This window comes from Cupriavidus sp. Met-2, from assembly GCF_049843575.1.
GTDB lineage: Bacteria > Pseudomonadota > Gammaproteobacteria > Burkholderiales > Burkholderiaceae > Cupriavidus > Cupriavidus metallidurans.
Genome location: NZ_JBBHZL010000004.1, coordinates 285,871 through 343,364 on the forward strand (window position 1 = coordinate 285,871; position 57,494 = coordinate 343,364).

At 61.9% G+C, this 57,494-nt stretch carries 55 protein-coding genes and 1 tRNA gene (2 of these 56 only partly in view); 41 read left to right on the top strand and 15 right to left on the bottom strand.

What is annotated here, in order from left to right; translation table 11 throughout:
* The 8 genes in view from WD006_RS11835 to WD006_RS11870 are tightly spaced (at most 44 nt apart) and all read left to right on the top strand, a layout consistent with a single transcriptional unit that may run on beyond the window.
* Positions 1–137, top strand: partial view of a hypothetical protein gene (locus WD006_RS11835; protein ID WP_029307300.1) — the 3' portion only. It extends 253 nt beyond the left edge of the window; only the last 137 of its 390 coding nucleotides appear in the window; its start codon lies beyond the left edge, outside the window; it ends in the stop codon at positions 135–137.
* Positions 134–994: a PilW family protein gene (locus WD006_RS11840; protein WP_029307299.1), complete on the top strand. Its 861-nt coding sequence runs from the start codon at positions 134–136 to the stop codon at positions 992–994. Before WD006_RS11835 ends, WD006_RS11840 begins: the two co-directional genes overlap by 4 nt.
* Entirely contained in the window at positions 988–1,548 is a 561-nt protein-coding gene (locus WD006_RS11845) for a pilus assembly protein (RefSeq protein WP_029307298.1), read from the top strand. Before WD006_RS11840 ends, WD006_RS11845 begins: the two co-directional genes overlap by 7 nt.
* Positions 1,548–3,362 (top strand): pilus assembly protein PilY, encoded by a 1,815-nt coding sequence (locus tag WD006_RS11850; protein ID WP_375198939.1) that lies wholly within the window; start codon positions 1,548–1,550, stop codon positions 3,360–3,362. Before WD006_RS11845 ends, WD006_RS11850 begins: the two co-directional genes overlap by 1 nt.
* Positions 3,359–3,826, top strand: coding sequence for a type IV pilin protein (locus tag WD006_RS11855; protein ID WP_375198940.1), 468 nt, complete (start codon positions 3,359–3,361; stop codon positions 3,824–3,826). Before WD006_RS11850 ends, WD006_RS11855 begins: the two co-directional genes overlap by 4 nt.
* 1 nt (position 3,827) lies before the next feature.
* Entirely contained in the window at positions 3,828–4,352 is a 525-nt protein-coding gene (locus tag WD006_RS11860; RefSeq protein ID WP_011517260.1) for a GspH/FimT family protein, read from the top strand.
* A gap of 44 nt (positions 4,353–4,396) precedes the next feature.
* Complete coding sequence (ribD, locus tag WD006_RS11865) at positions 4,397–5,518, top strand: bifunctional diaminohydroxyphosphoribosylaminopyrimidine deaminase/5-amino-6-(5-phosphoribosylamino)uracil reductase RibD (RefSeq protein WP_017514438.1); 1,122 nt, start codon at positions 4,397–4,399, stop codon at positions 5,516–5,518.
* A gap of 27 nt (positions 5,519–5,545) precedes the next feature.
* Positions 5,546–6,178, top strand: coding sequence for a riboflavin synthase (locus tag WD006_RS11870; protein WP_186424875.1), 633 nt, complete (start codon positions 5,546–5,548; stop codon positions 6,176–6,178).
* A gap of 129 nt (positions 6,179–6,307) precedes the next feature.
* On the opposite strand, the gene WD006_RS11875 is transcribed toward WD006_RS11870, so the two are convergent.
* The 3 genes from WD006_RS11875 to WD006_RS11885 all read right to left on the bottom strand — a co-directional run bounded on the left by WD006_RS11875 (position 6,308) and on the right by WD006_RS11885 (position 8,576).
* Positions 6,308–6,499 carry a YjfB family protein gene (locus tag WD006_RS11875; RefSeq protein WP_011517263.1) on the bottom strand — a complete coding sequence of 64 codons (192 nt, stop codon included), beginning with the start codon at positions 6,497–6,499 and terminating at the stop codon, positions 6,308–6,310.
* 129 nt (positions 6,500–6,628) lie between these two features.
* Positions 6,629–7,477, bottom strand: coding sequence for an alpha/beta fold hydrolase (locus WD006_RS11880; RefSeq protein ID WP_375198941.1), 849 nt, complete (start codon positions 7,475–7,477; stop codon positions 6,629–6,631).
* A gap of 64 nt (positions 7,478–7,541) precedes the next feature.
* Positions 7,542–8,576 (bottom strand): CaiB/BaiF CoA transferase family protein, encoded by a 1,035-nt coding sequence (locus tag WD006_RS11885; protein ID WP_375198942.1) that lies wholly within the window; start codon positions 8,574–8,576, stop codon positions 7,542–7,544.
* Between the two features lie 236 nt (positions 8,577–8,812).
* Here WD006_RS11885 and ribBA point away from each other — a divergent pair, with 236 nt between their 5' ends.
* The 4 genes from ribBA (at position 8,813) to WD006_RS11905 (ending at position 12,387) form a co-directional block, all read left to right on the top strand.
* A complete protein-coding gene (gene ribBA, locus WD006_RS11890) occupies positions 8,813–9,928 on the top strand; it encodes a bifunctional 3,4-dihydroxy-2-butanone-4-phosphate synthase/GTP cyclohydrolase II (protein WP_011517266.1) in 1,116 nt (371 codons plus the stop codon).
* A gap of 78 nt (positions 9,929–10,006) precedes the next feature.
* On the top strand, positions 10,007–10,516 hold the full coding sequence (gene ribH / locus WD006_RS11895) for a 6,7-dimethyl-8-ribityllumazine synthase (protein WP_029307296.1): 510 nt from the start codon (positions 10,007–10,009) through the stop codon (positions 10,514–10,516).
* A complete protein-coding gene (gene nusB, locus WD006_RS11900; RefSeq protein ID WP_008642244.1) occupies positions 10,509–11,024 on the top strand; it encodes a transcription antitermination factor NusB in 516 nt (171 codons plus the stop codon). Before ribH ends, nusB begins: the two co-directional genes overlap by 8 nt.
* A 181-nt stretch (positions 11,025–11,205) precedes the next feature.
* On the top strand, positions 11,206–12,387 hold the full coding sequence (locus tag WD006_RS11905; protein ID WP_011517268.1) for a pyridoxal phosphate-dependent aminotransferase: 1,182 nt from the start codon (positions 11,206–11,208) through the stop codon (positions 12,385–12,387).
* A 106-nt stretch (positions 12,388–12,493) separates the two neighbouring features.
* Here the strand turns inward: WD006_RS11905 and WD006_RS11910 are convergent, their stop codons facing one another.
* Complete coding sequence (locus tag WD006_RS11910; RefSeq protein ID WP_024569961.1) at positions 12,494–13,561, bottom strand: lytic transglycosylase domain-containing protein; 1,068 nt, start codon at positions 13,559–13,561, stop codon at positions 12,494–12,496.
* A 647-nt stretch (positions 13,562–14,208) separates the two neighbouring features.
* On the opposite strand from WD006_RS11910, the gene ubiD reads away from it, so the two are divergent.
* Together ubiD and WD006_RS11920 are read left to right on the top strand one after the other, a co-directional pair.
* Complete coding sequence (gene ubiD, locus WD006_RS11915; protein WP_029307294.1) at positions 14,209–15,732, top strand: 4-hydroxy-3-polyprenylbenzoate decarboxylase; 1,524 nt, start codon at positions 14,209–14,211, stop codon at positions 15,730–15,732.
* Between the two features lie 86 nt (positions 15,733–15,818).
* The gene (locus WD006_RS11920) at positions 15,819–17,828 is read left to right on the top strand and encodes an acetoacetate--CoA ligase (RefSeq protein WP_029307293.1); all 2,010 of its coding nucleotides are present in this window, start codon (positions 15,819–15,821) and stop codon (positions 17,826–17,828) included.
* A gap of 9 nt (positions 17,829–17,837) precedes the next feature.
* On the opposite strand, the gene WD006_RS11925 is transcribed toward WD006_RS11920, so the two are convergent.
* Positions 17,838–18,494 (bottom strand): glutathione S-transferase family protein, encoded by a 657-nt coding sequence (locus tag WD006_RS11925; RefSeq protein ID WP_008642239.1) that lies wholly within the window; start codon positions 18,492–18,494, stop codon positions 17,838–17,840.
* Between the two features lie 283 nt (positions 18,495–18,777).
* On the opposite strand from WD006_RS11925, the gene WD006_RS11930 reads away from it, so the two are divergent.
* On the top strand, positions 18,778–20,010 hold the full coding sequence (locus WD006_RS11930; RefSeq protein WP_029307291.1) for a polyhydroxyalkanoate depolymerase: 1,233 nt from the start codon (positions 18,778–18,780) through the stop codon (positions 20,008–20,010).
* Between the two features lie 73 nt (positions 20,011–20,083).
* Positions 20,084–21,010, top strand: a complete 927-nt coding sequence (locus WD006_RS11935) for an aldose epimerase (RefSeq protein ID WP_029307290.1) — start codon at positions 20,084–20,086, stop codon at positions 21,008–21,010.
* Positions 21,011–21,656: 646 nt separating this feature from the next.
* On the opposite strand, the gene WD006_RS11940 is transcribed toward WD006_RS11935, so the two are convergent.
* Both WD006_RS11940 and WD006_RS11945 read right to left on the bottom strand, forming a co-directional pair.
* Positions 21,657–22,046, bottom strand: coding sequence for a DUF5594 family protein (locus WD006_RS11940; protein ID WP_029307289.1), 390 nt, complete (start codon positions 22,044–22,046; stop codon positions 21,657–21,659).
* Between the two features lie 616 nt (positions 22,047–22,662).
* On the bottom strand, positions 22,663–23,550 hold the full coding sequence (locus WD006_RS11945) for a phage integrase N-terminal domain-containing protein (protein WP_080711382.1): 888 nt from the start codon (positions 23,548–23,550) through the stop codon (positions 22,663–22,665).
* A gap of 1,446 nt (positions 23,551–24,996) precedes the next feature.
* Here WD006_RS11945 and WD006_RS11950 point away from each other — a divergent pair.
* Together WD006_RS11950 and trmB are read left to right on the top strand one after the other, a co-directional pair.
* Positions 24,997–25,071: transfer RNA gene (locus WD006_RS11950), tRNA-Gly, on the top strand.
* A 75-nt stretch (positions 25,072–25,146) separates the two neighbouring features.
* Positions 25,147–25,935, top strand: coding sequence for a tRNA (guanosine(46)-N7)-methyltransferase TrmB (gene trmB / locus WD006_RS11955; RefSeq protein ID WP_029307288.1), 789 nt, complete (start codon positions 25,147–25,149; stop codon positions 25,933–25,935).
* Between the two features lie 55 nt (positions 25,936–25,990).
* Here the strand turns inward: trmB and WD006_RS11960 are convergent, their stop codons facing one another.
* From WD006_RS11960 to WD006_RS11970, 3 genes are all read right to left on the bottom strand, one after another.
* On the bottom strand, positions 25,991–26,872 hold the full coding sequence (locus WD006_RS11960; protein ID WP_029307287.1) for an undecaprenyl-diphosphate phosphatase: 882 nt from the start codon (positions 26,870–26,872) through the stop codon (positions 25,991–25,993).
* An 85-nt stretch (positions 26,873–26,957) separates the two neighbouring features.
* The gene (locus WD006_RS11965) at positions 26,958–27,524 is read right to left on the bottom strand and encodes a DUF1439 domain-containing protein (RefSeq protein ID WP_029307286.1); all 567 of its coding nucleotides are present in this window, start codon (positions 27,522–27,524) and stop codon (positions 26,958–26,960) included.
* Between the two features lie 13 nt (positions 27,525–27,537).
* Entirely contained in the window at positions 27,538–27,786 is a 249-nt protein-coding gene (locus WD006_RS11970) for a YkgJ family cysteine cluster protein (protein WP_231108872.1), read from the bottom strand.
* On the opposite strand from WD006_RS11970, the gene WD006_RS11975 reads away from it, so the two are divergent.
* The 5 genes from WD006_RS11975 (at position 27,701) to WD006_RS11995 (ending at position 31,749) form a co-directional block, all read left to right on the top strand.
* Complete coding sequence (locus tag WD006_RS11975) at positions 27,701–28,033, top strand: hypothetical protein (protein ID WP_155714374.1); 333 nt, start codon at positions 27,701–27,703, stop codon at positions 28,031–28,033. The genes WD006_RS11970 and WD006_RS11975 overlap by 86 nt on opposite strands.
* Before the next feature lie 87 nt (positions 28,034–28,120).
* Complete coding sequence (locus WD006_RS11980) at positions 28,121–28,885, top strand: TetR/AcrR family transcriptional regulator (protein WP_029307284.1); 765 nt, start codon at positions 28,121–28,123, stop codon at positions 28,883–28,885.
* Between the two features lie 251 nt (positions 28,886–29,136).
* Positions 29,137–29,790, top strand: coding sequence for a protein-L-isoaspartate O-methyltransferase family protein (locus WD006_RS11985; protein WP_029307283.1), 654 nt, complete (start codon positions 29,137–29,139; stop codon positions 29,788–29,790).
* 13 nt (positions 29,791–29,803) lie between these two features.
* Entirely contained in the window at positions 29,804–30,127 is a 324-nt protein-coding gene (locus tag WD006_RS11990; RefSeq protein WP_029307282.1) for a rhodanese-like domain-containing protein, read from the top strand.
* A 131-nt stretch (positions 30,128–30,258) separates the two neighbouring features.
* Entirely contained in the window at positions 30,259–31,749 is a 1,491-nt protein-coding gene (locus tag WD006_RS11995; protein WP_029307281.1) for a TolC family outer membrane protein, read from the top strand.
* Positions 31,750–31,854: 105 nt separating this feature from the next.
* On the opposite strand, the gene WD006_RS12000 is transcribed toward WD006_RS11995, so the two are convergent.
* The 5 genes from WD006_RS12000 to WD006_RS12020 all read right to left on the bottom strand — a co-directional run bounded on the left by WD006_RS12000 (position 31,855) and on the right by WD006_RS12020 (position 37,942).
* Positions 31,855–33,171: an O-antigen ligase family protein gene (locus tag WD006_RS12000; RefSeq protein ID WP_081092599.1), complete on the bottom strand. Its 1,317-nt coding sequence runs from the start codon at positions 33,169–33,171 to the stop codon at positions 31,855–31,857.
* 135 nt (positions 33,172–33,306) lie between these two features.
* A complete protein-coding gene (locus WD006_RS12005; RefSeq protein ID WP_029307279.1) occupies positions 33,307–34,113 on the bottom strand; it encodes an META and DUF4377 domain-containing protein in 807 nt (268 codons plus the stop codon).
* Between the two features lie 97 nt (positions 34,114–34,210).
* A complete protein-coding gene (gene waaA / locus WD006_RS12010) occupies positions 34,211–35,485 on the bottom strand; it encodes a lipid IV(A) 3-deoxy-D-manno-octulosonic acid transferase (RefSeq protein WP_029307278.1) in 1,275 nt (424 codons plus the stop codon).
* Positions 35,485–36,576, bottom strand: a complete 1,092-nt coding sequence (waaC, locus tag WD006_RS12015) for a lipopolysaccharide heptosyltransferase I (protein ID WP_029307277.1) — start codon at positions 36,574–36,576, stop codon at positions 35,485–35,487. Before waaC ends, waaA begins: the two co-directional genes overlap by 1 nt.
* Positions 36,557–37,942 carry a phosphomannomutase/phosphoglucomutase gene (locus tag WD006_RS12020; RefSeq protein WP_029307276.1) on the bottom strand — a complete coding sequence of 462 codons (1,386 nt, stop codon included), beginning with the start codon at positions 37,940–37,942 and terminating at the stop codon, positions 36,557–36,559. The genes waaC and WD006_RS12020 overlap by 20 nt, the downstream gene beginning before the upstream one ends.
* Positions 37,943–38,183: 241 nt before the next feature.
* Here WD006_RS12020 and WD006_RS12025 point away from each other — a divergent pair, with 241 nt between their 5' ends.
* The 18 genes from WD006_RS12025 to WD006_RS12110 form a co-directional block, all read left to right on the top strand.
* Positions 38,184–39,323, top strand: a complete 1,140-nt coding sequence (locus WD006_RS12025) for a glycosyltransferase family 4 protein (RefSeq protein WP_029307275.1) — start codon at positions 38,184–38,186, stop codon at positions 39,321–39,323.
* A 94-nt stretch (positions 39,324–39,417) separates the two neighbouring features.
* On the top strand, positions 39,418–40,653 hold the full coding sequence (locus tag WD006_RS12030) for an exopolysaccharide biosynthesis polyprenyl glycosylphosphotransferase (RefSeq protein ID WP_375198943.1): 1,236 nt from the start codon (positions 39,418–39,420) through the stop codon (positions 40,651–40,653).
* On the top strand, positions 40,653–41,807 hold the full coding sequence (locus WD006_RS12035; RefSeq protein WP_029307273.1) for a glycosyltransferase: 1,155 nt from the start codon (positions 40,653–40,655) through the stop codon (positions 41,805–41,807). The genes WD006_RS12030 and WD006_RS12035 overlap by 1 nt, the downstream gene beginning before the upstream one ends.
* Entirely contained in the window at positions 41,807–43,057 is a 1,251-nt protein-coding gene (locus WD006_RS12040; RefSeq protein ID WP_029307272.1) for a lipopolysaccharide biosynthesis protein, read from the top strand. The genes WD006_RS12035 and WD006_RS12040 overlap by 1 nt, the downstream gene beginning before the upstream one ends.
* Positions 43,054–44,127, top strand: coding sequence for a glycosyltransferase family 4 protein (locus tag WD006_RS12045; RefSeq protein ID WP_029307271.1), 1,074 nt, complete (start codon positions 43,054–43,056; stop codon positions 44,125–44,127). The genes WD006_RS12040 and WD006_RS12045 overlap by 4 nt, the downstream gene beginning before the upstream one ends.
* 293 nt (positions 44,128–44,420) lie before the next feature.
* On the top strand, positions 44,421–45,620 hold the full coding sequence (locus WD006_RS12050) for a MarR family EPS-associated transcriptional regulator (RefSeq protein WP_080711380.1): 1,200 nt from the start codon (positions 44,421–44,423) through the stop codon (positions 45,618–45,620).
* A 13-nt stretch (positions 45,621–45,633) separates the two neighbouring features.
* On the top strand, positions 45,634–46,719 hold the full coding sequence (locus WD006_RS12055; RefSeq protein WP_029307269.1) for a DegT/DnrJ/EryC1/StrS family aminotransferase: 1,086 nt from the start codon (positions 45,634–45,636) through the stop codon (positions 46,717–46,719).
* 11 nt (positions 46,720–46,730) lie between these two features.
* Positions 46,731–47,879, top strand: a complete 1,149-nt coding sequence (locus tag WD006_RS12060; protein ID WP_051723016.1) for a DegT/DnrJ/EryC1/StrS family aminotransferase — start codon at positions 46,731–46,733, stop codon at positions 47,877–47,879.
* The gene (locus tag WD006_RS12065; RefSeq protein WP_029307267.1) at positions 47,879–49,243 is read left to right on the top strand and encodes a lipopolysaccharide biosynthesis protein; all 1,365 of its coding nucleotides are present in this window, start codon (positions 47,879–47,881) and stop codon (positions 49,241–49,243) included. The genes WD006_RS12060 and WD006_RS12065 overlap by 1 nt, the downstream gene beginning before the upstream one ends.
* A 12-nt stretch (positions 49,244–49,255) precedes the next feature.
* Positions 49,256–50,266: a polysaccharide biosynthesis protein gene (locus tag WD006_RS12070; RefSeq protein WP_029307266.1), complete on the top strand. Its 1,011-nt coding sequence runs from the start codon at positions 49,256–49,258 to the stop codon at positions 50,264–50,266.
* Positions 50,266–51,444: a glycosyltransferase family 2 protein gene (locus tag WD006_RS12075; protein ID WP_029307265.1), complete on the top strand. Its 1,179-nt coding sequence runs from the start codon at positions 50,266–50,268 to the stop codon at positions 51,442–51,444. The genes WD006_RS12070 and WD006_RS12075 overlap by 1 nt, the downstream gene beginning before the upstream one ends.
* Before the next feature lie 64 nt (positions 51,445–51,508).
* Positions 51,509–52,573, top strand: coding sequence for an EpsG family protein (locus tag WD006_RS12080; protein WP_029307264.1), 1,065 nt, complete (start codon positions 51,509–51,511; stop codon positions 52,571–52,573).
* Positions 52,574–52,577: 4 nt separating this feature from the next.
* Positions 52,578–53,387 carry a glycosyltransferase family 2 protein gene (locus tag WD006_RS12085; RefSeq protein ID WP_080711378.1) on the top strand — a complete coding sequence of 270 codons (810 nt, stop codon included), beginning with the start codon at positions 52,578–52,580 and terminating at the stop codon, positions 53,385–53,387.
* A gap of 9 nt (positions 53,388–53,396) precedes the next feature.
* Complete coding sequence (locus WD006_RS12090) at positions 53,397–54,518, top strand: DUF1972 domain-containing protein (RefSeq protein ID WP_029307262.1); 1,122 nt, start codon at positions 53,397–53,399, stop codon at positions 54,516–54,518.
* A 26-nt stretch (positions 54,519–54,544) separates the two neighbouring features.
* The gene (locus WD006_RS12095; protein ID WP_060784178.1) at positions 54,545–55,564 is read left to right on the top strand and encodes a glycosyltransferase family 2 protein; all 1,020 of its coding nucleotides are present in this window, start codon (positions 54,545–54,547) and stop codon (positions 55,562–55,564) included.
* Positions 55,548–56,252, top strand: a complete 705-nt coding sequence (locus tag WD006_RS12100; RefSeq protein WP_029307259.1) for a class I SAM-dependent methyltransferase — start codon at positions 55,548–55,550, stop codon at positions 56,250–56,252. Before WD006_RS12095 ends, WD006_RS12100 begins: the two co-directional genes overlap by 17 nt.
* Positions 56,253–56,255: 3 nt before the next feature.
* On the top strand, positions 56,256–56,597 hold the full coding sequence (locus tag WD006_RS12105) for an EamA family transporter (RefSeq protein ID WP_029307258.1): 342 nt from the start codon (positions 56,256–56,258) through the stop codon (positions 56,595–56,597).
* A gap of 23 nt (positions 56,598–56,620) precedes the next feature.
* Positions 56,621–57,494, top strand: partial view of a hypothetical protein gene (locus tag WD006_RS12110; RefSeq protein ID WP_029307257.1) — the 5' portion only. The gene runs 461 nt beyond the window's last position; only the first 874 of its 1,335 coding nucleotides appear in the window; its start codon is at positions 56,621–56,623; the stop codon falls past the right edge of the window.

A 57,494-nucleotide genomic window follows, 5' to 3' on the forward strand; every position in this document is an offset into this window, starting at 1 on the left:
GCGGATTGCCCGAGCAGAAAGAGCGTTGCGTGCCAGACAAACGCCTCGCGATCGCAACCATCGAGAGCCGTTCTCCGACGGATGCAGCCGGAGTCGCCACCATGCCTACCCGGCTGGCATTGTGGGTCGCGCCATGAGGGCAAGATCGCAGCATCACGGCTTCACCTTGGTGGGCATGATGATCGGTGTCGCGCTTGGCACGATTGCAATGCTCGCTGCGCTGACCATGTGGCAAGTCATGCGGGACGCCTATGCCAGTGTGGCAGACGGGATCGAGATCGAAGAGCGCGGTCAGCGCGCATTGGCCATCATCGCCCATGCGATCCGGCATGCGGGCTGGATTCCCGCGCATGTTGCGCTGGAGCCCGCACACCCCGCCCCACAGGCGCCGCTTGAAGGCCGTGACGATTGTGGTGCGCCGTCGATCGACGACGGGATGGAATGTGGGCGACGCGGCGTCCGCGGCAGCGATGCACTGCTCGTGCGGTTTTCCGGCAGCGGTCGCGCAACCGATCCAAGCCTGGCCGACGGCACGATGACTGACTGCAGTGGCTACGCGCTGCCCGCAAGAACAGTTGGCGACGGCATCGCACCGCCGGCACACCATGCCGCGACCAACGTCTTCTATATCGGCAAGGGTAGCGACGGCGTTCCCCAGTTGCTGTGCCGTTACCCGCGCCGCAGCGACAACCGCGCGCAGGCACACGCCTACACATCCGGCACCCTTGTGCGCGGCGTCGAGTCGATGCAATTGCGTTTCGGCATGGTCGATGAGGGCGATGGCCAAGGCGAGAGTGAGCGCGTCTCCGCTCTGCTTGACGCTCAAGACGTGGCGCGACAGCGACAACTCGCCTGGCATCACGTGCGAGCGGTACAGGTCACGCTCGTCGTCCAGGGACAGCGCCCGACTGTCAGTCGCGCGCCGAGACAACGAACCCTCACCACGACTGTTCGTCTACGCAATCCGTCTCGATGCCGGGAAGCCCTATGCTGAACCTCCGCGCACATTCCGGTGCGGCGCTGCTGGCGTTCCTCTCCACCCTGCTGCTGATGATGGCTAGCATCGGCGCCGCCGCCGCGCACCTGCTGTTTGCCGGGCGAAGCATGACGAGCCAGTGGCTGGACCGCGAGATTGCATTCCGCGCGGCCGAGGTGGCGCTACTCGACGCGGAAGCGGATCTCATCGCCGCCATCGCGGAGGTCGGCGGCGAGCGACTGGCGTCATGGCCAACGCCCGGAACGTGTGGGACGGGAGCACAACGCGGACTGTGCATGGCCGATGGCGACATGACGGCATGGATGCCTTGGCTCAAGGGCAATTTGCCGGCAGATCTCGGCATCGATGCCGGTACGTTCACGGGTATCACCATGCCAATCCTGCCCGCCGATGTCATCGGAGCGACTACGGCACCTCGTTACGTGATCGAACCCCTTGAGGATCGAACTGGCCTGACAGCCGACGCCTGGCCGCGCTTTCGCATCACGGCGTTGGGCTTTGGGCGCGACACCGGCGTCCGAGCACTGCTCCAGACGGAGTTCCAGCCGTGATGCACCATCGCACATGCTTCGGCGGCATCGTCATCCTGGTACTTTGGCTGAGCATGACCGCCCCCAGCCATGGCTCCACGACCGGTCAGCTTCCGCTCAGCTATCGCATCTCGGCAGGCAGTTTTCCATGGACCGGCCGGCTCCATGCAGTCGTCTTCCGCACCGCGCGCATCCACACTTCCACCGTGCTCACGAAATGGGAGGCGGGCGCCGAGCTCGACTGGCGCGATACCGCTTCGCGCAGGCTATACCTCGGTGGCGATCACCTTGTGCCACTCCATTGGCACACCATTGACGCCGACGCCCAGGCAGTACTTCGCACCCCCGAGCCCAGTGGCAATGGCACGAGGCGACTTGCATGGTTGCGAGGCGACAGGACGGACGCCACACTTCGCCCGCGCGACACGCGATTGGCCAGCGGCGCCGGCGCCCGCGTGCGCGTTGTGGCAGCCCCAGCCTGGCTGCCGATGCAACCGGGACACGCCCAATTTCGCCTGCGTCACGCAAGCCGCCCGGTCACCGTCTGGATCGGTACGCGCGACGGCATCGTGCATGGCTTCGATGCCGTGACCGGCAAGGAGCTTGCAGGATTCCTCCCGCGCGCCGCGCTAGCTGGTTCCGCCGCCCTCACCGTACCGGGTGGCGCCATGCCCGTGGCGCCTTGCCCGCGCCCGGACAGCATCGACGCGGATCCATCCGGAGTCTGGCGGACGCTGTTGTTGTGCGGCATCCCGTCGACGGACAGGCAGCCGGCCGCCGTGTTCGCCCTGGATGTCTCGTCACCGGAAAGCGAAGCGCCGATCCGGCTGCTCTGGGAGATTCCTGCTTCCGAGACGTTGCCATTGACAGGCCAGGGCCCGATACGCGCACTCATGTGGATCGAACACGGCGCACGTCGCTGGGCCGCGCTGACCATTGTCACCGCGGCGCCGGAAGCCAGCTCACCTGCCGGGATTGCCTTGCTGCCGCTTGACCGGCCCATCGTGAATGGACTCCCATCCGGCACAGTGCCAAGGCTATATCTGCCCTCGACCGGATGCGGTGCCGACACCACCGGGACCCGGCTGCTCGCAGCCAGCGTACTTGCCAACGCAAGTGGCCACGCTCGTGCCGCATACGTCGTCGACGACACGGGCAGACTTTGGCGATTCGGACTCGATCACCTTGGCGCGACGCAGCAGGCGGAGCCAGCACGATGCCTGCATCGTCAGCGCGGAAGTGCCACCGCCGAGGCACCAATCGTCATGCATCCGTCCAGCGGACCGCTCGTCATCTACGCGGGCGGTGGCGAGCTTTCCGCAATTCCCGATGGGCGCGGTCCGCGCGGCACCCCCTCACGGATCGACGCCAGCGTGTCAGGCGATGGCGTGATCTTCCGAACGGGCCAGCCCCAATTGGACACCGGCGCGAATGGCTGGACTCTTGCACTCCCCCATCCTGGGGAATCGATCACGACGCTGGACGACGTTGGCCCTGCGCATCTGAGCTTCACCACGCTAACACCCGACGGGCGCACTCGTAGCTACCTGATCGAAGCGGCCAGCGGAGAGTCGGTCATGCAGACGGCCCCGGACGGTACGCTCGTGCGCGCCGTAACCGGTGTGCCGTTCGATGACCGGTTCGGCACGCCAATCGCCGTGGCATCGCCAACCTCGAACGGCGGGCCGGTCGTGCCCGGCAGCTCGACCTTCGACACATTCGAACTCGGCATCTGGCAGGTCGACGGCAGCACCGCGCATCTCGCGCAGAACACGCACTATCGGCGCCGGCGCGGACGCCTTGGCTGGCGCGAACTGATCCGGACCGAGCCATGAACCTCGCTCAACTTAGAAGCATCAGTGGCCACCAGACCGGCTTCAGTCTTGCCGAACTACTGGTGACCCTGCTGATCGGCGCGATCCTGTCGACGCTGGCGATGCCCGCATGGCGACATCATCTGGAACGCGCGTGGCGCGTACAGGCACGGGCCGAGCTGGTTTCCGCGATGCTCTCACTCGAGCGGCACGCCCTGCTCACCACCTCGTTCGCCAGCACACCGGGCGCGGCGACACCAGCCGGCCAGTGGCCGCGTCCCGTACCGCCCCCACCAGCCCACACGCGCCACTGGCTGACTGCCACAAGCTGTGCCGGACTCGATCTGTCGCGTTGTGTGGAGATACGCGCCACCCCAGTGCATGTGGACAAAGCGTGTGGCACGCTGGTCCTGCGCAGCAATGGCGAGTGGCTCTCCATGCCCACGGCGGACGCCGCCGCCATTCCGTTGCCTTGGGAGTGCTGACATGCGAACCACAGGCCACGCGTCCCGAAACGCCAAACGCGGCGCCACCTTGCCCGAACTGCTGATCTCGTTGGCCATCAGCGCGATCCTGGCCATCGCCGCGTGGCCGGTGCTTCGCAACCTGACTGCGGAGCAGACGGTGGCCCATGCTGCGGACCGGCTGGCCGCGTCACTGGCGCTGGCACGCACAATCGCGGCCAGTCGCCGCGTTGAAGTGCGTATCGGCCCCCTGGCAGGCGCCCACACGCTGGATGGCGGCTGGCAGTTGGACAGTGACATGGAGCCTTCGCTCGCGGTCGTCAGAGCCAGCGATCCGTGCCTGCGGATCACGCTCCGCAGCACGGCGGGCCCTGCGGGCGCACAAAGCCTGCGCTTGACACCTGTGGGATACTCACGGTCTGAGCAAGGCGGCTTTCTGGCCGCCACGTTCCAGTTGCGCTGCCACCGCGCGCAGCGTCAGGTCCGGCTCGGTGCCCAGGGGCGCATCCGGATCTGCCGGCCCGGCATCGATGTCGATTGCGACTGACCGGAGCGGATTCCCGACAAACCCTTTGGCCAGAATCCCACGCCATGTTTTCCGCCGCTGACTACACCGCCATGGAACAGGCCCTCGCGCTCGCCGCGCGTGGCATGTTCACCACCACGCCGAACCCTCGTGTCGGCTGCGTGCTGATGAAGGACGGATTGGTCATCGGGGAAGGCTACACGCAACCGGCCGGCCAGGATCATGCCGAGATCCAGGCCATGAAGGACGCGATCTCGCGCGGCCATGATCCCGCTGGCGCCACCGCCTACGTCACGCTGGAACCGTGCAGCCACTTCGGCCGCACACCACCATGTGCCGACGCGCTGGTGCGCGCTGGTATCGCGCGCGTGGTCGCTGCCATGGAAGATCCGAATCCCACCGTATCCGGCCGTGGCCTGCAGCGCTTGCGCGACGCGGGCATCGACGTCCGCTGCGGGTTACTGGAAAAGGAAGCGCGGGATCTCAATATCGGCTTTATCTCGCGCATGACGCGCGGACTTCCCTGGGTGCGCGTCAAGGTAGCTGCATCCCTCGACGGCGGCACTGCGCTGCACGATGGTACAAGCCAGTGGATCACCGGCCAGCCCGCACGCGACGACGGGCACGCCTGGCGCGCCCGGGCCTGCGCCATCCTGACCGGTATTGGCACCGTCCGCGACGACAATCCGGCACTGACTGTGCGTGCCATCCCGACGCCGCGGCAGCCGCAGCGCGTGCTTGTCGACTCACGGCTTGAAGTGCCGCTCGACGCGCAGATCCTCAACCGCGATACCGGCGACTTCGCCAAGCCCGTGCTGGTCTTCTGTGCCATCGAAGACAAGGCCCGCCAGCGCGCGCTCGAGGCACGTGGCGTCGAAGTCGTGGTACTGCCCAATCCGCATGGCAAGGTGGAACTGCGCCGCATGCTGGAAGAACTCGCGCGGCGAGGCATCAACGAACTTCACGTGGAAGCGGGTTTCAAGCTCAATGGCTCACTGATCCGCGAAGGCTGCGCGGACGAACTGCTGGTCTACCTGGCGCCGAAGCTGCTTGGCGACGCGCAGGGCATGTTCAACCTGCCGCCGCTGTCGAAGCTTGAGGACGCGACCGAATTCCGCTGGCACGAAGTGCGCCAGATTGGCGACGATCTGCGCCTTATCGCGCGCCGCGCCGATACCCAACACTGAACAAACACACACATCGAAGAGGCAAGCATGTTTACTGGCATCGTGGCGGCGGTTGGCCGCATCGAATCCGTCTCACCGCTCGGTGACGTCAACGCAGGCGTGCGCCTGCGCGTGGCGGCCGGCGATCTCGACCTGTCCGACGTCGGCATCGGCGACAGTATCGCCATCCAGGGCGCGTGCATGACCGTGGTTACGCTGGGCGCGGGCCAATTCGACGTCGACGTCTCACGCGAGTCGCTCGACAAGACCGTCGGCCTCGACCAGCCAGGCCGCGTCAATCTGGAAAAGGCGCTGCGTCTGGCCGACCGCCTGGGCGGGCACCTGGTGTCGGGTCACGTGGACGGACTTGGCGAGGTCGTTCGCTTTGCACCGGTGGGCGAATCGCATGAGCTCCGTATCCGCGCGCCGCGCGAGCTGGGCCGCTATCTGGCCTACAAGGGTTCGGTGGTGGTCAACGGCGTGTCGCTGACCGTCAACAGCGTCAGCGATGAAGCCGACGGCTGCGTGTTCTCGATCAACCTGATTCCGCATACCGTGGAAGTCACCACGCTCAACGAGCTGGCACCGGGCAAGCGCGTGAACCTCGAGATCGACCTGATCGCCCGGTACGTGGAACGAATGCTGTCGGCATCCGCCGACGCGGGACAACCGCTGGTCTGACAATCGATGGCGCCGGTAGCTGCCGGCGCCTCCTCCCGGCGCCCACCCGACGTCCACCGACGCAATGCAGAACGGCCACTGGCAATTCGATTGCCAGTGGCCGTTCGCTCTTGCTGCGCTGCGTGAGGCTCAGACCTTGATGTCGATGTTCTGACCCAGATGCGGCGGATTGCTGCCAGCCGATCCAACACCGGGCATGGATTGCAGCAGTTGGGCCACGCCCTGCGACTGCAGGTCGAGCGTCTTGCGTAGCATCGTGAGGCCTACGGGATCACTACCTGGGTCTGAGGCGTTCAGCGAACTGACGATGGAATTGATCATTGGGTTCTGCCTGATTCAAGTTTGACAAGTGCGGCACGGCAGGCGCGAACACTTGCGCCATTCAGTCGCATCCATGTTGTCGGCAGAATTCCGGCATGACTTGAGCGCGGGTCTATGAGCGCGGGCCTTTTACTCGTCGCCCTTCTCGCCCACCGTCTCCGCAGCCTTGCGCGTGGCAATCCAGTCGCCAATCGCCCGCATGACCACCTGTTCGCGTCCCACGAAGCCGTGCTGGGAGAACGCCTCGCAAGGCTCTCCACGCGCCCCCTTCGACCCCAGCACCGTGATCAATGGAATGTTTCCACGCCGGGCCACGATACTCCGGTACTGCGTCAGCGGACACGGGTCATCCTGATGGTGGACAAACAACTGATCGACATGCGTCGCCGTCCAGTCGAAGTTCCACATCGGCAGGCCGTGCGCATTGCGATTGCGGCCTGCGCGTGGGTCAGTAATAGTGGACGTGTGCACCGCGCCGTCGATGCGGCCATCGAGCTTGCGCGCCAGGAAGGCGCTCGACACGGTGCCATAGCTCGTGCCGATCAGGTAGACCTTGCCAATGCCAAGGTCCGCCTTGAGCTTGTCGATCGCCGCGCCTACGTCGACCGCATACTGGTCCGACGTCCGGTAGTCGTCATCGCAGTTGCTCCAGCGGTCCTTCGGGCAGTCGACCATCACCGTCATCACCTGATCGCTCACCAGATGCCGGCGCGCGCGCACCAGGAAGTTGCCGCGAAGCTGATAGACCGGCGCCCCGTTCTGGACTTCGACCCGCAATACGCCGGGATAGCCCGGAAACAGCAGCGCCGCCGTCGAAGGACTGGAGCCGGGCTTTTTGCTGACCACCAGACTCAGCTCGGTGCCTCGCGGCAGGCTTACCGTCGTGACGCTCTCCTCGAGCGCGGCTTCCTGCGCCATCGTGCGAGGACTCAGGAAGACACCCAGACACAGCGCGACGATCGTCATTACGTATCTCATGTTCTCCCCCTCTCCGCTCAGTGCGCTCAGTGCGCTCGATGCGCTCGGTGCGCATTCGCTCCGGTCAGGCCGCCCCTGACGGCGCAAACCTCGGCGCGCCCGCCACGTCCAGCGCCCCATCCTCCTGGGCGATGAACACGCCGCGCGCCACATTGTGTGGGTGCCGCGCCGCTTCCGCGATGCTCAGCACCGGCGCATAGCAAACGTCAGTGCCGCCAAGCAGCGCGTCCCAGTGCGCGCGCGGCTCGCTCGCGAAGAGCCTGGTGAAACGCTGCTTCAACGCGGGCCAGGCCGCGTGGTCATACTGCGCGGCGGGATCGACGTCGGTCATGCCGAGCCGCTCCAGCAACAACGCATAGAACTGCGGCTCCAGCGCGCCGATCGTGATGAATCCACCGTCGGCACAGCCATACACATCATAGAACGGCGATTGATGGAACGGGCTGGGTGTGGGGCCATCGAGCTGGCCGTTATTGCGCACCCACACCGCGATGCTGCCGAGCATCGCCACCATGTCGACGATGGCGCCATCGACCACACGCCCGCGCCCCGAGGCACGGGCGTCAAGCAGGGCGCAGACGATACCGAACGCCAGCCCCAGCGCGCCGCCCGCATCGCCGACCACGGTGGGCGGGATCATCGGCGCCTCGCCCGGGCGGGCCGACAGCGACAACATGCCCGTCAGCGCCACATAGTTGAGGTCGTGTCCGGCGGTCTGCGCGAGCGGGCCGGACTGGCCCCACCCCGTCATGCGCCCATAGACCAGCTTCGGATTACGGGCGGCGCAGTCGGCCGGGCCCAGGCCCAGCCGTTCCATCACACCCGGACGGTTACCTTCGATCAAGCCATCGGCGCCGTCCACCAACCGCATTGCCTCGGCCAGATCGTCAGGCTGTTTCAGATCGAGTGGCACGATGACCTTGCCGCGCCGCAGCGGGCTGGGCTTGTCACCACCTAGCTGGTCGGCCACGGCCACCCGCTGGCGCCGCGCGATGACTGTCACCTGCGCCCCCATGTCGGCCAGCATCCGGCCCGCCAGCGGCCCGGGGCCGATTCCTTCAAATTCGACAATGCGGATGCCCTGCAGCGGCGGTGTCATGCGCGATCTCCTTAGATGGCAAAAGTCATGGCTTCATGATATGGCGCTTTGCGCACACCGGTGCAACCGGGACCAACCCGGATGCGGTGGCGCCGCGGCGCCCGGGGTCGGAGCGGGCCAGTCATGCACGGCTTGGCGTACAATAGCGGCCTTGATTTCGCCGGCATCGTCGCATCCCGCCGCCGGCCCTGCCCGCCAAAAAGCATCCCGCTCGCCATTCATACGTCGCCCCAATCATGACTATCTCTCGTATCGAAGACATCATTGCCGACATTCGTGCCGGCCGCATGGTCATCCTTGTGGACGAGGAAGATCGTGAAAACGAGGGCGACCTTGTCCTGGCGGCCGATTTCGTGACGCCGGAAGCGATCAACTTCATGGCCAAGTACGGCCGCGGCCTGATCTGCCTGACGCTGACCGCCGAACGCTGCCGCCAACTTGAGCTGTATCCGATGGTGTCACGCAACGGCACTGTGCATGGCACCAACTTCACGGTATCCATCGAAGCCGCCGAAGGCGTGACCACCGGCATCTCGGCAGCCGACCGTTCCCGCACTGTCCAGGCCGCCGTGGCCCGTGACGCCCGCGCGAGCGACCTGGTGCAGCCCGGTCACATCTTCCCGCTGACAGCCCAGCCTGGCGGCGTGCTGATCCGCGCCGGCCATACCGAGGCTGGCTGCGACCTTGGCACCCTGGCTGGCCTGACGCCCGCCGCGGTGATCTGCGAAATCATGAAGGACGACGGTACGATGGCCCGGCTGCCGGACCTGATCGAGTTCGCGCGCGAGCACGACCTCAAGATCGGAACGATCGCCGACCTGATCCACTACCGCAGCCGCACCGAAAGCATCATCGAACGGGTGGGCGAGCGCGACATGCAAACGCCGTGGGGCACGTTCCACAGCGTGCTGTATCGCGACAAGCCGTCCGGCCGCGCCCATGTGGCGTTGGTCAAGGGCAAGCCCCAGCCGGACCGCGAGACACTGGTGCGTGTGCACGAGCCGTTGTCGGTGCTCGACCTGCTGGAAGCCGGCCACACCACCCATTCGTGGAGCCTGCCCGCCGCGCTCGAAGTGCTGCATGGCGCCGAACATGGCGTGATGGTGCTGCTGAACTGCGGCGACTCGCCGGAAATGCTGTTCGAGCAGTTCGCCGCGCTGGATGCTCCGGAGAACCGTCCGCGCCGCAAGCCGGACCTGCGCACCTACGGCGTGGGCGCGCAGATCCTGCGCGACATCGGCGTGGGCAAGATGCGCGTGCTGGGTTCGCCGCAGAAGATGCCGAGCATGACCGGTTACGAACTCGAGATCGTTGGCTGCCAGCCGATGAGCGGCGAGTCGAATCGCGGCTGACCGGGAACGGATCGTACCGATTGACCCGGCAGCGGCGCATCCGCGCGGCTGCCTGACCGAATCACTGGAGAAATAACAATGGATCACGGCTTCTACGAGAGCAACCTCGACGGTGAAGGCCTGCGTATCGGCATCGTGCAGGCGCGTTTCAACGAGCCCGTCTGCGACGAACTGCGCGAGGCCTGCATGGCGGAACTGCAAAAGCTGGGCGTCGAAGGTGAAGACACGCTGCTGGTGACCGTGCCGGGCGCACTGGAAGTGCCGCTGGCGCTGCAGAAAATGGCCGAAAGCGGCCAGTTCGACGCGCTGGTCGCGCTGGGCGCGGTGGTGCGTGGCGAAACGTATCACTTCGAGCTGGTCTCGAATGAATCCGGCGCCGGTATCACCCGCGTGGGCCTCGATTTCAACGTGCCCATCGCCAACGGCATCCTGACCGTCGACACCGACGCCCAGGCCCATGCCCGCACCCGCGAGAAGGGCCGCGATTGCGCCCGCGCCGCAGTGGAAATGGCCAACCTGGTGGTCGCGCTCGATTCGCTGCGCGAGCATGGCGCAGAAGACGCAGAAGACGAGGAAGATGATGAGTGACGCGCCCGACACCGGCGACAAGGGCGAGGCAGCCGGCAAGCCGGCTGGCGCCAAGCCCCGCACCGAGCCGAAGGCACCGCCGAAGAGCGCGCGTCGCCGTTCGCGCGAGCTGGCCTTGCAGGGCCTGTACCAGTGGCTGCTGAATCGCAACGATATCGGTGCCATCCAGGCTCATCTGCACGATGCCCAAGGCTTTAACAAGGCCGACCGCGAGCACTTCGACGCCCTGCTGGGTGGCGCCGTGCGCGAGGAAGCACGTCTGACGGCGGCCTTCGAGCCGTTCCTGGACCGCACGGTCGACGAACTGTCGCCGGTCGAGCGCGCCGCGCTGCTGGTTGGCAGCTACGAACTCGTGCACTGCCTGGACATTCCGTACAAGGTCGTGATCAACGAAGCTGTCGAACTGACCAAGACCTTCGGCGGCGTGGAAGGCTACAAGTACGTCAACGGCGTGCTCGACAAGCTGGCCGCGCAGGTGCGGGCGCCAGAAGTATCAGCTCGACGTTAATTCGCGCATTTAAAACAGATGTTGCATTTCGGTGCGCGGCATTCGAATATGCTCAGCACCGGCAAAACACCCGCCCCGGCGGGTGTTTTCGTTTGGTCACCCGATGTTCGGCGGGCGCAACCGATGACGATGCGCCATGCCATCCCTTCTCTGACTCTCTGACGGGCCAGTCCCGATTGCCATGGATCTTCAGCGCCTTGCCACCGCTTCCCGCCTCGCCAACATCGACGCCTTCCACGTGATGGAGTTGGCCAAGCAGGCCGCCGAACTCGAACGCGCCGGGCGCCACATCATCCATATGGGTATCGGCGAGCCCGACTTCACGGCTGCCGCGCCGGTCATTCACGCTGCCGAAGCCGCGATGCGCCGCGGTGTCACCCAGTACACGGGCGCGCTTGGCATCCACGCGCTGCGTGAAGCCATCGCTGGCTACTACAAGACGTCCTATGGAATCGATGTCCCGGCCCGACGCGTGATTGTCACGGCCGGCGCCTCGGGCGCGCTGTTGCTGGCCTGCGCCGTACTCGTCGAGATCGGCGCCGAGGTGTTGATGCCGGACCCAAGCTACCCCTGCAACCGGCATTTCGTGGCGGCATTCGATGGCCACGCGAAGATGATCCCGAGCGGCCCGGAAGAACGTTTCCAGCTCACGGCGGCCCAGGTGATCGAGCACTGGGGCGAGAACACGCGGGGCGTGCTGTTGGCATCGCCGTCGAACCCGACCGGCACGTCGATCCTGCCCGACGAACTCAAGGCCATCCTGGCCGAGGTCCGCAAGCGTCAGGGCTTCGCAATCCTCGACGAGATTTACCAGGGGCTGTCGTACGACGCACCGCCGGTCTCGGCGCTCTCGCTCGACGACAACGTCGTGACCGTTAACAGCTTTTCGAAGTACTTCAACATGACCGGCTGGCGCCTGGGCTGGCTCGTGGTGCCCGACTCGCTGGTGCCGGCATTCGAGAAGGTGGCCCAAAACCTGTTCATCTGTGCGTCGGCCGTGGCCCAGCACGCCGCGCTGGCCTGCTTCACGCCCGAAGCACTGGCGATCTATGACGAGCGCAAGGCGGAATTCCGCCGCCGCCGCGATGCCATCGTCCCTGCGCTCGAAGCACTCGGTCTGCGCGTGCCGGTCAAGCCAGACGGCGCGTTCTACGTCTACGCCAACTGCCGCCACGTCAATCATCCCGCTGCCGGCAACGCCGACCGTCTGACACAGGCCATCCTGCACGATGCCGGCGTGGTCATGGTGCCTGGCACGGACTTCGGCCCGCATACCGCCAACGACTACATCCGGATTTCATACGCGACGTCCATGCAGAACATCGAGGAGGCGATGCAGCGATTGCATCATTTCCTGCGGTAGTGGTAGCGCCTGCGCGGATTGCCTGGGTTGCTCACCTTTTCACAGGCATCAAACGAAAAAGGCACCCCAAGGGGTGCCTTTTTCATGAGCGACGAGAATCCGCTGCTCAGGCCGACTGGGCCGTATTGCCGGACGCCTCGAGCTTCTCGGTGCCTTGATGATGCTCGGCCTGCGTCTTGGTATCGGAAACGGCCGGTGCCTTCTCCGTGTTCGGCAGACCCAGCAGGGCACGCAGACGCGCGCGCTCGGCCAGCACCTTGGCGCCATAGCCGCCGTCGGTATTGGTCGTGGCACCCACGTAGTACTTCAGCCCGCCTTCGATCGAACCGGCACGCGCGATGCAATCCTTGAGCACCAGCGCGCCAATCTTGATGTTGGCGTACGGATTCAGCGCGGCGGACACGCCGCCCACGGCCTCGTACTTGTCCTGGTGAACCTTCGTCATGACCTGCATCAGGCCCTGCGCGCCAACGCCGCTTTCCGCGTACGGATTGAAGCTCGACTCGATCGCGATCACGCCCAGGATCAGCAGCGGATCGATACCGACCTCGCGACCCGTCATATAGGCGGCCTTCACGAGCTGCGCAGTCGCCTGCGTCGCCACGCGGTACTTGCGGGCGATGTACTCGGCCACGGCAGCCTGCTCACGCGCGGAGCCGAGCGCAGCCGTGTTGCGGGCGTCCAGCGCCACGCGCTGGACCGGAATCTGCGCGGCCAGATGCGCCACGGACGGCACCTTGCCGGCAGCCGTCTGGCTCCATTCGTCCACGCCCGACACGGTCGGCAGGCCCGAACTGCCATGGCTGGCCACGGCGGCCACCAGGCGCGACGCGGCCACATCCGCCGACATGGGCGGCACATGGCTGATCGAATCCTTCGACATGGCGGCATCCACCAGCACGGCAGGGGCTTCGTTGCCTGCCAGCGCACCGGCGAGCGAGGTCCGCCATTGCTGGCTGACGGTCAAGGTGACCGCTGCGGCCACCGACAGCACCCCGAGACTGTTCAGGGTGTACTTCAAGGTTGTGCGGCCACCGCGCAGCAACGCGCGGCCTGCCACCGGATGGGCCAGTCGCACTTGCAGTGCGCGGCTCACACCGGGAACCGGTTGTCTAAAGCGGACCTGCAATGCCCGCCCGATACCGGGAAGATGAAGGGTTTTCCAACCGCTCATGCTTACCTCCATCCGCTGCCCGCTGCGCGCGCCTGACAACTGCGCGAGCCCGATCTCAACGTACTCAAGTAAGGATGCTGCGCCACCTAGCAGGGGTGTCCAGCATCTGTTGGCGGGCGCTCCCCATGCGCCCAACGAGAAGCAGGGTACGAACCTGGGGAGCCGCACCCTGCCACTAAGCACTCATTCATGCCCCGGCATCCCGCCAGGGTGATCGTCGATCGGGCTACTCCCGGCAGCCTCGTGATCGCAATCAATTGAGGTGTTGTATTCGCAGCGATTTGGCAAGCGTCCTATTGACAGAGGACGAAAAGCCATGTTGCGGCGCAACACTTCGAAGAGCAGACCGGATTGTAGGAACGCTTTTATAACCCGTCAAGCATAACAAATTGCAATAACACTACTTTTATATATATGTAACAACGACCTCCGGGCGGCCGTCATCGCACCCGCAAACCCGGAATCATAAGCCGGGCCTAGTATTGCTCCCCCTTCCCCACCTGACCGGCCTCGCAGTTTATTTACAATTTCAACTCGCGCGCCGGCACGATTTTTTTGCGCCTTTGCGATGGCGTGTGTATCGTCACACACATTGGAAACGTCGCGCCATGACCCCTCGCGACACCGCACCCCAAATCGATTTCACTATGCAATACAAAGACTTGCGCGATTTTATGAGCCAGCTCGAGCAGCGTGGCGAGCTGAAACGCGTGGCAGCACCGGTGTCTCCGAACCTCGAAATGACCGAGATCTGCGACCGCCTGCTGCGCGCGAACGGCCCGGCCGTCCTGTTCGAGCAACCCCGCCGTGACAATGGCGATATCTATAAGGTGCCTGTCCTGGCAAATCTGTTCGGCACGACACAGAGGGTGGCGCAGGGCATGGGCGCATCGTCGCTTGAGGATCTTCGCGACATCGGCCGCGTGCTCTCGGTCCTCAAGGAACCGGAGCCGCCGCGCGGCCTGCGTGAAGCCGGCAAACTGTTTACGCTGGCCAAATCCGTATGGGACATGGCGCCCAAGCGCGTGAGCAGCCCCGCGTGTCAGGAGATCGTCTGGGAAGGCAACGACGTCGATCTCGCGCGCCTGCCAATCCAGACTTGCTGGCCCGGCGATGCAGCACCACTCATTACATGGGGCCTGGTCGTGACGAAGGGCCCGCACAAGAAGCGCCAGAACCTGGGCATCTATCGCCAGCAGGTCATCAGCCGTAACCAGGTCATCATGCGCTGGCTCGCCCACCGTGGCGGTGCGCTCGATTTCCGCGAGCACGCGCTGGCCAACCCGGGCAAGCCGTTTCCGATCGCCGTGGCGCTGGGCGCCGATCCGGCCACGATCCTCGGGGCCGTCACGCCCGTGCCCGACACACTCTCCGAGTACCAATTCGCCGGCCTGCTGCGCGGCAGCCGCACCGCGCTGGCCAGCTGTATCACGCCTACGCTGTCCGAGCTGTCGGTGCCCGCATCGGCGGAGATCATCCTCGAGGGCCACATCCAGCCCGATCCGAACCACCCGTCCGGCTACCAGCACGCGCTGGAAGGCCCGTATGGCGATCACACCGGCTATTACAACGAGCAGGACTGGTTCCCGGTCTTCACGATCGATCGCATCACGATGCGGCACGACCCGGTCTACCACTCCACCTATACGGGCAAGCCGCCCGACGAGCCGGCCGTGCTCGGCGTGGCGCTGAATGAGGTGTTCGTGCCGCTGCTGCAGAAGCAGTTTCCCGAGATCACCGACTTCTACCTGCCGCCGGAGGGCTGCAGCTACCGCATGGCACTGGTCCGCATGAAGAAGCAGTACGCCGGCCACGCCAAGCGCGTCATGTTCGGCGTCTGGAGCTTCCTGCGCCAGTTCATGTATACGAAGTTCATCGTCGTGGTGGATGACGACATCGACGTTCGTGACTGGAAGGAAGTGATCTGGGCGATCACCACGCGCGTGGACCCGACCCGCGACACCGTGATGGTCGACAACACGCCGATCGACTACCTCGACTTTGCCTCGCCGGTCTCGGGCCTGGGATCGAAGATGGGTATCGACGCCACCGACAAGTGGCCCGGCGAAACCACGCGCGAATGGGGCACCCCGATCACCATGGCCCCGGAGATCAAGGCCCGCGTGGATCAGATGTGGGGCTCGCTGTTCGAGGAAGGCCCCGGCAAGTAGCGCGATTGCCCGCTATCATCGCTTTTTGACCGGCAATCCAAGACAACACTCTCATGGCCCGCGCAGACGGGCTCCGGAGGAGACAAATGACGCTTGCAACCCAGGCCGGCCAGCCGGCATGGACGCCGTCCGCGGCATTCACCGAAAGCAGCCATCTGGCCGCATATATGAAGTGGTTGCGCGGCGCGCGCGGCCTCGACTTCCGTGACTACGCCAGCCTCTGGCAATGGTCGGTCACCGACATCGAAGCGTTCTGGCAGACCATCGTCGATTACTTCGACGTACGCTTCGACACACCCGCGCAGCGTGTGCTGGATCGCCGCACCATGCCGGGCGCGCGCTGGTTCGAGGGCGCGACGCTCAACTACGCGCAGCAGATCTTCCGCCACGCCGGCACCGGCCTGGCACGCCAGCGCACCGCCATTCGCCATGCCGGCGAGGCGCAACCGCTAGCCGATATCAGTTGGGACACGCTGGAATCACAAGTCGCCTCGGTTGCCCACGCCTTGCGCCAGATGGGCGTCACGCGCGGTGACCGCGTGGCTGGCTACCTGCCCAACGTGCCGGAAACGATCGTCGCATTCCTGGCAACTGTCAGCGTGGGCGCGATCTGGTCGGGCTGCGCGCCGGACATGGGCCAGGTGGCTGTGATCGACCGCTTCCGCCAGATCGAACCCAAGGTGTTGATCGCCGTCGATGGCTACCGATACGGCGGCAAGACGTACGATCGAGCGCCTGTGGTCGCCGATCTGGTTGCCGCGCTGCCCTCGCTGACCGACCTCGTGATCGTGCCGTCGATCGGCAGCAACGTCACGCCCGAGCCACATGCCCGGCGCCACACCTGGAGCGACGTGCTGGCGCACGACGTGCCGCTCGAGATCACGCCGGTCCCATTCGATCATCCGTTGTGGATCGTCTATTCGTCCGGCACCACCGGTATGCCAAAGCCAATCGTCCACGGGCACGGCGGCATTGTGATCGAGCAGCTCAAGCTGATGGCATTCCACAACAACCTGGGCACAGATGATGTGTTTCACTGGTACAGCAGCAGCGGCTGGATCATGTGGAATGCGCAGGTAGCTGGCCTGCTGCTGGGCACCACCATCGCGCTCTACGACGGCAACCCGGCGTGGCCCGATGCCGGCGTGCTCTGGCGATTCGTGGATCAGGCGCGTGTGACGATGTTCGGCGCCGGCGCTGCATTCTTCACCAATTGCATGAAGGCGGGCGTAGAACCGGCGGAGATCGCCGATCTGTCGCGCCTGCGCGGTCTGGGATCGACGGGATCGCCACTGCCGGAGGAAGCGTACGACTGGATCTACGGGCACGTGCGCACCGACATCTGGCTGGCGCCGATGTCCGGCGGTACTGACTTCGCCGGATCGTTCGTGGCCGGATGCCCCCTGCTGCCGGTCTATCAGGGCGAAATGCAGTGCCGTTGCCTGGGCGCCAAGGTCGAAGCCTTTGACGACAACGGCAAGCCACTGATCGACGAGGTGGGCGAACTGGTCTGCACCGAGCCGATGCCATCCATGCCGCTGTTCCTGTGGGGCGATGCCGACGGCAAGCGTTACCGCGACAGCTACTTCGACACCTATCCGAACGCGTGGCGCCACGGCGACTGGATTCGCATCACACCGCGCGGCGGCGCCATCATCTACGGTCGCTCCGATGCGACGATCAACCGATACGGCATCCGCATGGGCACGAGCGAGCTGTATCGCGTGGTGGAAGAGTTGCCCGAAGTGCTCGACAGCATGGTGGTCGATCTCGAATACCTCGGCCGCGAATCGTATATGCCACTGTTCGTGGTGCTGCGAGAGGGCATGGCGCTGGACGATGCCCTGCGCGACACACTGCGCGCGCGCATTCGCGTTGCGTTGTCGTCGCGGCACGTGCCGAACGAGATCCTGCAGGTGCCCGGCGTGCCGCGCACGCTCTCGGGCAAGAAGATGGAAGTGCCGATCAAGAAGTTGCTGCTCGGTCATGCACCCGAGAAGATCGCCAACCGCGATGCCATGGCGAATCCCGAGTGCCTGACGTGGTACTTCGCGTATGCCCAGGACTACCTGACGCGCGCCGCGCAGCCGGCGTAAGGCACTGCATCAGAACTCGACGTCGAGTTCGCTGATCTCGTCGGGCTCCTCGCGAGCGGCATGAATCCATTCCTGCATCTCGGGCATGGCCAGGATCGTCTTGCAGAACTCGACGAGCGGCGCATCGAGCTTCACGCCGTACGTGATGAAACGCGTCACCACCGGCGCGTACATCGCATCGGCAATGGTGCGGCGCTTGCCGAACAGGTAAGGGCCGCCGTAGCGTTGCAGGCACTCCGCCCAGATCGCGGTAATGCGGTCGATATCGGCCTGCGCGCGCGACCAGACCTTCAGCCCCGGGAAATGCCCCTTCAGATTCATCGGCAGCGCCGCGCGCATGGCTGCAAAGCCGGAGTGCATTTCGCCGCAGATCGCGCGGCAGTGGGCGCGCGCGACCAGATCGTCCGGCAACAGCTTCGCCTTGGGCCGGATCTCGTTGAGGTACTCCGCAATCGCCATCGTGTCCCAGACGGTCACGCCCTCATGGCGCAGGCACGGCACCAGGATCGACGGCGACAGCAGCAGGATCTCCGCCCGCGCGGCCGGGTCATCCGGCGGCACCAGCACTTCCTCGAATTCAAGCCCCGCAAACCGGGCCAGCAACCATCCGCGCAGTGACCAGGACGAATACGTCTTGCTGCTGATCGTCAGCGTTGTCTTCGACATCGTGCCTCCTCTGCCCCCGGGGCATTGTGCGATGTTCGCTTGCAGTATCGGCGGCGTGCGGACCTAATGCCAGCACGCACCCGCGCGGTGCGTGCCGCCGGCGCGTCCGGCACCAGTGCGAGGCCGCCTGTCGTCGCCGCTACGGGGCCGCTCCGCCACTCCGCACCCTTTGCGTGCCCTCACCCACCAAGCCAGACAAAATTTGCAAACGGCGTGCCAACATCGACGCCCGTGGCATATATATTGCGGCAATGGGGCTCGACGGACGTGGGGGGACCGAGCCATGCTCTACCAGACCTATCAGCTCTACGCGGATATGATGCAGCCGGCCTGCTCGCTGGCCGACATCGCCTCCACGCTCATCTCGGGATACCGTCGCGCCGACAACAGCGAGACGCTGCGCGCGCTACGCGCCTGGTGCGAAGTGCTGGCACTGGCACGTCTGACTCACTACCGCCCTCCTTTCGGCATCGACCGCGTGCGTATCAATGGTCGTGGCGAGTATGTGCCCGTGACCGAAGAAATCGTCATACGTACGCCGTTCTGCACATTGCTGCGTTTTCGCCGCGAGGGCGCGCCCCAGCAACCGCGTGTGCTGCTGGTGGCGCCGATGTCCGGCCACTTCGCAACGCTGCTGCGCGGTACCGTGGAAACGATGCTCCGCGACCATGACGTCTACATTACCGACTGGCATAACCCTCGTGACATCCCGCTCGTCTGTGGCCGATTCGGTTTCGACGAATTCGTGCATCACCTGATCACGTTCCTCCACGTATTGGGTGGCAACACGCATGTCGTGGCCGTGTGCCAGCCGACTGTGGCGGCGCTGGCAGCCGTCGCGCTGATGGCCGAGGACAGCGACCCGGCACAGCCGCCGAGCCTGACGTTGATGGCGGGCCCGATCGATGCGCGCGTGAATCCCACCCGCGTCAACGCGCTGGCTACGAGCCGCCCAATCGAGTGGTTCGAAAACACGTTGATCGGATACGTGCCGCTGCGTTTCGCCGGCGCGCTGCGACGCGTGTATCCGGGCTTCGTCCAGCTCATCGCGTTCATGAGCATGAACCGCGAGCGTCACGAACAGGCGCTGCGTGATCTGTATAACCTGCGTGCGCGCGGCGAGCATGGCAAGGCCGATGAAATCCAGACGTTCTATAGCGAGTACTTCGCGACCATGGACCTGACGGCCGAGTTCTATCTCGAGACCATCAGCCTCGTCTTCCAGCGCTTTCTGCTGGCCCAGAAACTGCTCGACGTGGCGGGCCGGCGCGTATCGACCGACGCGATCCGCCGCACCACCCTGCTGACCGTGGAAGGAGAGCGCGACGACATCTGCGCGATCGGCCAGACCATGGCCGCGCAGGACCTCTGCGCCAGCCTGCGCCCGTATATGCGGATGCACCACATCCAGACCGGCGTGGGCCACTACGGCGTGTTCAACGGCAAACGCTGGGAATCGCAGGTCTACCCGCTGCTGCGAGAGACCGTCCACATGAGCGACGAGATGTTTGGCTGAGCGATGGCGCCTGAATGGGCCGAAAGGCAGGGTGCTAACCTTCTCGGTTCTCCCCTTATCTTCCGCAGTCGACATGCCCACCACCTCCACGCAGCGATACCAGGGTCAGGATCTTCTCAGGATCGGTAACGACCACAGCTATCTGCTGCTGGCCCCCGGCCATGGTGGCCGGCTGGTGCGTTGGGTCCATCATGGACAGGACATCCTGTTCTGGCCCGATGACGCCGACTGGTCGCGCGTTGCCAAGATCCGTGGTGGCAATCCGTTGCTGTTTCCATTTATCGGACGCCATTTCGTCGACGGCGAAGCTGGCAAATGGCGCGACCGCGATGGAACGGTTCACGCCTTGCCCCAGCATGGCTTCGCACGCGACCTCCCGTTTGTGGTGACCGAGGTTTCGGACTCCACCGTAAGCCTGACGCTGACGTCGTCCGATGCCACTCGCCCTGGCTATCCTTACGAGTTCGAATTCACCGTAACCTATCGCCTGGCCCCGGACGGACTCGAAGCAGTTCTCGACACCCACAATACGGGTACGCAAGCCTTGCCCTACTATGCTGGCCACCACCTCTACTTCGCGCTGCCACACGAACAGCGCGCGCAGAGTCAATTGTCGATGCCGCCAGCCGAACGCATGCGCCAAAACGGCGATGGCAGCCTCACCAAGCCTCAGGCTGGCGATGACACGTACACCGTCGACGATCCACGCCTGCAGGACACGTTTCACGCCCTGCGCGCCGTGGGCTCCGCTCGCCTTGCCATGCCATCACGCACGATCGAAATCGCGCTGAACGACGAGACCTTCACTCCCTGGTACGCCGTCACCTCATGGACGGAACGCGACGACTCTGACTTCTATTGCGTGGAGCCTTGGTTAGGCTTGCCGAATGCAATTCATCATAGCCAAGGGTTGCGATGGATAAAAGCTGCTACTAGGGAACGCGCGATCTGTAGGCTTTCGGTATTGCAGTACGCAGATCACGATTGCTGCAGCAGATAATTTTCAAAATAGACCCCGACGATTACCAAGGTAAGAAATACGAACAGATTAGCTACCCGCGTCAAATTATGACGAAAGGCATCGTACAGTACGGAAATAATATCAGTGCTATGCTGAAAATTGATTGCGTTTCGTGCGGCAACCACGCCATGATGGTTGTCTATTGCAAAGATACCTCGCCTCTTATCCATACCTCGTCCTTCCGAATCTGGCCGCGACTACTAACCCTCACCAATTGGTCCCGGCTACAGCCGCTTCTACGTTTTGGACCAAGAAGGTCGACCCATGCGCGTCTACGACTTCGGGGAACACGCTCGCTGGGAGCGCTTCGAGGGAAAAGGTTGGTAGATCAAAGGCACGCTGCCCGAACTAGCGATCGAAGTTTGGACACATTTTTCCGGTTGGGAAGCACGGAAAAATGAAGACCCCCCAAAATTTGTGACACACATCAGCGGCTCGATTAAGGGGAAATTATCTTTCGCTGACTTGGGAAGAGGCAACGGACATGCACCAGCGCATAGTAGAAGAACTCCACGAGGGATAGCCGAGTAGCTCGAAATTCTCTATACATTCGCTGCCACAGCAATTGGCGGCCCGCCACAACCGTACGCACGCAAATATAGACAACCCTCGCGCACAACATCGGCTATTGATGCAGATGCTCGAAGTCGAGCCCGCCAAGCAATACGGTGGGGTCGGCCTGTGTGCGCGAACTGAAGTCAATCTGCCGCGCCTCCTGCCAGGCATTGAGCTTGCCCGGCAAGGCATCCAAATATTCGGCAAACCTCAGGTCACCGCCCAATCCAAACAGCCGGTCGACCTCATAGCTGTCCCAAGACATTGTAATGTCCAATGGACAGGCATACCGTCCGCCGCCACTTCGTGGAGGCGCCCAGATGCGCAGGCGTGCCGGCAGATCGGGAGAGGCTGGGGGAAGCACGTCGGCATGCAGCGTCCCGTGGGAAAGCCGTTGCACCCGCTCGACGATGCGGGGAAGGAGCTCGGCGTTGAAGCGTTGGGCAGGGTCTGGATGCACGATAAGATGAAAAGTGAGACTACTTGGTTGCCTGCAAAGCAGCCCTCGATCATGAGCGGGGTGATTGTCCAAACAGCCTTGCAGAATTGCAGTTGGCTATACCAAGGTACTCGCACGCTTGCCTGCGACGCTCGCCGCTGCCTAAAAGTGCCCGCCGGGGATTGCTACGCCGCGCCCACACCAAGGAGAATAGCGTAAGAATAGAAGTCCACGTGCTTCCGCAGTGCGTGGGGCATCAGAGAGCCTTTTCGTCACTGACGCCTACCAGCCCCAATATGCGCCTCGCCAGTGTTAAAGACGCCAGCCGTCACACCGAGGTGGCACGGTAGCAGGTAAGACTTCACGATCAGGAATTTCTGGCCGGCTACTGAGGTCTACCGTGACCCGCTTGCAGCCTATGTCTTGTAGATATGCCATCGTTCTCTCCAAATTGTCAAAGGGGTGCGGAATTTGGCGAGCGGATCGGAGCCATTGCCCTCCATTGACGCGCACAAACCACGCCTGCTCGCCAGGTATAACTTCAACCAAATATACCGCTCGCATAGCCAGGAGTTGCAGTAACTGATACTCTAGAATTTCTGCCATATTAATGGTATCGAATTTCTATTGGAAATTTTTAGCGACCCAAATAAACAGCCGTAATTGCTTCGCGGTTATGTCCCAGCTCAGCCGAAATCTTGAGCCGAGCAATATGGTCCACCAAACGCTGATCAGGTGTAAGGTGGGATGACCCCGGACCACCTGCAGCTGGCGCCGACCATCCCGTAAATTCCTTATAGCGCCGCTGGGCATATTCATGCCGGAGACCATGCAATTTACAAATCCCCGCCTTGCGGGTTGCCCTGATGTAGCGGCCGAGCTGCTCAACATATTTCAGATGCTCCGGAATCATTGAGCCGCTTCCGCACAATACCAGTACGCGAGCAAGCAAGTCACGCTGCTCCTCCGTTGTGACAGGTACAACACGCGCTCGCCCTCCTTTACACCAAGTTGGTTTCAAATTAATCTCTTTTACCTCATGAGTAGATTTACCGTTTAATGCATACTTGATTTGAAATTTTATGCACTCTTCACGGCGCAGACCAAACTCTTTCTGAAGCTCCACAGAGCAACGAATACGATCATCAGAAATTTCTCGCAAATCTCCAGAACTCAGAGTTATGGCCTTGGAGACATTCGTCACAAATCTTCGCTTACCAATTCCAAGCTCCGCATTCGTGCGTGGCACGCAGTTTTCCTTACCCACCTTTTCGGCCCACCAGCGCACATACGACATACGATTTTTCATCGTCGAAACAGCGACTCCAGATTCTTGCCATCGAGCAACCAGCGCACGCACGTGTTTCGGCTTCAAACCCGTAGCCGGAAGAGTTCGATAGCCCATATCCTTAAGGTCGTGAGCCACTTGCGCCAAGACTTCTCTACGAGCGGCTTGAGTTGAGAAGGAGCCATCTCGATTGCGATCAACCATTCGCATTAAGTCTAAAAAAATATCGATCTTCATTTGAATCCTCACGTTACTCGCAACATTACTTGTTTGGTCAGTGTTAACTGCGACTGGCTAGACCAGTCCTGGCACTGATGTCCTCAGGCATCAGTACGGGCACAACAAGTGCTGCGGCGCAGCTGGCCGGCCAATGTGGCCCGTTGAGCCCACAATGGCGTTCCGAGCAGATGGATGCCGCCGAAGGCGCAAGCGCGAGTACAAGACGCGTTTGACAGCCTTCCAACCGAAGACAGCAAAGAGTGCCGGCTGTCGGATACCTGCTTGGGGAGAGCGCAGGAGGATTCTGGGGACGATATGTCCACCTCTGCTCGGGGAAACCCGAGAACAAGGCCCTGTTGGGGTGATGGCGCAATGGGCGCGCCCTGCGTTAGACAGGAATGGGAGACTTAATGAAATCCAGACGCGAAACTGATTGCAGTTATGTCCGCGATCAGGAAAGGGAGGAAGGTCGGAAAGCGCAGAAAGGTATCCTGCCCGCTCAACGGCGGGCAGATCGCCAGCATTGCACTGACTTATAGCGCAGCCGATGAACCCTATGCCAAGAAAAATCTTGCACTAGGACGCCAAGGGAACAAGAAACACCACTAAGAACAGGCGGTCGGCAGTACATCCTCAGCTGCGCTCCACTAAGGAGTGCGAAGCCGGAATAACTACACAGCAGACGAATTCGCATCCGTCATGCTTTTACAAGCATCCCCGCAGAAGGGACGCGGGACAAAAGGATCTCACGGAGCCGCAGAGGCTCACAAGAAATCATCGCCGATTAATACGCCGCAACCTGCGAACTTCCGGAAAGGCGCGGCAGGCGCGTACAATTTGCGACCTAGGTCGCGAGTCGATGCGTCATTGACGCGAGTGTGAAGCAAAGATAACGCACAAAGCGTGCCTTGGCAAGCCTCTCAAGCGCAGCAGTCGATCATGTCTTACATACCCGTTCTTCGGGCCACTGGAGCGCCGACTGTTGCGAATTCTATTGCGAGATTGATGAGGGCGCCTTGCCGCTACGTTCCTCACTTCGACCGAATTCCCTACCACAGTGGCAGCAATGACATTCGCAGCTGCGCTTGAATTCGACACGCGCCTCCCATTCGGCTTGCTCAGCCCGAATCCCATTCTTAGCTACCCAGATAAAAAAAGCACAGAGAGGGAAGCCGACAATTAGTACAGCCAAACCGAGCGACATAGTAGTACTCCGGACGCTTGCCTAGAACAGCAAACATGTTGAGTGCAGCGCTTATATTAGTGTACATAAACTCGCCTAGAAGTGCAGGAGCGCCCAACCCCACTTGTCAAGCCTGGTCGCGGCGATTAGGTCTGGTCCTACTGAACTTGGTGCAAGGCCGTTCGACACCACTGGCAAGTAGTACACTCGACACTTTCACGCACGGCGCACAAGTCTCATACTTGCATCCATCTTGGAATCCCGCATAAAATCGCGGTTCCGCGGGCGTCGTATAATGGCTATTACCTTAGCTTCCCAAGCTAAAGACGTGGGTTCGATTCCCATCGCCCGCTCCACTCTTACTACGCAAGCCGCCTCTGGCACCCGATCGAAGCGATGATCGGCGATCCGCCCGGCGGTTTTTTGTTGCCATGCTTCCCCAAGACACCATCACCGAGCCGCTGCCAGGCGACGACGCCAAAGGCGCCCCTAGGCAGTCTGCCGACACTTCCACCGCCGATTCCAACCCGGGCGATGACGTCGCGCACCCGCGCCGAATCCGTTCGTTCGTCAGGCGCGCCGGGCGTACCTCGACGGGACAGCAAAGGGCGATGGACGAGCTGGGACCGACCTACATCGTCCCATACAAGCCCGAGCCGCTGGACTGGAACGCCGCATTCGGGCGCGAGGCCCCGTCGATCCTTGAAATCGGTTTCGGCATGGGCGAGACCACGGCGCATATTGCCGGCCTCCGGTCGCAGGACAACTTCCTGGGTTGCGAGGTGCACGAGCCCGGGGTTGGTGCCCTGCTCAAGCTGATCGGGGAGCGCGAACTCACGAACGTGCGCATCATGCAGCACGACGCGGTCGAAGTCGTCGCGCACATGCTCACCGAGAACTCGCTCGATGGCGTGCATATCTACTTTCCCGATCCGTGGCACAAGAAGCGTCACAACAAGCGCCGTCTGGTGCAGCCGGCGCTCGTGAAGCTGCTGGCCAGCCGGCTCAAGCCCGGTGGCTATATTCACTGCGCGACCGACTGGGAAGAGTATGCGCACCAGATGGTGGAGGTGCTATCCGGCGAACCGGCGCTGGAGAACTCGTCGAAGGCCGATGGGGGATTTGCGGACCGGCCGGATTATCGGCCGGTGACCAAGTTCGAGAAGCGCGGTCTGCGCCTTGGTCATGGCGTGTGGGACGTAGTGTTCCGGAAGAAGTAGACCAGAAAGCAAAAGAGGGGCGATGCCCCTCTTTCACATTCCGGCGCTCAGGCGCTCAGGCCTGCCAGGAAATGAATCCGGTCCACGCCGTCACCAGCACGATGATGCCGAAGGCGATCCGGTACCACGCGAACGGTTTGAAGTCGTGCGTGGCCACGAAACGCAGCAGCCAGCGCACGCACAGGAACGCTGACAGGAACGCGAATACAAAGCCGACGGCGAAGATGCCGAGGTCATCGGCGGACAGCAGCGCGCGCGCCTTGTAGAGTTCGTAGACCGTGGCACCGAAGATCACAGGAATCGCCAGGAAGAACGAAAACTCCGTGGCCACCTTGCGCGACAGGCCGAACAGCATGCCGCCGATGATTGTCGCGCCGGAGCGCGAGGTGCCGGGGACCAGCGCAAAGCACTGCGCCAGACCCACCTTCAGCGCATCGTGCCAGTTCAGGTCATCCACGGACTCGATGCGCGGCGCGCCGGCCTTGGCGGCTTCCAGCAGCGCGTTGCCTTGCGGGCGCGACACTGTACCGCGACGCGCCTCGCGCCATTCGGTCAGCAGGATCACCACGCCACCGACGATGAAGGCCATCGCCACGGTGATTGGGTTGAACAGATGGGCCTTGATCCATTTGCCGAAGACCAGTGCCAGCACGATGGCCGGCAGCGTGGCCACGATCACGTTGATCGCGAACCGCTGCGATTTGGCATCGCTGGTCAAGCCACTGATCACGACGCCGATGCGGTGGCGGAACTCCCAGCAAACGGCCAGGATGGCGCCGAACTGGATCACGATCTCGAAAATCTTGCCCTTCTCGTCATTGAAGTCGAGCAGTTGACCCGCAAGAATCAGGTGACCAGTACTGGAGATAGGTAGGAACTCGGTCAGTCCTTCGACAATGCCGAGGATGACGGCTTTCAGGGCGAGTGCAATATCCATGCGGAATCAGGAGAGGGAGGCGCGAAAAAGTAAGCGCAAGACCCGCCGGCACGGCGCGGGCGCATGCATTATTGTTAATCCGGATTTACGGCCGATGAATCTTGACGTTGATACCGTCCGGAAGGACCGTGATTGTACCGGGCTCTACGTTGGTGCCGGCCAGTCGAAGCTGTTCCGGCTTGAACGTATAGAGTGGATAACCCTGCAGCAACTGCTCCGAGAGGATACCGCCAAGCGTATCAAGCTGGCGAGACAGCTGGCTCGGCAAACCCTGGACGTCGAACTGCTTGACCTCGGGGTCCTGCAGGACCAGCGATCGCGAGGGCTGGTCATAGCGCAGGGCGCTGTCGAGCGCGAAGCGGCCCGTCAACGGCTGGCGAAAAAACAGGCGGTTGTCGATCGTCGCATCGAACGCCACCGTCACGCGATTGCGCGCGGCGTCGAGCGTAAGTTGTGGATTGGCGAGCTGAATGTCGAACAGCTCCATGTACCGCTTGTTGAACGGAAACTTCTTCTCCAGCGCCGCCTGCAACTGGCTCTGCGAAAAGGTGTACTCGTTGCGGAACAAGCTGCAGCCGCCAAGCCAGCCGGCAGTGACCAGCGCGGCGACACCCGCGGCCGCCAGCCAGCGCCGGCGCGTCGTGACAATCATCGATTTACCTCCATCAGGCATGGCCGTCATCCGGGCGGGATGCCGGCGCGGTCATCGCTTCCAGCCGCGTCAGCCAGAGGAGCGCCGCTTCACGCGAATCGCCACACATCTCTTGCGAGGGACGCAGACCACTACAGAAATCCGGCCGTTCGACGCGCCCGAACACCGCGCAACGCATGTCGGGCAGCAACTGGGCGCAAGGCTGGCCTGCAGCCTTCCCCCGTGGCATGCCCGGCAACGGCGACGTGATCGACGGTGCGATACAGCAGGCACCGCAGCCGCTGCGGCAGGACGGGGCGGACTGGCAAGTCATGGTGAGTGTTGAAGATTCCGCGCCAACATGCCGTCAATGCAGCATGTGGAAGCGAATAGACCGGAGAAACTCGCAATTGTGCCTCAGCCGGGTGCCGATGCCTGAAACAAAGGGCAACATGGAAGATATGCGCGCCATTCAGCACCCTGAAAAAGCACCCTCCGCCTGGTCATATTGTCTGCTTGACCATACGTAATGGCCACTCTACATTATTGACCCATAGGTTATTAACACCAACTCCTGCCAAACCGCGCGACGGGAGCCCTGCCATTTCCACACAACCGTGACCGCCGTCCTGCCCAAGAAAGACCCCGACACCCGGCGCTGGAGCCGGCGCAAGGCCGCCCGTCCGCAGGAACTCGTCGCCGCCGCGCTGCACCTGTTCGTCGAGCGCGGCTACGCGGCCACGCGCCTCGAGGATGTCGCGGCCGCGGCCGGCGTGTCCAAGGGCACGGTCTACCTGTATTTCGCCAACAAGGAAGAGCTGTTCAAGACCGTGGTGCGCGAGAACATGGTGCCCGCCCTCGCGCGCGGCACGGATCTGGTCGACACCTATGAGGGTTCCACGCCCGAGCTGCTGCGTGAGTTGCTGCTTGGCTGGTGGGGCCTGATCGGCGCAACGCCCGTTGCGGGGCTGACCAAGCTGATCATGGCGGAATCGCGCAATTTCCCGGATATCGCGCAGTTCTATCAGGACGAAGTCATGGGTCCGGGCGACGAACTGTTCGCCCGCGTGCTGGCCCGTGGCGTGGCGCGCGGCGAGTTCCGCGCCGCGCCGGCCAACCCCACCACTACCCTGTTCTGCGCGCCGCTGGTCTTCCTGATGCTCTGGCGCAGCGCATTCGCTCAGCTCGACGCACCGGTCATCGACCCCAACGCGTTCATCGACCAGTTGCTCAACGTGCTGCTGTTCGGCCTGACCACTGGCCCCGCGCGCGATACGCCGCTGCCCCCGCCCAATGGTCCGTACGTCTGGGAGCGAATTCGAGACGAACTCGTGGCCGAGCGCGCCGCCGCCCAGCCATCTTCCGAGGAGGCCGACCAGTGACCACGCGCGCGACCACGCCCGCGCCCCGCGCCGGCTCAATATCGGTTCGCCCCTCGTTTCTAATGGTTTGTAAACATGCCAATCGGGTACGAGAGGGTAAAATAGGGTGCTTTTGCGTAACTTCCCGGCAGGCGGCGGCTTCGGCACCAGTCGGGACGTCACCCCGGCATCAACCGCAACGACCGCGCTGACGGCGACACAATACGCTGACCGGCAGTGCAACCCCGCAAGTATCTGGAAGGAAAGGCAAGATGGATCTCGAAAAAGCCCGCTTCAACATGATCGAACAGCAAATCCGCCCATGGGACGTGCTGGACCAGGAAATCCTGGACCTGCTGGCCGTGGTCAAGCGGGAGCAGTTCGTGCCGCAGGCCTACGCCGCACTGGCTTTCGTCGACATGGAGATCCCGCTGCCGTGCGGCGAGAACATGCTGCCGCCGCGCGTCGAAGCACGCCTGCTGCAGGACCTGAACGTGCGCAAGCACGAGAACGTGCTCGAAATCGGCGCTGGCTCGGGCTACATGGCCGCCCTGCTGGCCAACCGCGCCCGCCACGTGCTCACCGTGGACATCCATCCCGAACTAGTCGCCTTGGCCCGCCAGAACCTGACCAACGCCGGCGTCCACAACGTGGAAGCGGCCGAAGGCAACGCGGCTGACGGCTGGGCGGTGGCCGCGCCGTACGACGTGATCTGCATTTCGGCATCGGTGCCGGAGATTCCGCGGTCGATCCTGTCGCAGGTGAAGGTCGGCGGCCGCATCGCCGCCGTCGTCGGTACGGCCCCGGTCATGGAAGCTCGCATCGTGACGCGTGCGTCCGAGACCGAGTACCAGGTGGTCGACCTGTTCGAGACGTTGGCCAAGCCGCTGGAAGGCGCGCCGCAGCCGTCGCGCTTCAAGTTCTGATCGGACGCCAGACATGCAAGTCATTTCTGCCCCTGAACTCGCGCAATGGCTAGCGGATGCCGGCCGCGCGAAGCCGGTGCTGCTCGACGTGCGCGAGGACATCGAGATCCGCACCGCCGCGATGCCTGGCATCACGCATATCCCAATGGGCCAGATTCCTGGCCGCCTGAACGAACTCGACGAAGACGCCGAGATCGTCTGCATCTGCCACCACGGTGCGCGCAGCATGCAGGTGGCGAACTTCCTCGAGCGCCAAGGCTATACCAAGGTCTACAACCTAACCGGCGGCATTCACGCCTGGTCGACGCAGGTCGATCCGTCCGTCCCGCAGTACTGATCGGACTGATCCCGGACAGCTACCGTCCGGGATCGTCCCAGCCGGCAGCACCTCCGCAGTTCCTTGCCGTACCACCCGTCGATGTAACCGAACATTGGCCGCGCAGTGTCGCAGGCCGTGCTGGAGATGTCATGAGTTTTGCGCGTTCCGCCGTGCCAGGAGCGGCCAGGAAACCCCTGCCGCCCGCGGCTGCTCTTGCCGCTCTGGTGGCCCTGCTGCACCTGCCTGCGGCGGAGTCCGCCGATCTGCTGCAGGTGTACCGCGACGCGCAATCCAATGACGCCCAGTTCGCCAGCGCACGCGCGCAGTTGCTTGCCACGCGCGAGAAGCTGCCCCAGGCCCGTTCAGGATTGCTGCCGCAGGTCCTCGGCACGGCGGGTGCACAACGAACCCAGGCCGACTACAGCTCTCCGGTGGACGTCACCCGCTACTTCAACGCCAATACGTGGCAACTGCAGCTGACCCAGCCCCTGTTCCGCTGGGACCGCTGGGAAACCTACAAACAGGGCGAACTGGCTGTGCTGGCCGGCGAGGTCACGTTCCAGCAGGCTCAACTCGACCTGATCACGCGGGCCTCGCAGGCGTACTTCGACGTGCTGGCCGCGCAGGACAACCTTTACCTGGCCGGCGCGCAGAAGAAGGCGATCGGCGAGCAGCTCGAGCAGGCCAAACGCAATTTTGAGGTTGGCACCGCGACGATCACGGATGCCAACGACGCCCAGGCGCGCTACGACCTGGCCACGTCCACCGAGATCGCCTCGCAAAGCGCGCTGGAGGTGGTCCGCGCCACGCTGCAGCAGATCACCGGCAGGCCCGTCGACGAGTTGCTGGGACTGCGGCCCGAATCCGTGATTCCGGGCCCGGCGCCAGCCGACGTCAACGCATGGGCGGCGCAGGCCGAGCAAGCCAATCCGCAGGTCAACCTGGCCGGCTTCAACCTCGAAACCGCGCAGCGCGAAACGAACAAGGCCAAGGCCGGCCACCTGCCTTCCGTGGACTTCGTCGCATCTTACGGCTACACCAATGCCCAGGGCACGGCCACGCAGCTCAGCAATGTGGGCAGCCGCTACAACTCGGGCGTGGTGGGCGTGCAGTTGAGCATTCCGATCTTCACGGGTGGGCAGATCCAGTCGCGCGTGCGCGAAACGCTGGCCCTCGCCGACAAGGCCGCGAGCGATCTCGAATTCGCGCGCCGCACCGCCGCGCAGACAGCGCGCCAAACCTATTCCGGCGTGTACAACGGCCTGGCGCAGGTCAAGGCGCTGGAAGCCGCCGAACGCTCGGCGCAAAGCGCGGTGGAATCGAACCAGTTGGGCTACGAAGTCGGCGTGCGCATCAACATCGATGTGCTGAACGCGGAGGCGCAGCTGTACCAGACCCGCCGCGACCTGGCCAAGGCTCGCTACGACACGATCATGAACGGCATGCGCCTGAAGGCTTCCACTGGCGCACTGTCGGAGGCAGATGTGGTGCAGATCAACACGCTGCTGACGTCGGCGCCGGGGGCGATGTACAGGTTGCCGGGCAAGACGAGCGTGGGTGCAACGTCAGCGCTGCAACCGGCGCGAAGCGAGCGCGGGTCGCGCAAGAATGCCGTGCCCGGCACACTGCCCCGGACATAGCTGAGCGGCACAGAAGTGCCCTTGCATCAGTCAACCGGCAAGGCAAACCGGCAATTCGCGCCCATTGCCGGAATGGTCCGTCACAAACGTTCCCAAGCCAATCCGTCAGCGGATGGGGGCTGAACGATTGAAGTCTGCACTGAATGCGTGGCTCGTTGCGGCGCCAGTACTGTGCAGCGTATCGTGTGTCCGCACCACCTCGCAGCGAGCCAGGCCCAGCAACAAGCCTACAACGCCCGCGTAGAACACGACATTGGCCTGGTGAGCCATGGTGACCTGCGTGAGACCACAGATCAATGAAGTCACCACCACTGCCACCCCAGCGCCGCTTACGCTGACACCTCGATCGTTGCCGCCTTTACGGCAGACCTGCAGTGCGCGCCGGAATAGTTCCCCCGGCACCAGAAAGAGACCCAACATTGCCAACAAACCCGGAATACCGGTAGTGGAGGCTGCCTCGACAATGTCATTGTGCGCATGCTCGAGTACACACGCTACCGATTCCGATCTGGGCCGCTCCTCCTGACAGTACGGCGCCGCATGGAGTACTCGCGCAAACTGCCCCACACCGGCTCCGGTCAATGGATGTTCGCTGAAATAGTTGATCCCGATCTGCCAGACCTTTAGTCGCGCGCCCACCGATGTCTCTGCATCGCCATGCACAAATTTCTGAACGTCAGCAATAGCCAGATCCACCCGCTGGGCAACGGGACTAGCCGGAATCAAGTAAGCACCGACCACCAGGGCAACAATGGCGGCACCAGCTACCCCCAGCATGGTGACGCGCACGTTGCGGTAGCGGACCAGCAACAACGGAAACAACGTGACCAACAATGCAACCATGGCTCCACGCGTACCGTTCATTACCAGAATCGCCGCAGCACATGCCACATTGAACCAGGCTGTGCCGTGAGCGCGCCGATCGTCACCCGGACGCGCGAATCCTATAGCCGCAAGCGTTGCCACTATGTTGGCGAAGGCAATCGCCTGGACAAATGCCGCTGGCCGCCCATCGCCCAGCAGAAAGTACTGGTAACCGACGATCAGGAACGCAAGAAAGAGCCCCAGGGTAATGCCGCGCCAGAGCCAGGCGGGATTAGGCGCCGCACGCACGATCACCCAGCATGTCAGGATCGCCAGCAGCGTTCGCGACGGATTGTCGATGACGTTCCATGGCGTGTCGAAGTAGAGCTTTGACCCAATATCGACGACCATGAACGCCAGCACGGCGATGGTGAGCGGCATCAGCACATCGGCATGTTCGCGCCATGCGCGCCCCATGCCTCGCCAACCCAGCAGCGCCAGCACGCCGACCCCCGCCAGAAAAACGCCCGCGCCTCGAGGCACGCACAGGATCAACACCGGGAAGGCGAACACGAGGGCGGTAGCCATCCTCGACAGGAGCTTGTTGCTGGAGGTCATAGTGAGATTAGTAAAGCGTCGGTCTCGCCGCTGCGACGTGACATGCCTGGAACCAGGCCGGATTCTATATGATCGGCCAACCGAGCTAGCCCGGATTGGGGGCCACGAGCTTGACCCGGCACTCCCCCCCACCGGTCACTTCGCGCGTGTGCGCTCTTCCACGTCGAGCAGTTGCCAGCGGATCGACACCGCGTCGGCGAGCAGATTCGGCACCTGGTACTCGCGCACGCGCAGTTTGTAGCTGACGCCGGGTTCGAAATCGAGCCCTTCGATCGGCCCGTACCAGAGTTGCCATGGGGCTTCGGGCGACTCGCGCCAGCGATAACATTGCATCTTGCCCACGCCCGAGCATTCCACGCGTTGCGAATCGATATAGACGATCTTCTCCTTGCCCGGCGCCGCATCGATCTTCGTGCCGCGCTGGCCCACGCCCTCGCGCTCGACGAACTGCAACAGATCGCCATCCCCCGTCTTCCAGACGATCTGCCGCCCGGTCGGGCCCGCCGACGGCTGGGTGCCGACCGTCGTGAAGGGCGAAGCCATTGCCTTGAGCAGCGCTGATTCGAGTTCCATGCGCGGCTCCGGGCAGGCCATGCGCGTGCTAGCGATGCGATCGAAGCGAATCCCGGTGGTGGTCTTGCCGTAGCCGCCCGTGAAGCGGTTGCAGCCGCTGGTGCCGCTTACCGTGCCATGCTGAGAATCGATACCGTCATTGAAGTCGAAAATGATTGGCTGGCCATTGTCGCCATGGGGAATGGCGCGCAGCGTGCCATCGGCGCGTTGCCAGCGCACAAGCTCCCAGCGGCTCGGGCCGCCCGAGCGGGTCTCGCCGAGGCTGGTGGTGGCGGACGGGTTATCCGGCAGCGGGCCGGAGGCGCAGGCAGAAATCATGGCGGCGGCGAGGGCCAATGTCATGGCCAAAGGTCGGAGAACATACTGCATCGATCTACCCCTTTGCTAGATGAGGCGCCCTCACAACTCAAGCGCATCAATCTCCACAAACGATTGTCAGTCTAGCGCTGAATCGCGTGTCCATATGTCAGCGCAACACCGGCGCCAGCGCACCAAGCGTACGCGCCGTCGCACCCCGATGCAGGCCGGCAAAGGTCAGCGCGTGCGCGCGCTTGTCGGCCAGCCGGGCTTCGTCGCCCAGCATAACGGCGGCGGCGGCCATCAGTTCGTCCGCGTTGGCGACGCGCTCGCAGGCGCCTGCTGCAATCGCGTCTTCGGTGGCTTGCGCGAAGTTGAACGTATGCGGCCCCATCAGCACCGGCGTGCCGACGGCGCATGCCTCGATCAGGTTCTGCCCGCCCAGTGGGATCAGGCTCCCGCCGATATAGGCAATATCCGAGGCCGCGTAGTACATCGCCATCTCGCCCATCGAGTCACCCAGCACGACGTCGGCGGTGATCGGCGATGCAAGCTGTTCAATATCGAGCGCGCTGCGGCGCTGGACGCTGAAGCCGGCGCGCGCGGCCATCGCGGCCACCTCGTCGAAGCGCTGTGGGTGACGCGGCACCAGCAGCAATGCGGGGCGATCGGCGCCGGGCCAGCGCGCGAACGCCTCCAGGATCAGTGGCTCTTCGCCTTCGCGCGTGCTGGCCGCCGCCAGCACATGCCGGTTGCCAAAAGCGCGCCGCAGAAACTGTCCGCGCGCGACGCCGGCCTCGGGCGGCTGCATGTCGAACTTCAGGTTGCCCGTGATCTGCACCGAGCGCACGCCGAGTGCGCGATAACGTTCGGCATCACCGGCGGTCTGGGCCAGCACCATCGTGAAGTCGTTGTACAGCAACGCGGCAGCCTTGCCGAAACGCGCCGTGCGTCGATAGCTGCGCGGTGAGAGGCGCGCGTTGACCAGGAACAACGGTACGCCAACGCGGCGCGTCACGTGCACCAGGTTTGGCCACACCTCGGTTTCCATGATCAGGCCGGCATCGGGGCGGAAATACGCGAGGAAGCGCCGCACCAGCCAGGGAATGTCGTACGGGAGATAGCATTGCTGGACGCGCGAATTGCCGCCATAGAGCTGCGCGCCAGTCTGGCGACCGGTCGGCGTCATGTGCGTCAGCAACAGCCGATGCTGCGGATAGGCCGCCAGCAGGGCATCGATCAACGGCTGCGCTGCCCGCGTCTCGCCGACAGATACCGCATGGACCCACAACCACGGCCCGGCCGTCGGTAGATCACCATACTGGCCCAGGCGCTCGCCCACGTGCTGGATATAGCCGGGCTCCTTGCGCGAACGCCAGACCAGACGCAGCAGCGCCAGTGGCAGGATCACCAGCCACAACAGGGTATAGGCCAAACGAAGCATCAGGCGGCCACTCCGCGCACGCGCAAGGCCGCGGCATGGACCTCGTCGACCGTCGGTACGATGCCGTCGTCGCCTACATTGGCGATGCGATCGGACCAGTAGCCCTCGGTCTTCCAGCGCCACGTAGCCGTATAGATCTCGACTGTGGGGCGGCACAGCGCGGCGGCAATATGCACCAGCCCCGTATCGACGCCGATCACCACTTCGGCGCGGTTGATCAGCCCGAATCCCTGCATGACCGAAAAGCGCGGCAGCACGCGCGCGCCCGGAATACCTGCGGCAAGCGCCTCGGCATCGCGGCGCTCGGACTCGCTGCCCCACGGCAGCAGCACGGTCAGACCCTCCGCGTGGAGTTTTTGCCCCAGTGCGTGCCAGTTCGCCACCGCCCAACGCTTCTTTGCGCCGGCCGTGGCATGGAAGCAGACCGCATAGCGTGCGGGCAGATCCGCCCACAGCGGATCATTGACGTTCAGTGTGTTGGCGGCAGGGCCGAAGAAACGCGGTGGCTCAGGCGGCGTGATGCCGGTCAGCGCGGCGCCAAGCAGGCGCGACCGGCGCACCGAATGGGTCTGGCGCGGCACCTTGACCGGCGCCGTGTAGAACAGCCGGGCAGCCGGCTCATAGCCCGAGCCCTGCGTGGCATTGCCCAGGCCGATTACTGGCGCGCCAGCGGCGCGGGCCGCGGTGCGAGCCACGATGGCCGTCTTGAGCAAACCCTGGGTTTCGAGCACTGCGTCATAGGGCCTGGCCTGGATGGCGTCGCGCAGTGCGCCAACCTCGGCCCAGGTCTCGCCCTGCCAAAAGCGCTTGCGCCAGCGGCGCAGCGCGAACGGAATCACGCGGCCCACTTCAGGCAGCTGTCGCACCAGATCGACATAGCCTTCTTCCACCACCCAATCGATCTCGGCATCGGGCCAGCGCGCGCGCAGATCGTGCACGAGCGGCATGTTGTGGACCACGTCGCCCAGCGACGACACCTTGACGATCAGCATGCGCGGCCGCGCGGGCAGCGCAAACGGCGACACCGCCGCCAGCGGCGACGGTGTCTCTACGGTCGATGCCTGCACGACTTCAGAACGGGAGCTTTGCATCCGGTTTCTCGGCCAGGATCACGCGCTTGAACTCGGCCTGGATGCGCGCCAGCGCGGCGTCGTTGTCAGCCTCGAAGCGCATCACCACCACGGGCGTCGTGTTGGACGGACGCGCCAGGCCGAAGCCGTCGGGATACTCGACGCGCACGCCATCGATCGTGATGACTTCCTTCGCGCCATCGAACTTTGCATTGGCGCGGATCTTGTCGAGCAGCGTGAACGCTTCACCCTCCGCACACTTGAGTTGCAGCTCGGGCGTGCAGTTGGAGTTCGGCAGCGCGTTGAGCACGGCGCTCGGGTCGGCGTGGCGCGAGAGGATCTCGAGCAGGCGAGCGCCCGTGTACAGGCCATCGTCGAAGCCGTACCAACGGTCCTTGAAGAACACGTGGCCACTCATCTCGCCGGCGATCGGCGCGCCCGTTTCCTTGAGCTTGGCCTTGACCAGCGAGTGGCCCGTCTTCCACATCAGCGGTTCGCCGCCGTGCTGACGAATCCACGGTGCCAGCTTGCCTGTGCACTTCACGTCGTAGATCACCTGCGCGCCGGGGCTGCGCGAGAGGATCTCCTCGGCGAACAGCATCAGTTGCCGATCCGGGAAGATGACCTGCCCGTCCTTGGTGACCACGCCCAGGCGGTCGCCGTCGCCATCGAAGGCCAGCCCAAGCTCGCAATCGGTGTCGCGCAGGCACTGCATCAGATCCTGCAGATTCTCCACGTGGGCCGGATCGGGATGGTGATTCGGGAAATGGCCGTCAACATCGCAGAACAGTTCGACCACTTCGCAGCCGAGCCCCCGGAACAGATCGCCGACGAACGCCCCCGCCACGCCGTTGCCGGCGTCGAGCGCAATCTTCATCGGCCGCGCCAGCTTCACGTCGCCGACGATGCGGTCCAGGTACTGCTGGCGCACGTCCACAAGCTTGTAGCCACCGGCGCCTTTGGTGAAGTTGCCGGCGTCGATCCGCTGGCGCAGGGCCTGGATCTGCTCGCCGTAGATCGCCTTGCCGCCTAGCACCATCTTGAAGCCGTTGTAGTCGGGCGGATTGTGGCTGCCCGTGACCATGATGCCGGACGCGGCGCGGCGGCCGTCCAGTTCGATATTGGTGCCGAAGTACACCATCGGCGTGGCGACCATGCCGAGGTCGATCACGTCCAGCCCGGCGGCACGCAGACCTTCCACGAGCCCGCCGAGCAAATCGGGGCCGGACAGCCGACCGTCGCGGCCGACCACGACAGCTTTTTCGCCCTGCTCGGCAGCAGCCGAGCCAAACGACAGGCCGATGAAACGGGCCACTTCCGGGGTCAGCGTCTTGCCCACGATGCCGCGGATGTCGTAGGCCTTGAAGATCGAAGAATCAATTTGCATATGGCTTCCCTTGGTCGAAGTTCACGGTGCGATACCGCCCGGATACAGCCGGGGGCGGGGCGCGGGCAGGGCGCCAAAAACCCGTATTGTGCCGGATTGCGAAGTCAGCGCCAGTTTATAATCCCTCGACCACACAAACCCGGGCGATCCGTGCGCGACGTCACGGATCCTGGCAAGGCCCTTTTCGGCAATGTGCGGGGAGCGCTTACCAGTGCTTCATTACTAACTTTCTTTCGCGTTCGTGCAGAATCTGCCTTCCCCCCGGCCCCGCGTCGCATATGTCATCACCAGCTCCGAAGTCGGCGGGGCCCAATCGCATGTAGCGGATCTACTGCGCGCGCTGCGCGGCCGGATCGATGCCACCGTGCTGGCGGGCGGAGACGGCCCCTTGTTCGCGTCGGCGCAAGCCGCTGGCGCCGGGACGGTGCGACTTTCCCTGCTCGACAACGCCATGTCCATATTCAAAGCGATCGCCACGCTGCGCCAGTTGAAGGCCGCGCTGCGCCGCGTTGCGCCTGACCTGATTCACGTCCATAGCGCCAAGGCAGGCGCGCTGGGACGGGTTGCCGCTTGGATGCTTGACGTTCCCGTGGTGTACACCGTCCACGGCTTCGCCTTCAAGCCGGCAGCGCCGCTGCTCCGGCGAGCAGCGTCCCGCTTTGCGGAATGGTGCCTCGCCCCGCTAACCACGCACCTGATTTGCGTCGCCGATTCAGAACGTACCCTGGCTGCTGCCCTGCCGGTGTCAGCCGCGCGCGTCAGCGTGATCCACAACGGCATTCCGGATGTCATGGTCCGTGCCGAACCGGGCGGCCCGATGCGCCGTATTGTCATGGTGGCGCGGTTTGCCACACCAAAGCGGCCCGACATTGTCATTCGCGCGTTTGCGCGGGCGAATCTCGACAACTGCGAACTGGTAATTGCCGGTGACGGCCCGACTCGCGCCGCGATGCGCTCGCTGGCCGACGAGCTGGCGCCCGGACGCGTCAGTCTGCCCGGTAATGTCGATGACATCGCCGGTTTGCTGGCCTCTGCACAACTTTTCGTACTGGCGTCGGACCATGAAGGACTGCCAGTTTCAATCCTGGAAGCAATGCGCGCCGGCCTGCCGATTGTGGCGTCGGACCTGCCCGGCATTCGCGAGGAATTCGGCACGACGTCGGCGGGCCTGCTGGTGCCTGGCAACGATGAAGCCGCGATGGCCGAGGCATTTGTCGCGTTGGCCGGCGACCCGGCCCGCCGTGGTGCGATGAGCCAGTCGGCACGTATTCGCTGGGGCGAAGCCTTTGGGGTCGAGGCCATGGCCGAGGCCACTTGGCAGGTCTACCAGCACACGCTAGGGACTGGACAGACGGCCGCATTGCCGGCAAAGGGCGCGTGATATGGACAACAACAAACAAGCCCGTCTGAGCAGTACGCAACGAGCACCGGCCGCGAACGCACGCGGCTCTGAGACTGTGCGCCGCGCGAGCCGGATGCTATCCTGGGCCCTGCTCGGCCTGGTGCTATTCGGCGTCAATACCGTGCTGGCCGAGTATCTGCACCATACTGGCGCTGTCACGTACGTATTCACGCGAACCCTGATCTGGGCGATCGTGCCCTACCTCTGTACATTCGTCCTACTGCACCGGTCGCTGCACCTGCCGGCTATCGAGGGAAACAGCCTGATTGGGATGTCCGCCACCCTACCCTTCGGCCTGCTGTTAATCAGCTTCGCTGCGTTTCATATCGAATATTCCCGCGGGGCGTTGCTACTGGGCTATGTCACGACGCTGGCATGGAGCGGTATCGGCTACCGGCGTTTCGTGCAGAACTATGTGCCGGTATTCGGCTATACCGACCCGCACTCGCTCGAACAGCTAGAAGCGGTACTGGCCATGCCAGGCGCTACACCACCCGCGCCGACCCGCCTGGAGTTTATTCGCTCATTTGAAGATGCCGTGCATTGCGACGGCCTGCTCCTCGACCGCTCGGCCACCGCGGACCCAGAGCGAACTCGCGCACTGGCGCGCCTGAAACTGAGTCACGTGCGCATGTATTCGGTGGAACGTGTGGGCGAGATGCTGACCGGGCGCGTCGGTCTGGAACATATCGATGAAAACTTCCTTGACGACTATGCGCGCCACTATCTCTACGGCTTCGTGAAGCGCTTGCTCGACATCGCCGCCGCGCTTTGTCTGGCACCACTGGCATTGCCACTTTCCGCGCTGACTGCATTGGCAATCCGCCTGGAATCGGTGGGCCCGGTGCTGTTCAAGCAGGAACGAGTGGGGCGGTTCGGCGAAACGTTCACAATGTACAAGTTCCGGAGCATGGGCTGGCAACCCGATGCCGCTGCTCAGTTCGCGCAGCGTCACGACCCTCGCGTCACACACGTGGGCCGCGTGATCCGCAAGTACCGGCTCGACGAACTGCCGCAGCTCTGGAACGTCCTGACGGGCGACATGAGCCTGATAGGGCCACGGCCGGAACAGGTACCGATGGTCGACATGTTCGCCGACACAATCGCGTACTACCCATACCGGCATCTGGTACGTCCCGGGCTCTCGGGATGGGCGCAGGTGCAGCAGGGCTACGTTGGCAGCCATGCAGAAACGGTCACCAAGCTCAGCTATGACCTCTACTACGTCAAGCATTGCTCGTTTGCGCTGGACCTGCTGATTGCGGTCAAGACCGTGCGCACGTTGCTGACTGGATATGGAGCGCGTTGATGCCGCCGGCTACCGTAGCGGAGCCCGCACCGATGCGGATCCTACTGGTCACCACCGGACTGAAGATCGGCGGCGCCGAACACCAGGTAGCGGCGCTTGCACAGGAATTTCAGCAGATGGGCCACGCGGTGGCGATCCTGAGCCTCTCGGCCGGGCGGGAGATCGACCTGCCCACCGGAGTTGACGTGATTGAGCTCAACATGCGCAAGACCCCGGCCGGCATGGCGCAAGCCCTCTGGTTCGCACGCGGACTGGTCAAATCGTGGAGGCCCGATGTCATTCACGCCCACATGGTGCACGCCAACCTGTTTGCCCGCTGGCTAACGCGTATCGTGCATTGCCCGCCGCTGGTGTGCACTGCGCACAGTTTCCGTGAAGGCGGGCGCCTACGCATGCTGGCCTATCGCCTGACCGATCGATGGAGCGCGCTAACCACCCACGTCAGCGAGGATGGGCGCGGAGGCATGGTCGCTTCAGGCGCCGCGCAGGCCGACCGCATCGCGGTGATGCCCAATGGCATCGACATCGACCGGTTTCATCCCAATGCGGCGTTGCGTGGCGCGACTCGCGCGCGGCTGGGTATCAGCGCCGGCACGCGGCTCGCCCTGAACGTCGGGCGGCTGGTTCCGGAGAAAGCGCAAGACCTACTGTTGCGCGCGTTCGCGCAAATCGACCCGGCTACGCTGCCGGTTCATCTGCTGATCGCCGGCGGGGGCCCGCTTCATCAGTCGCTGACCGCCCAGATTGCGGCGCTGGGCCTGGCATCGCGCGTCACGCTGCTGGGGCCACGCGACGACGTGCCGGCCTTGCTCAATGCGGCCGACACGTTCGCTCTTTCGTCGGATATCGAAGGCCTGCCCATGGTGCTGGTGGAAGCGCTGGCCTGCGGTTGCCCCGTGGTGGCCACCGATGCACCGGGCGTGAGGGAAGTCCTGCACGACCAGGGCTCGATCGTGCCGCGCGACGATGCGACCGCACTGGCCGCCGCATTGGACGCGGCCCTGCGGCACGGCAGGGGATTGCCCACGGAGGAATCCGTACGTCGCGCGCACGTGGTTGCCAAATTTTCCATCGACGCAGTGGCGCAGCGCTGGCTGGAGATCTACGCCAGCCTGATCGGCGCCGCCGCCACCCCTCGCACGGAGGCCGTCTGATGCGCCGGCGCGTGGCGGGCAATCTGCTCTGGATGCTGGCCGAGCGCGGCTTCCAGATCGGCATCGGCATCGGCGTGGTCGCCATGCTGGCGCGGGCACTTGGGCCGTCGGGATTCGCGCACTTCCAGTACGCCCAGTCGATCGTGCTGATCGCCGCATCGTTCGCGCTGGTCTGCGGCGCGGAGGTCGTGGTACCGCGACTCGTCGCTTCCACGGCGCCGCCTGTCCAGCATGGCTTGCTTGCTTACGCCTTCGTGCTGCGCCTGGCCGGCGGCGTCACCGGCTACCTGCTGATGTGCGCCTATCTAGGTATCACGTCCCCAGGAAAGGAAGTGTGGCACGCAGCGCTCTGGCTCGGCATCGCGATCCTGCTGCGCGAGCCGTTCGGAGTGGTGGTCGCCTGGATGCAGTCCCATACCAACAACCGGCCCGGCACGCTGTTTAGCCTGGCCGCCCTGGCCGTCAAGGCGATCCTTGTGGGTGGCCTGTTCGCGGCCGGCGTCCGCGAGATCACTGGCTACGCCGCCGCGTTCGCACTCGAGGCCATTGTGCTGGCAGTGCTACTGACGAGCTACTACTTCGTGCGCGTGCACGACCGCGACTACACGTGGCAGGTCGGCCAGGCGCGCGAACTGATCACCGCCGGCGCCCTGTTCTGGATCAGTTTCATCCTGATGATGGCCGCGCGCCGCGTGGACCAGCTCGTGCTCCAGCCATCGGTTCCGTCCGCGGACTTTGGCGCGTACGCGGCGTGCATGCAGATCCTCGATAACTTCACCATGGTGGCAAGCATCCTCGTGGCCGGCATCGCGCCAACCTATGTGTATGCGCGAACCGCTTATACGGAGGCACATACCAGCATCGGCCGCATCGCGCTTGGCATCAGCGCGCTCGGCCTTGTCGGCGGCGTGCTGATCGCCGGTTGCGCACCATGGATCGTGCGGCTGCTATACGGCAGCGCGTTCGATGCAACCGTGACGCTGCTACGCGTGGCGGCCGTCGCCTCAACGCTGATATTCGCCGATGTCGCACTGACGCTGCTGGCGGTGTACCTGCGCAAGCCGCGCTGGATCGCCATCAAATGGGCACTGGTACTGGTCACGACGCTGGCCTTCGATCTCATCGTCATCCCGCGCTATGGCAGTTGGGGTGCCATCACGGGCTATGCACTGGGCAATGGCGTGGCGGTAATGGTCGGGCTGACGTTCTGGCTGCGCCACAGACCGATACCCAAAGTCGCCTCGGCATGAACCCGCTTCCAACCGTCTGCTTCCTGACCGGCACGCTGAACGCTTTCGCAGGTGCAGAGCGCATGACCGCCGTCATCGCCAACGCACTGGCCGAGCGCGGCTACCGGGTGTTCGTGCTTAGCCTGTGGGACCGGGCAAGTGTGTTTACACTACATGAGTGCGTGACACATCAAGCTTTGTTCGAGCAGCGGCCTTCATTCAAACAGGCATATCTGCCGACTGTCCTCGGCATCCGGCGTTTTGTGCGCGAGCACGGAATCGACGTGCTGATCGAGGTCGACACGATGCTGGCGCTGTTCACGCTTCCAGCCACGTTTGGAATGAATGTGCGCCGGATAGCGTGGGAGCATTGCCATTTCGACGAGGACCTGGGCAGGCGCGCGCGCAAGGTGGCACGCATTCTGGCGGCCCGGACAAATGCGCATGTCGTGGTACTAACCGAACGCGATCGCGAACGCTGGACCGACGCTTTGCGCCCCCATGGCGGCGTCGTGCATATTCCGAATCCTCTGCCGTTCCCGATACCCGAAACGCCTGCACCTCGCGATTCCAGGACTGTTCTGGCAGTGGGGCGCCTGACGCAGGCCAAGGGCTTCGATGTGCTGATCAAAGCATGGGCAAAGGTGGCACGGATTGCGCCCGACTGGAAGTTGGTGATCGTCGGGGAAGGCGAGGACCGTGGCGGCCTAGAGGCACTACGCGCGCAGTTGGGACTTGAGGCATGCGTATCACTGCCGGGTGCACGCGCCGATATCACCACAGCCTACGCTGACGGCGCTGTCTTCTGTTTGAGTTCCCGCTACGAGGGATTTGGGCTGGTGCTAATCGAAGCCATGGGATTCGGCTTGCCGATCGTCTCAACAGACTGTGAGCAGGGTCCACGTGAGTTGCTCGGCCCGGACACCGCGGTGCTGGTTCCCGTGGATAACGCAGCGCAGCTTGCCAACGCACTCTGCAAAGTCATCCAGACACCGGAAACAGCAAACCGGCTCGCGATGCTGGGTAGAGAGCGCGCCCGCCAGTTCGACCTCGCGCACATCACAGACCAGTGGGCCGCCTTGCTTGGTTGAGTGGTGCCCTGCCCTGGAACCCGAGGGACGCGCAGCTGGATTCCTCCTGAGCTTCCCGACCATCGCAAGCGGTGGAAGGCGTTCGCAAAGAAAACAATGACTTACAAAACGTTTTCTCATGAGACAGATGGCGGTGGACCCGGCTGACGTATCCAAGTAGAATTGTTCAACTTCAAACAAATCATCAGATTCAATCACTTTCGGCTACCCGGCCCTGGCTGCGCCCCGACAGATGTGCCGAGTAACATGCACATCCCGTGCAAACAGCCGCGAGCAAGCATTGTGTCTACACCATGACAAGTCGCCAAGCCAAGATACAAGAGGACACGTATTTTCGGATCATGCGCATCTTGCAAGAGAATCCGGACCTTACCCAACGCGAGTTGGCCGAGGAGCTTGGCGTCAGCGTTGGTGGCCTGAACTATTGCCTTAAGGCTCTGATGGAAAAGGGCTGGGTCAAGGTGCAGAACTTTAGCCAATCCAAGAACAAGTTTGGCTATGTCTACATCCTGACTCCACGCGGCATTGCCGAAAAGGCAGCCCTGACCAGTCGCTTCCTGAAACGGAAGATGGAGGAGTACGAGCTGCTCAAGGCCGAAATCGAGACTTTGCGAAAGGAAGTCGGCGACAAGGCTGCAACAGAGCAACGAATGGGGACGAAGATCAATTTGGACGGATCGCGCCAGTACTCCGTACACGAAGGAGTCCCCCCGGCAGCCAAGGCGCTGATCTGGGAGGTCTTCTTCCGATCCAGAGGAAGAGGCATCGATCTGTCAGTGCACTATCCGTGGATCGATCAGCGCGATCGCGTGACGTCCATATTGATCAGTCCGGACCACGGGAACGAACAGGCGACCGCAGCGGCGGCACTGGTGATCAAGGAAGCGTCACTGGTCGCAGGCCGAAAAATCGGCTTGGTGGGGCTGGTATGTGTCGACGAAGCATTCCGGGGCAGCGGGCTGGGCCACAAGCTTGTTTCCGCTGCAACTGAAGTAGCGAGAGACAAGTCGTTCGACACGCTGGTGCTCTGGACAGGCAAGCCCAACGTATATGTGAAGCACGGGTTCGCCGTGGATAGCATAGACCGGTATGGCAAAATCTGGAAACACACTGCCGATGGTGTCGGGCGATCTTTTTGCCACGATCCGTCCGGGCTCAAGATCGACGACATCTCCTCACTCGGCATCCCCGCCTTCGCGAATCGCGTGCTTGTGTTCAGCCATGACACGGCTTCGATTACGGTAATGCCTGCGGCCCAAGGATATACGCTGGCGGCATGGAGCGGCAGCTGGGATACCGTCTTCAAGATTATTGAGCGGATTCTTCCAGACACCTGGAGTCTCAACGCGCCTGCGGACTCGGACATCTACGCCGAACTGGAGGCTCGTGGGTACAGCTTTGACCTCCCTGCGGGCGCCCAACGAATGACCAACGAACTATCGGGCAAGGACTTTCCCGGCCTGCCGTATATCCCATTGCTCAACCGTATCTGAGGGAAAAACAGACATGATTCCGATCGTCAAGGTAGCAATGCCACCGAAGTCGGCCCTGATGCCGGCGCTGGAAACCGTGCTATACAGCGGCATGATTGCCGAAGGCGAGTCCGTTTATAAGTTCGAGACCGAATTCAACCGGAGGTTTGGACTGACGCATTCACTCGCCATGAGCAGCGGGACCGGTGCACTGCACGCTGCGCTCGCGTTAGCCGGCGTTGGCCCGGGCGATGAAGTGATTTCCACCCCAATGACGGCGGAGCCCACCAATACGACGATCCTATACACGGGCGCCAAGGTTGTCTGGGCAGATGTCGACCCGGTATCGGGCAACATGTGCCCCGAATCGGTTCGCCACAGCATCACGAACAGGACCAAGGCGATCCTCTGTGTCCACTATGCAGGCTATCCGACCCGCCTTGCCGAACTGAAGCAGATTGCCGACGAGCACGGTATCGCCCTGATCGAAGACTGCGCTCACGCACTGGGGGCCCGTTACCACGACCAGCCCATTGGGACGATCGGTCACTACGGCATTTATTCGTTCCAGGCGATCAAGCACATGACGACAGTCGATGGCGGCCTTCTGACCTTCACCGACAGCTCACAGCTGGAGGCAGCAAAGAAGTTCCGCTGGTTCGGTATGCTCAAGGGCGTTCCACGTACCGAGATCGATATTACGAGTGTTGGCTACAAGTACAACATGAACAACGTCAACGCGACGATTGGACTGGTGCAGTTGCAGAGCATCTCCGAGATACTCGATCGGCATGCCGAGAACGGCAAATACTACGACGCGCAGTTCGATTCAGTCAGCGGCATCGACTTTGCGCGCTGCGATGCGGGGGCCGAACCCAGTTACTGGATATATACCCTGCTGTGCGATGACAGCGCGAGCGTTGAGAAAGCACTCAATGCGGCAGGAATCGCCGCGTCGAAACTCCATCGCCCCAACAGCCTGCATAGCATTTTCGCCGGATCCCGCCGGGACTTGCCCGGGCTTGACACGTTCTACAAGCGACTCCTTCATATTCCATGCGGTTGGTGGGTGAGCGATGAGGACCGCGCGCGAATCGTTGAGGTGATTCGGAAAGGCTAAGGAGACCTTGCATGAAGCAGATACCATTGTTCGGGGTGGTACACACCCCCAAGATGGAGGCTGTGGCCCTGGAGGTGTTGCGGTCCGGCCGCATCGCCAGTGGCGGCTACGTCGGAAAATTCGAAGATGGCATTGGCCACATCGTCGGCAATCCGCACGTAGTGTCCACCCACGACATGACAAGCGCAGTTTTCCTTGCCCTTCACCTCGCAGGGGTGCGCGCCGGGGACGAAGTCCTGACGACTGCGTTTTCTTGCATGGCAACCAACTCCGCGATTGCGCACGCGGGTGCCATGCCAGTGTGGGTCGACGTACGTCCCGGCTCCGTGGAAATGGACGTTGCCGACGCTTCGCGAAAGATAACCGCCCGGACCAGGGCGGTCATCATGTATCACGTTGCCGGCTACCCTGGCCCTGCCAAGGAAATGGCCGAACTATGCAAGGCACGTGGTATTGCATTTATCGAAGACTGTGACAACGCCCTGTTTGCAAGACAGGATGGTGCGCATGTGGGCCGGCACAGCGATTTCGCGGTCTATTCGTTCTATCCGAATCGCCAGATCAATTGCACGGAAGGTGGCGCTCTTGTCTGCAAGTCAGCGGACATGGCGACGAAAGCGCGCCAGCTTCGACGCTTCGGCATCGAGGCATCCGGCTTTCGCACGGCACAGGGCGAGATCAATCCGCACGCCGATATTCCGGAAATCGGCTGGGCGTACACGATGAACAATTTATGTGCCGCCCTTGGATACGTGCAACTGGAACAGGCCCAGGAAAATGTTGAACAGGCACGCGCCAACGTGGCGAAACTCAAGACGCGCCTGGCCCACATTGAGGGGATCACCCCAATCAACGCCGCCGATGGCGCCGACCCGGCCTACTGGGTCATGCTGTGCTTGGCTGAGAACCGGGACACACTGCTCCAGCAACTGAAGGATCAGGGAATTTCTGCGTCAGCCCTGCATCATCGGAATGACACCTACAGCGGATTCCGAACGACTGGGCTGGGACCGAAGGCAGAAACGGCATACCTGCAGGAGCACATCATTGGCCTCCCCTGCGGGTGGTGGCTGAATGACGCCGATCTCGATGCCATCGGCAACGCATGCGCCCTCGCTGCCGACGGCTCGCTGAATTCCTCGCTATCCGATCAGGCTTGATGAAACTGCTACGTGCCGCCGCGCTCGACATGGTGATGCTGTATGCCGGCAAAGTGTCGGCAATCCTTGTTGGGTTCATTTTTCTGCCATTCTATCGACATCTGCTTGGCGCTGAACAGTTTGGCATCGTTGCGGTAATTCTTTCGCTTCAAAGCCTCCTGATCATGCTCGATCTGGGGATGTCGACGCTGATTGGCCGCGACGTCGCCGTTGCAAATTCGAGCTCCCAGGAACTGGTATCTCTGGTTCGCACCGCGGAGGTGAGTCTGACCGGGTTCTACCTGCTCCTACTGCCAATCGCCGTCGGCCTCAAGCTATTGGGAGCGTTCGCGAGTATCGAGTGGACCACCGTTTTCGGAACAATTGTCCTGTTCTGGGTGCTCGTACTCCAGAACATGCACTACGGAACCATGCTGGCCCGGCGCGAGTATGCGGCTGCCAGCACGATTCAGGTCATAGGCGTGGCGGCCCGCGCCTGTGCGACCGCGTACGTCCTGGCGACTGTTTCCAGCACGATGACAGCATTTATCGTGACCCAACTCATATTTGCTACGGGGCAGGCGCTGATCACACGTCATCGTTGCTTTGCATACTGGATCGAAAGGTCATCCGGAGAATCGCTGCCGAAATGCCTAAGAATCCGTGACGCTTGGGAACTCGTCAGGAAAGGGCGCGCACTTGTACTGTTCTCGGCCGCTGGCGCAGCAGTCACCCAGTTGGACAAGCCGCTTGTTTCAGGCCTGATCTCTGCAAACAGTGTGTCGCCGTACTTCCTGGCAACAACGGTCTGCATGGTTCCGCTCTCGCTGCTAGCCGGGCCTGTCAGTCAGTATTTCCAGCCCCGTGTGCTGAACCAGAGCATTTCGGGTGAGGATTTTCCGAAGGCGACATTCCGGAGATTCGTACTCAGCACAATCCTGATCACCTCGGTGCCTTGTCTGGTCTTCTGGCTGGCGTGTGATCCGCTTATTGGCCTATGGGTTGGCCATGGCCACGACAACGGAATAATATCCCACTACGTGAAGATACTCTTGCCGGGCTTCGTGGTAGGAGCATTCGGTTATATTCCCTACACGTTGCTGCTATACGCCAAGGACTTCCGCTTCCAGGCTGTCGCATCGATCATGATGAGTATTGTGACGCTGGCGCTAGCCGCGTTGGCCGCATATGGGCAGAGCGTCGAGAGCGTCTGCTATGTATATGCCGCGTACCATACTACGTCGACGCTCGTCAGTTGGGCGCGCGCGATGACTCTGGAAAGGGTTAGTACCGCCGCACGATACTCGGCTGCCTTGGCATTGCAACTCGTGATACCGCTTGTTGGTATTGCGATGCTGGCTCAGTTTTTTATTAAAAATTCCTAAGAGATTTGCACAATGTTCGATAACAAGGTCCTGATGATCACCGGCGGCACTGGATCGTTCGGCAACACCGTTCTCAATCGCTTCCTCCATTCAGCCGTAAAGGAGATCATCGTCTTCAGCCGCGACGAGAAGAAGCAGGAAGACATGCGGATTGCGATCAACAATCGCAAGGTCAAGTTTCATATCGGAGACGTCCGCAACTATGAAAGCGTGGCCCGGGCGATGGAAGGCGTCGATTATGTTTTCCACGCTGCCGCACTGAAGCAGGTGCCCTCCTGCGAGTTCTATCCGATGGAAGCGACGCTGACCAACGTGATCGGCACAGAGAATGTGCTGAATGCCGCAATCGCGAACAAGGTCAAGCGCGTCGTCGTGCTCAGCACCGACAAGGCCGTGTATCCCATTAACGCCATGGGTATTTCCAAGGCCATGGCCGAGAAAATCATGGTGGCGAAGTCGCGTACCGTCCGCGAAGGCGGTACCGTTCTTTGCGCAACGCGCTATGGCAACGTGATGGCTTCGCGAGGATCCGTCATCCCATTGTTTATCGAGAAGATCAAGGCTGGCAGGCCGCTGACGGTGACCGACCCGAAGATGACCCGCTTCCTGATGTCGCTGGAGGACTCGGTCGACCTCGTACTCCACGCCTTCCAACATGGCGCCCAAGGCGACATCTTCGTTCAAAAGGCTCCCGCCTCCACGATCGAAGACCTGGGGCAAGCCATCAAGGAACTTTTCAAGAGCAATGTGCCTATTGAGATTATCGGCACCCGGCACGGCGAGAAGCTATACGAGACGCTGGTATCTCGGGAGGAAATGGCCAAGGCCGAGGACATGGGCCGCTATTACCGGATCCTTGCGGACAACCGCGACCTCAACTACGACAAGTTCATTCTCGAAGGGCAGCCAGACGCCAACGATATCGAGGACTACACGTCCCATAATACTGATCGTTTGAATGTGGAGCGCATCAAGCAATTGCTTCTCACGCTTTCTTATGTCCAGGAAGAGGTGAAAAGCTAATGCGGCCCTTGGTATCAGTCATCATCCCGACTCACGGGCGGCCCGAATGCGCGGTTTCGACGATTCGCGCCGTACTGGCTGCGTCGGAAACGTTGGAGGTTGTCGTCAGCGACACGAGTAGTGAAGACCGGATCACGCCAGCATTCGAAGGACAAGAGCTTCCTCGGCTCAAACTCCTCCGTCCCGGTGAACCGCTCAGTGTCGTCGACAACTTCAATTTCGCTCTGAGTCATGCCACCGGAGAATACCTGGCGTTCATCGGGGATGATGATCTGGTATCACCGCAGATCGCGGAAATTGCCGAATGGGGCATTGCCAACAATGTCGATGCCTTCAGCTTTACCTTCCCGATGCTGTACTACTGGCCAACGTTTGCAAGCACCACGCGCTGGAAAGCAGAAGGAAGCACGTTGGTCGTGAGCGAGTTCAACGGGCGCATCACGCCGTTTGATGCGAAGGCCGAGCTGTCTGCCGCGTTGCGCAACATGGGCGCGGGAGTAATGGGTATGCCGCGTGCCTATGCGGGCATGATTTCCCGCCAACTGGTCGAGCGTATTATCGAAACCCATGGTGCATTGTTCGGTGGGGTCAGCCCGGATATCTACAGCGCCGCTCTGATCTCGATGGAAAGCCGGAAGAGTTACCGGGTCGATTTTCCGATCGTGGTCCCAGGTGCGTGCGCTGGGAGCACCTCCGGAAAAAGCGCCCGAGGTCGACACGTTGGCGGACTGCGCGACAACGCGCATATTGGCGCATTCAAGAACCTCGTATGGGACGAACGGGTACCAGAGTACTATAGCGTCCCCACCGTCTGGGGATACTCGCTGCTCAAGGGCATTGAAGACATGCCGCAATGGCTGCGCAAGGCAGACTTTTCGATGCTATATCTGCGCTGTCTGATCAGCGATCCCCAATACAAGGGAATGGTAATGCAATGCCTGAAACAGCACGCCCGTCAGAACGGCTATGCGGCTACGGCATTTGAGTTCCTTGGTGCGACGGTGCGCGAGGCAATCCGCATCGGACGCACGCTTGCACAACGACAATTGAACCGCCTCAAGCAAAGCAATACCGTCGTCCTGCGCGACATTCTGGACACAGAGCAAGCCTTTGAGGCTGCTACGCAATATATCCGGAAACTGGGCAAGAAACTGGAACTGACAAAAAGCGGTTCATGACGCATCGTTCGCGAAAGGACCTGGGCCTCCCTGCGCACTTGCCACATCCTGGACTAACCACTCCATGTATTTGACCGATGTCGTCCTGTTGGCCGCCCTGCTGGGGCTGTCGGCAGGCTTCGCCACGAGGCTGCTAAGGGTCCGCCAGCCTTCACCACATGTGGTGGGTGGCATTACGGCCGCGAGCCTCATCATCGTCCTGATGTGCTTTCGAAGTCTTCAGTTTGGCGTTGATACTGCCGCTTATGCGGAGATATTCACCGATTTTTGCAAGGGCGGTCTGATAGCCGATCGAGAATCCAGTTTTCAGATTGCGACGGAAGTCCTCAATTTCACCATGCTTGGCAGTTGCGATACTGAATTGCTGCCTGCGGTATGGATAATCCTGATAGTGCTGCCCGCGATGTTCTTCCGGGCGCCCTGGCGCGTTCGCTTGTGCTACATTTCTGCGCTGCTGCTATCGCTGGTCGGCATCGAACTGTCCACCAATGCCTTGCGGCAAGGATTGTCCACTGGCCTGATTGTGCTTGCCGTCTCACTGGCCCCCGTCACCTCGCTTTTTACGTTGCTGTTCGGCGCACTCGCCATGGCTTTCCACACCAGTGCCGGTCTGGTCCTGGTTGGATACCTGCTCGCACGCCAGCAATGGAGGGTTTTCCTGCCCTTGTTCCTGGGATTGACCCTGCTCACTGCTCACTCCCTGCACACCTCTGTGGAACTGCCTTTCGTATCGCGCTTCCTTTACGAAATCAACAAGTATCTGGCGCACGAAGACAGCGAATTGTGGATCCGCATCCTTTCTTTTGCCTGCGTGGTAACCGCATTGCTGACACCGCTGGCATGCCGACGGCCTGGGGTGTCTATCCAGGCCGTCATGTCTGACAAGTACTATGTCGTGGCTTTACGAATGGCGATCATCTGTACGCCGTTCCTGATGTTGCCTTATTTTGGGTACCGCTTCATCTATGGCATGTATCCCGTCATCCTTTTCCTCACACTCAGCTCTTCGCTCGACAGCCTCGTCGATTCAGGGAAGCATTTCTTTGCCCTATGTGCACTGAATACTGCCATCCTGCTTACCTGGGCGGCTGGTTCTGCATACATGCGCGAGCTTCCTTTCATCGGCTGAGAAAATGCAACTGAACTCTTCTTCGCGGCCGAGTGGTCTCTCGGTAGTGATTCCCACGCTGAATCGCCTCGAAATGGTCTTGCGGGCGTGTCACTCAGTCCGATCGACACACCTTGAGCGGGTTGAAATCATTGTCGTCGACGACGGATCCGCCGAGGATCTCGGACAACAACTCCCACCCTGCAACGAACACAGAGTTCCGATCCGCTGCTATCGGTTTGCGCGAAATCGCGGTCCGCAGGCAGCACGCAATCTCGGAATCCGAAGGGCCCGTTTTAGCCATATTGCTTTTCTGGATTCCGACGACGCCTTCACTCCCGAAAAGATTGACCTGGTTTTACATGAACTCGATAGCGGCCCCGTCGACCTGCTATTTCACGGTGTCCAGGGGATGCCCAAGTATGGTAAGCTGGCCCTCCTCTGGACACGCTCGCTAAGCCGCTGGCTTCCATTTGGCTGGTGGATTGCCCTCCTTAATCCGGTGGTGACACCGGCGCTAGTTGTCCGACGGGAAAGGCGACTCGGGGTAGTGCGCCTGCGGCATTGCGAAGACTGGTGCTTCCTTCTTCGTTACGTTCAGCCCGAAACGCGAATCCGTTTTCTGCCCGAGGAACTGTCCATTGTCTATCGGCCCGTCGGCTCAAGCGGTGGGTTGTCGGGTGCGATCTGGAAAATGCGCAAGGGTGAATTCGCTGCGCGTCGGGTACTTCTGAAATCCCCTTGGCCTTCCGGATTGCCACGCTACTGCCTTGGTGGTATGGCTGGGATTTTTCGAATTATGAGTGACGTCCTGCGCGGACGGTATTTTCGCTAAGTCGGGACTATGGCAACTGTTTATCTGATCGGTGTTCGGGGCATTCCAAACCGCTACGGCGGCTTTGAAAGACTGGTGGAGGTTCTTGCCCCTCACCTGGCAAGCCAAGGTCACGATGTAACTGTCTTTTGCAATGACGACCCTGCTGTCAATAGGGGCGGCGTTGACGAAGACCTCTGGATGGGAGTCAGACGCCGGTTCATCCCCGTCCGAAGCGGCGGACCACTCGGGACCATCGAATATGACTGGCGATCTTTCAAGGAGGTACCGTCAGGCGCGGTTGCGTTGATCTTTGGCTATGGAACTGGGATTTTCCAGCGCTATCTGAAGCTGCGCGGGATTCCGCACGCGGTCAATATGGACGGCATTGAGTGGCGACGCGAGAAGTGGGGACGTCTCGCACGCATCTGGTTGCGCATGAATGAACGTGCAGCCGCGCGCCGCGCCGATATCCTGATCGCAGATCATCCCGAAATCCAGCGCTACCTTCAGGACGAGCTCGGCAAGGACTCCACCATGATTGCCTATGGTGTGGATGACGACGCTCTGGAGCCCGGCGATCGAAGCAGTCTTTCGCATCCGCTGCTCGACCAGTACCCCGACCAGAGCTTTTCCCTCGTCGTGGCGCGGCCCGAGCCGGAAAACCAGATTCACGTCACACTCGATGCCTTCGAGCGCAGCAGCAAGAAGTATCCAATGGTCGTGCTCGGGAACTTCGAGATCAACGACTATGGTCGGCAGCTCCGCGCCAAGCATCCCGATGTTCATTTTGCCGGTGGCGTTTACAACGCGCCCGTGTTAAATGAATTGCGTCGCCGCAGCAGCCTTTACATCCATGGTCATTCGGTTGGTGGTACAAATCCATCTCTGATCGAAGCCATGGCCGCCGGGGCATTGCTTGTGGCCCACGAAAATCCCTTCAATCGCTGGGTGATGGGTGGTAATGCATCGGGCCTGTTTTTCACGGGCGCCGAGGACCTGGCGGCTCATCTCGACAATCCGCCAGCCCCGGAAGTCCGCGCGAAGATGATTGCGGCAGCTCGCCAGCGCTGTGTCGAACAGTTCCTCTGGCGTCGCATCCTGGACGAGTATGACGATGTCGTGGCACGGTTGCTGAAGGCGATCCGCTAAGCCCGCATGTGGAATGCAGCCTTGACATGACTAAGAGCCATTCTCCCCGGATTGCAGTTGTAATTCCGGCATACAAGGTCCGCAGCCAGATTTTGAATGTCATCGCGGAAATCGGCGACATCGTCAGCAGCATTTACGTCGTCGACGATTGCTGCCCTGACGACTCTGGTGCTCTTGTGAGGGCTGAATGCCTGGACCCCAGGGTGCATGTCATTAGGCTGCCAAAGAACCTCGGTGTCGGCGGTGCGGTCATGGCTGGATATCAGGCAGCCATCAAGGATGGCATGGACATAGCTGTCAAGATCGACGGCGACGGTCAAATGGATCCCCGCTACATCGTCAGTTTCATTGAACCGATTCTGGCCGGCGAAGCCGATTATACGAAAGGGAACCGTTTCTTTAACCTCGACAGCCTAGATCAGATGCCGAGGGGCCGCCTGCTCGGCAATGCTGCATTGTCGTTCATGAGCAAACTGTCATCCGGCTATTGGGATCTATTTGACCCAACCAACGGATACACGGCTATCCACTGCGAAGTTGCCCGCCACTTGCCGATGAAGAAAATCAGCCCACGCTATTTCTTCGAATCGGACATGCTATTCAGGCTGAATACGCTGCGGGCGGTCGTGGTCGATATCCCAATGGATGCGAAGTACGGCGATGAGGTCAGCAACCTAAGAATCGGCAAGGTGGTGGGCGAGTTCCTGTTGAAACATGTTCGCAATTTCTTAAAGCGGGTCTTCTATAACTATTACCTGCGCGACCTGTCCATTGCTTCACTCGAACTGCCTCTTGGCTTCATGATGCTAGCGTTTGGAGTTACTTTCGGCGCACTCGAATGGGTGAGGTCCCTGAACGAACACACCCCTGCATCTGCTGGGACGGTAATGCTCGCGGGTTTGCCTGTGATAGTCGGATTGCAGTTTTTATTGGCGTTTCTCTCATACGATATAGGCTCGGTACCCAGACGGCCGCTACATCGCAGCAAATTGAGGCAAAAGGCATTTCGGGAATCGAACGGAGGGGTAGATGAAAAACGAAGATAAGGCCTGGACCGACTGGGTCGACAACTTTCATACTCTGTACGACAGCGCCAACTACGACAGCGCCCTTCAGTCATGGATGATGCGCTCCAGCCACAAACTGCTGGAACGGCCATTTGGCGTAGACACCGAGTTCAAACATGTGCTCGAAATTGGCGCTGGCACGGGTGAACACCTCAAGTTTGTACGCCACAAGTTCGATAAGTATGTGCTGACGGACCAGAACGCCAGGACGCTGGATGTTGCACGGGAAAAATTGGGTAGTTTGCACAGCGGTAAACTCAAAATCGAGGTACAGACCGGTTCCGATATCGCCTACCCTGATAATTCATTCGATAGAGTGATCGCAGCTCATGTGCTGGAGCATATTTATCCGCCGCACCTTGCCGTGAAGGAATGGGCCCGGGTCATCAAGGACGGCGGCACCCTCTCCATCCTGATTCCCACGGATCCGGGCATGGCATGGAGACTCGGAAGAATGCTGGGGCCACGCAGAAATGCACTCGCCCGGGGGCTTGCCTATGACTACATCATGGCAAGGGAGCACGTGAATTCATGCGTTAACCTCTTGGCGATTCTCCTACACTACTTCGCTGATGGGAAAGGCGCCTGGTGGCCGCTTGGCATCCCATCGGTGGACGCCAATCTCTTCTTCGCGTTCCACGCGAAAATCACCAAGAAGGCACGATAAGCGATGATTACCTATCTGGTAGCTGTTCTGTGCGTCGTAGGGTTGGCCATGGGGCAGATCCTTTTCAAGGTCAGTGCGAATACTGCACACGCGGGCGGCAGCTTCATTGCCTATAAGCCACTGGCAGCGCTGCTCGCTGCAATGTGCCTGTATGGTGTGACATCCCTTGCCTGGGTCTGGGTACTCCAGCGCACCGAACTCGGCAAGGTCTATCCGCTGATGGCTCTCGCTTTCCTGCTAGTCCCAATTGGCAGCCATATCATCTTCGGCGAACGCTTCCAGATGCAGTATGTATTTGGGGTCGCCTTTATCATGCTCGGCGTCATCCTAACATCCAACGCCTGATTTCACGCATCGGGGCCATCTTCTTGCAATCCAATCTTACCGCTATCAAAAAAGACCGATTCACGCTGCTGGCCGGTGCGGCCTTCACCGCTCTTCTGGTAGTGACCATCTGGATGTGCTTCGCACCAGGCTTCATGTCATACGATTCTGTCGTCCAGTACCGAAGCGCGCTGGAACAACACTACGCTGACAGCCACCCGCCGATCATGTCATACGTTTGGCATTTGTGCCTGACACTGATCCCCGGGCCGCAAAGTCTGCTTGTTTTTCATTTGGCTCTGCTGGTCACAGGTATACTGATTTGGCAATTCAACCTGGCACGTTCCAGATGGTCGCTGCTAGTCCCTGCTATTTTCTTCCTGCCTTGGATTCTCAATTTTGCAGGTGTCCTGTGGAAGGATGTGGGCATGGCGTTCTCGTTGCTGATGGCCAGCGGGTTGCTATTAAACCAGAGGCGGAGCCGCAAACTGGCCTTGCTGGGACTGCCTTTCTTGTTTTATGCATTCGCAGTACGCCACAATGCAATTCTCGCGACTGCCCCGCTCATTTTCCTTGCGTCAATCTATCACCTGCGGAACGCAAAGGTGACCTATGGGCTTATTCTGACCGTAGTCGTTTCTGTGGCGCTCTGGGGGATCGCTTCCGCAATCAGTTATGGCCTCCTGAAGGCCGAGCGGAGGCATTACGAAACCCTTCTGATGGGCGACGAGATCGCGAAGATTTCGGCGCAGACCGGGCAGATTCTGCTTCCCTGGGTGAAACAGCCTGATCTGGAAAAATGTACCAAATATCCAATCCTCTATGAACGTGCGCTGTGCTTTGTTGACCGAGGGTACGATCCGAGTGGCAGCCTGATGGTGGGGCAACCATTCGAGTCAACACACAAGCTCTGGAAAG

Coding starts and splice junctions, on each gene's coding strand:
- WD006_RS12040 (WP_029307272.1), top strand. CDS start 41,807: ATGCGCCGGCGCGTGGCGGGCAATCTGCTCTGGATGCTGGCCGAGCGC.
- trmB (WP_029307288.1), top strand. CDS start 25,147: ATGCTTCCCCAAGACACCATCACCGAGCCGCTGCCAGGCGACGACGCC.
- WD006_RS11845 (WP_029307298.1), top strand. CDS start 988: ATGCTGAACCTCCGCGCACATTCCGGTGCGGCGCTGCTGGCGTTCCTC.
- WD006_RS11910 (WP_024569961.1), bottom strand. CDS start 13,561: ATGAGCGGTTGGAAAACCCTTCATCTTCCCGGTATCGGGCGGGCATTG.
- WD006_RS11870 (WP_186424875.1), top strand. CDS start 5,546: ATGTTTACTGGCATCGTGGCGGCGGTTGGCCGCATCGAATCCGTCTCA.
- WD006_RS11975 (WP_155714374.1), top strand. CDS start 27,701: ATGTCGGGCAGCAACTGGGCGCAAGGCTGGCCTGCAGCCTTCCCCCGT.
- WD006_RS11995 (WP_029307281.1), top strand. CDS start 30,259: ATGAGTTTTGCGCGTTCCGCCGTGCCAGGAGCGGCCAGGAAACCCCTG.
- WD006_RS12080 (WP_029307264.1), top strand. CDS start 51,509: ATGTATTTGACCGATGTCGTCCTGTTGGCCGCCCTGCTGGGGCTGTCG.
- waaC (WP_029307277.1), bottom strand. CDS start 36,576: ATGCAAAGCTCCCGTTCTGAAGTCGTGCAGGCATCGACCGTAGAGACA.
- WD006_RS12100 (WP_029307259.1), top strand. CDS start 55,548: ATGAAAAACGAAGATAAGGCCTGGACCGACTGGGTCGACAACTTTCAT.
- ribH (WP_029307296.1), top strand. CDS start 10,007: ATGGATCACGGCTTCTACGAGAGCAACCTCGACGGTGAAGGCCTGCGT.
- WD006_RS12020 (WP_029307276.1), bottom strand. CDS start 37,942: ATGCAAATTGATTCTTCGATCTTCAAGGCCTACGACATCCGCGGCATC.
- WD006_RS12000 (WP_081092599.1), bottom strand. CDS start 33,171: ATGACCTCCAGCAACAAGCTCCTGTCGAGGATGGCTACCGCCCTCGTG.
- WD006_RS12005 (WP_029307279.1), bottom strand. CDS start 34,113: ATGCAGTATGTTCTCCGACCTTTGGCCATGACATTGGCCCTCGCCGCC.
- WD006_RS11945 (WP_080711382.1), bottom strand. CDS start 23,550: ATGAAGATCGATATTTTTTTAGACTTAATGCGAATGGTTGATCGCAAT.
- WD006_RS12095 (WP_060784178.1), top strand. CDS start 54,545: ATGACTAAGAGCCATTCTCCCCGGATTGCAGTTGTAATTCCGGCATAC.
- WD006_RS12050 (WP_080711380.1), top strand. CDS start 44,421: ATGACAAGTCGCCAAGCCAAGATACAAGAGGACACGTATTTTCGGATC.
- WD006_RS12030 (WP_375198943.1), top strand. CDS start 39,418: ATGCTATCCTGGGCCCTGCTCGGCCTGGTGCTATTCGGCGTCAATACC.
- WD006_RS11860 (WP_011517260.1), top strand. CDS start 3,828: ATGCGAACCACAGGCCACGCGTCCCGAAACGCCAAACGCGGCGCCACC.
- WD006_RS11875 (WP_011517263.1), bottom strand. CDS start 6,499: ATGATCAATTCCATCGTCAGTTCGCTGAACGCCTCAGACCCAGGTAGT.
- WD006_RS11920 (WP_029307293.1), top strand. CDS start 15,819: ATGACGCTTGCAACCCAGGCCGGCCAGCCGGCATGGACGCCGTCCGCG.
- WD006_RS12060 (WP_051723016.1), top strand. CDS start 46,731: ATGAAGCAGATACCATTGTTCGGGGTGGTACACACCCCCAAGATGGAG.
- WD006_RS11990 (WP_029307282.1), top strand. CDS start 29,804: ATGCAAGTCATTTCTGCCCCTGAACTCGCGCAATGGCTAGCGGATGCC.
- ubiD (WP_029307294.1), top strand. CDS start 14,209: ATGCAATACAAAGACTTGCGCGATTTTATGAGCCAGCTCGAGCAGCGT.
- WD006_RS11840 (WP_029307299.1), top strand. CDS start 134: ATGAGGGCAAGATCGCAGCATCACGGCTTCACCTTGGTGGGCATGATG.
- WD006_RS12055 (WP_029307269.1), top strand. CDS start 45,634: ATGATTCCGATCGTCAAGGTAGCAATGCCACCGAAGTCGGCCCTGATG.
- WD006_RS11935 (WP_029307290.1), top strand. CDS start 20,084: ATGCCCACCACCTCCACGCAGCGATACCAGGGTCAGGATCTTCTCAGG.
- WD006_RS11925 (WP_008642239.1), bottom strand. CDS start 18,494: ATGTCGAAGACAACGCTGACGATCAGCAGCAAGACGTATTCGTCCTGG.
- ribD (WP_017514438.1), top strand. CDS start 4,397: ATGTTTTCCGCCGCTGACTACACCGCCATGGAACAGGCCCTCGCGCTC.
- WD006_RS12085 (WP_080711378.1), top strand. CDS start 52,578: ATGCAACTGAACTCTTCTTCGCGGCCGAGTGGTCTCTCGGTAGTGATT.
- WD006_RS12065 (WP_029307267.1), top strand. CDS start 47,879: ATGAAACTGCTACGTGCCGCCGCGCTCGACATGGTGATGCTGTATGCC.
- WD006_RS11905 (WP_011517268.1), top strand. CDS start 11,206: ATGGATCTTCAGCGCCTTGCCACCGCTTCCCGCCTCGCCAACATCGAC.
- WD006_RS11855 (WP_375198940.1), top strand. CDS start 3,359: ATGAACCTCGCTCAACTTAGAAGCATCAGTGGCCACCAGACCGGCTTC.
- WD006_RS11850 (WP_375198939.1), top strand. CDS start 1,548: ATGCACCATCGCACATGCTTCGGCGGCATCGTCATCCTGGTACTTTGG.
- WD006_RS11965 (WP_029307286.1), bottom strand. CDS start 27,524: ATGATTGTCACGACGCGCCGGCGCTGGCTGGCGGCCGCGGGTGTCGCC.
- WD006_RS12105 (WP_029307258.1), top strand. CDS start 56,256: ATGATTACCTATCTGGTAGCTGTTCTGTGCGTCGTAGGGTTGGCCATG.
- WD006_RS11880 (WP_375198941.1), bottom strand. CDS start 7,477: ATGAGATACGTAATGACGATCGTCGCGCTGTGTCTGGGTGTCTTCCTG.
- WD006_RS12035 (WP_029307273.1), top strand. CDS start 40,653: ATGCCGCCGGCTACCGTAGCGGAGCCCGCACCGATGCGGATCCTACTG.
- WD006_RS11960 (WP_029307287.1), bottom strand. CDS start 26,872: ATGGATATTGCACTCGCCCTGAAAGCCGTCATCCTCGGCATTGTCGAA.
- waaA (WP_029307278.1), bottom strand. CDS start 35,485: ATGCTTCGTTTGGCCTATACCCTGTTGTGGCTGGTGATCCTGCCACTG.
- WD006_RS12075 (WP_029307265.1), top strand. CDS start 50,266: ATGCGGCCCTTGGTATCAGTCATCATCCCGACTCACGGGCGGCCCGAA.
- WD006_RS11930 (WP_029307291.1), top strand. CDS start 18,778: ATGCTCTACCAGACCTATCAGCTCTACGCGGATATGATGCAGCCGGCC.
- nusB (WP_008642244.1), top strand. CDS start 10,509: ATGAGTGACGCGCCCGACACCGGCGACAAGGGCGAGGCAGCCGGCAAG.
- WD006_RS11985 (WP_029307283.1), top strand. CDS start 29,137: ATGGATCTCGAAAAAGCCCGCTTCAACATGATCGAACAGCAAATCCGC.
- WD006_RS12070 (WP_029307266.1), top strand. CDS start 49,256: ATGTTCGATAACAAGGTCCTGATGATCACCGGCGGCACTGGATCGTTC.
- WD006_RS11885 (WP_375198942.1), bottom strand. CDS start 8,576: ATGACACCGCCGCTGCAGGGCATCCGCATTGTCGAATTTGAAGGAATC.
- WD006_RS12090 (WP_029307262.1), top strand. CDS start 53,397: ATGGCAACTGTTTATCTGATCGGTGTTCGGGGCATTCCAAACCGCTAC.
- WD006_RS12045 (WP_029307271.1), top strand. CDS start 43,054: ATGAACCCGCTTCCAACCGTCTGCTTCCTGACCGGCACGCTGAACGCT.
- ribBA (WP_011517266.1), top strand. CDS start 8,813: ATGACTATCTCTCGTATCGAAGACATCATTGCCGACATTCGTGCCGGC.